This is a genomic window from uncultured Rothia sp. (genome assembly GCF_963507905.1).
Classification (GTDB): domain Bacteria; phylum Actinomycetota; class Actinomycetes; order Actinomycetales; family Micrococcaceae; genus Rothia.
In genome coordinates this window covers 115343-172523 of record NZ_CAUOUU010000001.1, presented here as the reverse complement: position 1 = coordinate 172523, position 57181 = coordinate 115343, and the positions used below count along the sequence as shown (strand labels likewise).

51 protein-coding genes and 3 tRNA genes (1 of these 54 only partly in view) are annotated in these 57181 nt (G+C 59.9%); 16 read left to right on the top strand and 38 right to left on the bottom strand.

The features are described 5' to 3' along the window. Window position 1 precedes the first annotated feature (1 nt). The 3 genes from RQ593_RS00750 to RQ593_RS00740 form a co-directional block, all read right to left on the bottom strand. Window positions 2-769 (bottom strand): SDR family oxidoreductase, encoded by a 768-nt coding sequence (locus RQ593_RS00750; RefSeq protein WP_311449538.1) that lies wholly within the window; start codon window positions 767-769, stop codon window positions 2-4. Further along, window positions 766-1467: an isochorismatase family protein gene (locus RQ593_RS00745; RefSeq protein WP_311449537.1), complete on the bottom strand. Its 702-nt coding sequence runs from the start codon at window positions 1465-1467 to the stop codon at window positions 766-768. Before RQ593_RS00745 ends, RQ593_RS00750 begins: the two co-directional genes overlap by 4 nt. Before the next feature lie 305 nt (window positions 1468-1772). Beyond that, window positions 1773-3182, bottom strand: coding sequence for an FAD-dependent oxidoreductase (locus RQ593_RS00740; RefSeq protein ID WP_311449536.1), 1410 nt, complete (start codon window positions 3180-3182; stop codon window positions 1773-1775). A gap of 193 nt (window positions 3183-3375) precedes the next feature. On the opposite strand from RQ593_RS00740, the gene RQ593_RS00735 reads away from it, so the two are divergent. After that, entirely contained in the window at window positions 3376-3888 is a 513-nt protein-coding gene (locus RQ593_RS00735) for a mycothiol transferase (protein ID WP_311449535.1), read from the top strand. Between the two features lie 89 nt (window positions 3889-3977). Here RQ593_RS00735 and rlmC read toward each other — a convergent pair whose 3' ends face one another. Then, window positions 3978-5111 carry a 23S rRNA (uracil(747)-C(5))-methyltransferase RlmC gene (rlmC, locus tag RQ593_RS00730; RefSeq protein WP_311449534.1) on the bottom strand — a complete coding sequence of 378 codons (1134 nt, stop codon included), beginning with the start codon at window positions 5109-5111 and terminating at the stop codon, window positions 3978-3980. 490 nt (window positions 5112-5601) lie between these two features. On the opposite strand from rlmC, the gene RQ593_RS00725 reads away from it, so the two are divergent. Next, window positions 5602-6882 (top strand): transposase, encoded by a 1281-nt coding sequence (locus RQ593_RS00725; RefSeq protein ID WP_311449533.1) that lies wholly within the window; start codon window positions 5602-5604, stop codon window positions 6880-6882. Window positions 6883-6932: 50 nt separating this feature from the next. Here the strand turns inward: RQ593_RS00725 and groL are convergent, their stop codons facing one another. The 3 genes from groL to RQ593_RS00710 form a co-directional block, all read right to left on the bottom strand. Then, the gene (gene groL / locus RQ593_RS00720) at window positions 6933-8555 is read right to left on the bottom strand and encodes a chaperonin GroEL (protein WP_049346117.1); all 1623 of its coding nucleotides are present in this window, start codon (window positions 8553-8555) and stop codon (window positions 6933-6935) included. Window positions 8556-8945: 390 nt separating this feature from the next. Next, window positions 8946-9536 (bottom strand): LytR C-terminal domain-containing protein, encoded by a 591-nt coding sequence (locus RQ593_RS00715; RefSeq protein ID WP_049357314.1) that lies wholly within the window; start codon window positions 9534-9536, stop codon window positions 8946-8948. Window positions 9537-9808: 272 nt separating this feature from the next. Then, a complete protein-coding gene (locus tag RQ593_RS00710; protein ID WP_049338388.1) occupies window positions 9809-10114 on the bottom strand; it encodes a DUF3263 domain-containing protein in 306 nt (101 codons plus the stop codon). Window positions 10115-10301: 187 nt separating this feature from the next. Between RQ593_RS00710 and RQ593_RS00705 the strand changes: the two genes are divergently transcribed. Next, complete coding sequence (locus RQ593_RS00705) at window positions 10302-10973, top strand: uracil-DNA glycosylase (protein ID WP_005504509.1); 672 nt, start codon at window positions 10302-10304, stop codon at window positions 10971-10973. 139 nt (window positions 10974-11112) lie between these two features. Here the strand turns inward: RQ593_RS00705 and RQ593_RS00700 are convergent, their stop codons facing one another. The 8 genes from RQ593_RS00700 to RQ593_RS00665 form a co-directional block, all read right to left on the bottom strand. After that, window positions 11113-13248, bottom strand: a complete 2136-nt coding sequence (locus tag RQ593_RS00700) for a threonine/serine exporter ThrE family protein (RefSeq protein WP_294458214.1) — start codon at window positions 13246-13248, stop codon at window positions 11113-11115. A 415-nt stretch (window positions 13249-13663) separates the two neighbouring features. Next, complete coding sequence (locus tag RQ593_RS00695; RefSeq protein WP_005504506.1) at window positions 13664-13942, bottom strand: HPr family phosphocarrier protein; 279 nt, start codon at window positions 13940-13942, stop codon at window positions 13664-13666. A gap of 234 nt (window positions 13943-14176) precedes the next feature. Further along, on the bottom strand, window positions 14177-15871 hold the full coding sequence (gene ptsP, locus RQ593_RS00690; protein ID WP_070832109.1) for a phosphoenolpyruvate--protein phosphotransferase: 1695 nt from the start codon (window positions 15869-15871) through the stop codon (window positions 14177-14179). 99 nt (window positions 15872-15970) lie between these two features. Next, complete coding sequence (locus tag RQ593_RS00685; protein WP_311449532.1) at window positions 15971-17980, bottom strand: fructose-specific PTS transporter subunit EIIC; 2010 nt, start codon at window positions 17978-17980, stop codon at window positions 15971-15973. A gap of 190 nt (window positions 17981-18170) precedes the next feature. Further along, window positions 18171-19121, bottom strand: a complete 951-nt coding sequence (locus RQ593_RS00680; protein WP_311449531.1) for a 1-phosphofructokinase family hexose kinase — start codon at window positions 19119-19121, stop codon at window positions 18171-18173. Beyond that, window positions 19121-19912, bottom strand: coding sequence for a DeoR/GlpR family DNA-binding transcription regulator (locus tag RQ593_RS00675; protein ID WP_005504500.1), 792 nt, complete (start codon window positions 19910-19912; stop codon window positions 19121-19123). The genes RQ593_RS00680 and RQ593_RS00675 overlap by 1 nt, the downstream gene beginning before the upstream one ends. Window positions 19913-20338: 426 nt before the next feature. Beyond that, window positions 20339-20773: a VanZ family protein gene (locus RQ593_RS00670; protein ID WP_311449530.1), complete on the bottom strand. Its 435-nt coding sequence runs from the start codon at window positions 20771-20773 to the stop codon at window positions 20339-20341. Continuing rightward, on the bottom strand, window positions 20761-22098 hold the full coding sequence (locus tag RQ593_RS00665) for a histidine phosphatase family protein (protein ID WP_311449529.1): 1338 nt from the start codon (window positions 22096-22098) through the stop codon (window positions 20761-20763). Before RQ593_RS00665 ends, RQ593_RS00670 begins: the two co-directional genes overlap by 13 nt. Window positions 22099-22363: 265 nt before the next feature. On the opposite strand from RQ593_RS00665, the gene RQ593_RS00660 reads away from it, so the two are divergent. From RQ593_RS00660 to RQ593_RS00650, 3 genes are all read left to right on the top strand, one after another. Beyond that, window positions 22364-23341, top strand: a complete 978-nt coding sequence (locus RQ593_RS00660; RefSeq protein ID WP_311449528.1) for an ATP-binding cassette domain-containing protein — start codon at window positions 22364-22366, stop codon at window positions 23339-23341. Then, on the top strand, window positions 23341-24759 hold the full coding sequence (locus RQ593_RS00655) for an ABC transporter permease (RefSeq protein ID WP_311449527.1): 1419 nt from the start codon (window positions 23341-23343) through the stop codon (window positions 24757-24759). Before RQ593_RS00660 ends, RQ593_RS00655 begins: the two co-directional genes overlap by 1 nt. 176 nt (window positions 24760-24935) lie before the next feature. After that, window positions 24936-25691: an HAD family phosphatase gene (locus tag RQ593_RS00650; protein WP_311449526.1), complete on the top strand. Its 756-nt coding sequence runs from the start codon at window positions 24936-24938 to the stop codon at window positions 25689-25691. 199 nt (window positions 25692-25890) lie between these two features. On the opposite strand, the gene RQ593_RS00645 is transcribed toward RQ593_RS00650, so the two are convergent. The 4 genes from RQ593_RS00645 to RQ593_RS00630 form a co-directional block, all read right to left on the bottom strand. After that, a complete protein-coding gene (locus RQ593_RS00645; protein WP_311449525.1) occupies window positions 25891-26586 on the bottom strand; it encodes a methionine ABC transporter permease in 696 nt (231 codons plus the stop codon). Then, complete coding sequence (locus RQ593_RS00640) at window positions 26587-27642, bottom strand: methionine ABC transporter ATP-binding protein (RefSeq protein WP_049353211.1); 1056 nt, start codon at window positions 27640-27642, stop codon at window positions 26587-26589. A gap of 141 nt (window positions 27643-27783) precedes the next feature. Continuing rightward, complete coding sequence (locus RQ593_RS00635; RefSeq protein WP_070507239.1) at window positions 27784-28668, bottom strand: MetQ/NlpA family ABC transporter substrate-binding protein; 885 nt, start codon at window positions 28666-28668, stop codon at window positions 27784-27786. A 316-nt stretch (window positions 28669-28984) separates the two neighbouring features. Next, window positions 28985-30751, bottom strand: coding sequence for a long-chain-fatty-acid--CoA ligase (locus tag RQ593_RS00630; RefSeq protein WP_311449524.1), 1767 nt, complete (start codon window positions 30749-30751; stop codon window positions 28985-28987). A 147-nt stretch (window positions 30752-30898) separates the two neighbouring features. Between RQ593_RS00630 and RQ593_RS00625 the strand changes: the two genes are divergently transcribed. Genes RQ593_RS00625 through RQ593_RS00615 form a run of 3 tightly spaced genes read left to right on the top strand, consistent with a single transcriptional unit; the run spans window position 30899 to window position 32847 of the window. After that, a complete protein-coding gene (locus tag RQ593_RS00625; protein WP_005504480.1) occupies window positions 30899-31048 on the top strand; it encodes a hypothetical protein in 150 nt (49 codons plus the stop codon). Beyond that, complete coding sequence (locus tag RQ593_RS00620) at window positions 31048-31710, top strand: sugar O-acetyltransferase (RefSeq protein ID WP_311449523.1); 663 nt, start codon at window positions 31048-31050, stop codon at window positions 31708-31710. The genes RQ593_RS00625 and RQ593_RS00620 overlap by 1 nt, the downstream gene beginning before the upstream one ends. Window positions 31711-31743: 33 nt before the next feature. Beyond that, window positions 31744-32847 (top strand): hypothetical protein, encoded by a 1104-nt coding sequence (locus RQ593_RS00615; RefSeq protein ID WP_311449522.1) that lies wholly within the window; start codon window positions 31744-31746, stop codon window positions 32845-32847. Window positions 32848-33005: 158 nt separating this feature from the next. Here the strand turns inward: RQ593_RS00615 and RQ593_RS00610 are convergent, their stop codons facing one another. The 6 genes from RQ593_RS00610 to RQ593_RS00585 all read right to left on the bottom strand — a co-directional run bounded on the left by RQ593_RS00610 (window position 33006) and on the right by RQ593_RS00585 (window position 41553). After that, entirely contained in the window at window positions 33006-34472 is a 1467-nt protein-coding gene (locus RQ593_RS00610) for a dihydrolipoamide acetyltransferase family protein (RefSeq protein WP_311449521.1), read from the bottom strand. Window positions 34473-34571: 99 nt separating this feature from the next. Then, window positions 34572-35558, bottom strand: coding sequence for a transketolase C-terminal domain-containing protein (locus RQ593_RS00605; protein ID WP_311449520.1), 987 nt, complete (start codon window positions 35556-35558; stop codon window positions 34572-34574). A 2-nt stretch (window positions 35559-35560) separates the two neighbouring features. Continuing rightward, a complete protein-coding gene (locus RQ593_RS00600; RefSeq protein WP_311449519.1) occupies window positions 35561-36727 on the bottom strand; it encodes a thiamine pyrophosphate-dependent enzyme in 1167 nt (388 codons plus the stop codon). Between the two features lie 402 nt (window positions 36728-37129). After that, complete coding sequence (locus RQ593_RS00595) at window positions 37130-38257, bottom strand: histidinol-phosphate transaminase (RefSeq protein WP_070630037.1); 1128 nt, start codon at window positions 38255-38257, stop codon at window positions 37130-37132. Window positions 38258-38489: 232 nt separating this feature from the next. Continuing rightward, window positions 38490-40925, bottom strand: a complete 2436-nt coding sequence (locus RQ593_RS00590) for an extensin (protein ID WP_311449518.1) — start codon at window positions 40923-40925, stop codon at window positions 38490-38492. A gap of 19 nt (window positions 40926-40944) precedes the next feature. Beyond that, the gene (locus RQ593_RS00585; protein WP_311449517.1) at window positions 40945-41553 is read right to left on the bottom strand and encodes an ABC transporter substrate-binding protein; all 609 of its coding nucleotides are present in this window, start codon (window positions 41551-41553) and stop codon (window positions 40945-40947) included. Window positions 41554-41789: 236 nt separating this feature from the next. Here RQ593_RS00585 and purB point away from each other — a divergent pair, with 236 nt between their 5' ends. Next, on the top strand, window positions 41790-43223 hold the full coding sequence (gene purB, locus RQ593_RS00580; protein ID WP_049353985.1) for an adenylosuccinate lyase: 1434 nt from the start codon (window positions 41790-41792) through the stop codon (window positions 43221-43223). A 109-nt stretch (window positions 43224-43332) separates the two neighbouring features. Here the strand turns inward: purB and RQ593_RS00575 are convergent, their stop codons facing one another. Then, window positions 43333-44214 carry a di- and tripeptidase gene (locus RQ593_RS00575; RefSeq protein WP_311449516.1) on the bottom strand — a complete coding sequence of 294 codons (882 nt, stop codon included), beginning with the start codon at window positions 44212-44214 and terminating at the stop codon, window positions 43333-43335. A gap of 271 nt (window positions 44215-44485) precedes the next feature. Here RQ593_RS00575 and RQ593_RS00570 point away from each other — a divergent pair, with 271 nt between their 5' ends. Continuing rightward, window positions 44486-45547, top strand: coding sequence for a DMT family transporter (locus RQ593_RS00570; RefSeq protein WP_012902817.1), 1062 nt, complete (start codon window positions 44486-44488; stop codon window positions 45545-45547). Between the two features lie 187 nt (window positions 45548-45734). Then, window positions 45735-46709 (top strand): EamA family transporter, encoded by a 975-nt coding sequence (locus tag RQ593_RS00565; protein WP_311449515.1) that lies wholly within the window; start codon window positions 45735-45737, stop codon window positions 46707-46709. 115 nt (window positions 46710-46824) lie between these two features. On the opposite strand, the gene RQ593_RS00560 is transcribed toward RQ593_RS00565, so the two are convergent. Continuing rightward, window positions 46825-47613: a fused MFS/spermidine synthase gene (locus tag RQ593_RS00560; protein WP_311449514.1), complete on the bottom strand. Its 789-nt coding sequence runs from the start codon at window positions 47611-47613 to the stop codon at window positions 46825-46827. Beyond that, window positions 47613-48395 (bottom strand): thioredoxin domain-containing protein, encoded by a 783-nt coding sequence (locus tag RQ593_RS00555; RefSeq protein ID WP_311449513.1) that lies wholly within the window; start codon window positions 48393-48395, stop codon window positions 47613-47615. The genes RQ593_RS00560 and RQ593_RS00555 overlap by 1 nt, the downstream gene beginning before the upstream one ends. 307 nt (window positions 48396-48702) lie before the next feature. On the opposite strand from RQ593_RS00555, the gene RQ593_RS00550 reads away from it, so the two are divergent. Together RQ593_RS00550 and RQ593_RS00545 are read left to right on the top strand one after the other, a co-directional pair. Continuing rightward, a tRNA-Thr gene (locus RQ593_RS00550) sits at window positions 48703-48777 on the top strand. 105 nt (window positions 48778-48882) lie between these two features. Beyond that, the gene (locus RQ593_RS00545; RefSeq protein WP_102033556.1) at window positions 48883-49149 is read left to right on the top strand and encodes a hypothetical protein; all 267 of its coding nucleotides are present in this window, start codon (window positions 48883-48885) and stop codon (window positions 49147-49149) included. 111 nt (window positions 49150-49260) lie between these two features. On the opposite strand, the gene RQ593_RS00540 is transcribed toward RQ593_RS00545, so the two are convergent. The 3 genes from RQ593_RS00540 to RQ593_RS00530 all read right to left on the bottom strand — a co-directional run bounded on the left by RQ593_RS00540 (window position 49261) and on the right by RQ593_RS00530 (window position 52230). Then, on the bottom strand, window positions 49261-50136 hold the full coding sequence (locus RQ593_RS00540) for a CoA ester lyase (RefSeq protein WP_311449512.1): 876 nt from the start codon (window positions 50134-50136) through the stop codon (window positions 49261-49263). Between the two features lie 310 nt (window positions 50137-50446). After that, window positions 50447-50986, bottom strand: coding sequence for a dehydrogenase (locus RQ593_RS00535; RefSeq protein WP_311449511.1), 540 nt, complete (start codon window positions 50984-50986; stop codon window positions 50447-50449). Window positions 50987-51219: 233 nt separating this feature from the next. Then, entirely contained in the window at window positions 51220-52230 is a 1011-nt protein-coding gene (locus RQ593_RS00530) for an NAD(P)H-quinone oxidoreductase (protein ID WP_311449510.1), read from the bottom strand. A gap of 125 nt (window positions 52231-52355) precedes the next feature. Here RQ593_RS00530 and RQ593_RS00525 point away from each other — a divergent pair. After that, window positions 52356-52443 (top strand) — tRNA-Ser (locus RQ593_RS00525). A gap of 107 nt (window positions 52444-52550) precedes the next feature. Here the strand turns inward: RQ593_RS00525 and RQ593_RS00520 are convergent. From RQ593_RS00520 to RQ593_RS00500, 5 genes are all read right to left on the bottom strand, one after another. After that, window positions 52551-52991 carry a hypothetical protein gene (locus RQ593_RS00520; RefSeq protein ID WP_294627235.1) on the bottom strand — a complete coding sequence of 147 codons (441 nt, stop codon included), beginning with the start codon at window positions 52989-52991 and terminating at the stop codon, window positions 52551-52553. An 82-nt stretch (window positions 52992-53073) separates the two neighbouring features. Further along, complete coding sequence (locus tag RQ593_RS00515; RefSeq protein WP_311449509.1) at window positions 53074-53517, bottom strand: hypothetical protein; 444 nt, start codon at window positions 53515-53517, stop codon at window positions 53074-53076. Window positions 53518-53598: 81 nt separating this feature from the next. Then, the gene (locus RQ593_RS00510) at window positions 53599-54015 is read right to left on the bottom strand and encodes a hypothetical protein (RefSeq protein ID WP_311449508.1); all 417 of its coding nucleotides are present in this window, start codon (window positions 54013-54015) and stop codon (window positions 53599-53601) included. Window positions 54016-54197: 182 nt separating this feature from the next. Continuing rightward, complete coding sequence (locus RQ593_RS00505; protein WP_311449507.1) at window positions 54198-54833, bottom strand: DUF4190 domain-containing protein; 636 nt, start codon at window positions 54831-54833, stop codon at window positions 54198-54200. Window positions 54834-55043: 210 nt separating this feature from the next. After that, the gene (locus RQ593_RS00500) at window positions 55044-55391 is read right to left on the bottom strand and encodes a DUF4190 domain-containing protein (protein WP_311449506.1); all 348 of its coding nucleotides are present in this window, start codon (window positions 55389-55391) and stop codon (window positions 55044-55046) included. A 254-nt stretch (window positions 55392-55645) separates the two neighbouring features. Between RQ593_RS00500 and RQ593_RS00495 the strand changes: the two genes are divergently transcribed. Beyond that, window positions 55646-55737, top strand: a tRNA-Ser gene (locus RQ593_RS00495). Between the two features lie 78 nt (window positions 55738-55815). Here the strand turns inward: RQ593_RS00495 and RQ593_RS00490 are convergent. Continuing rightward, window positions 55816-56361 (bottom strand): histidine phosphatase family protein, encoded by a 546-nt coding sequence (locus RQ593_RS00490; RefSeq protein WP_311449505.1) that lies wholly within the window; start codon window positions 56359-56361, stop codon window positions 55816-55818. A 152-nt stretch (window positions 56362-56513) separates the two neighbouring features. Further along, a protein-coding gene (locus tag RQ593_RS00485) for a winged helix-turn-helix domain-containing protein (protein ID WP_219100512.1) crosses the window boundary here: on the bottom strand, window positions 56514-57181 show its 3' portion. The gene runs 85 nt beyond the window's last position; only the last 668 of its 753 coding nucleotides appear in the window; its start codon lies beyond the right edge, outside the window — the gene reads right to left on this strand; it ends in the stop codon at window positions 56514-56516.

Sequence of the window (57181 nt, the reverse complement as noted above, 5' to 3'; positions counted from 1 at the left end):
GTTAGAGGGTGGCGCCGCCGTCGGCGACAATCTCCTGCATGGTGATGTGGCGTGCCGCCTCCGAGATGAGGAAGGCGTTGACCGCCGCGATGTCGGCAGGGTCGGCGATGCGACCCAGCGGAATACCCAGGCGGAACGTCTGCGGGTTACCGGCAACCGGCAGGGCGGAGCGGTCCTCGCCCTCCCAGGCGTCGGTCACCATGGGGGTTCGGGTGGTGCCGGGGCAGACCGAGTTCACGCGAATACCGTGCGCGGCAAGCTGCAGACCGAAGCTGGAACTCACGCGTGCCGCCGACGCCTTGGACGCACCGTAGGCGCCGAACTCCGCGCGGGGCACACGCGCCGCGTTGGAGGCGACCGTCACCAGGGAGCGGCTGTTGGTCGGGTCGGACTCCTGCTGGTCAATCATGATGCGGGCGAATTCGCGCAGGCACAGGAACACGCCGTCGGAGTTGACCGCGTGCAGGCGCTTCCAGGTGTCGAAGCTGGTTTCCAGCAGCGGCTGGCTGTGGGCGATACCCGCGGCGAGCACCGCGCCGGTGATGGGTTCGTCGAGCGCCGCCACGGCGTTGGCGAGGGCGGTGACGGACTCTTCTCTGGTCACGTCCACGGAACGGTAGCGGAAGATAGCGTCCCCGTAGGTGCCGAAGGAGGCGATAGGCTGCTCGGCGAGGTCAGCCGCAAATACCGAATAACCGTTCTTAATGAGCTGGTGGACGGTAGCCTCACCAATACCGCCGTTCGCGCCGGTCACGATTACCCAGCTCATGCGCGCGCCTCCTCAACAGTTTCAGCCTTCTCAGTACCTTCAGCCTTCTGCAGGTCTGCGAGGACATCCGCAGTGTTCAGCACGCGAGCACAACGACCCGAAGCGTACTCGCACGCTATACGGTGTTCCTCCTCCGAGAAGTCGGCGAGCGCGTCCGCAACCATGAACGGCTGAATGTCACGCATGAACGCCTCCAGGGCGGTGGTCAGGCAGCCGATGTGCGCGTACACGCCGCCGATAATGAGCTGGTCGCGGCCGGATTCCTTGAGCAGATCCTCGAAGGGGCTGCGCACGAACGCGGAGTAGCGCCACTTGGTCAGCACGGTGTCGCGGTCGGTCGGTGCGAGTTCGTCGAGCACGCGGGCGGACTCGTCGTTCTGCAGGCCGTCGCCCCAGAAGTCGATGAGCAGGCGGCGATCTTCGGGGTTCTGGCGCGGCGGCTGCGCGGTGTAGTAGACGGGGATTCCTGCGTCGTGGGCGGCGTCAATGAGGCGGCGCAGGTTCTTGATGGCGACGTTGATCTGGGCGTCCGGGTTACCGTTGCCCTCTCCCAGATTGGCGCCTTCGAAAGCCTGGACGAAGTGTACCTGCATGTCGTGCACGAGCAGTACGGCTCGGCTGGGGTCTACGGGCCAGTTCACGCGGTTGCTGTGCTCACGGTCAATGTAGGTGTAGGGCTTGATTTTGGGCAGTGCCATGATTCTCCCGGTTCGTGCCTATGATGTTCGGTTGTATGTGTGGCGCAGGTGGCACACTGTGGTGGGCGCAGTGGTGAGTGAGGCTCTCCTCCGAGGCCCTCGCACTAGCCACTCGGTCAGTGAGCTTGCGCTTATCTCATAACCATCTTAGGGCATGCTTAGCTATAGGGTATATCTGCGCCTTAACAAAAATGCTTCCCCACCCGCACCCCCGTTGACAGCACAACGGGTGGAATGGGCAGGGAAGCACTCGGACAAGCAGAAACGCTACACGAACCGCGAATTCAGGCGCGATTCTAGTCCAACTAGTTCACGGGCACCGCGACGGCAAGAACCTCATTCAGACCCTCAGTAATCGAGGGGTGAGTGTAGATTTCATCGCGCAGCTGCGAAGCAGTAATGCCGTAGCGCATCGCCAGAGCCACCAGGTTAATAACCTCCATGGACTCGATTACCAGCAGCTGGGCACCCAGAATCTGGTCGCTCTGCGCGTCAATCACGAACTTCATGATGCCGCGCGGGTTCTCCTGGGTCTTCGCGCGCGGCATCGCGGCAACCGCGGCAACCGGCTTCGAAGCGACCTTCACCTTGTGGCCAGCCTCAATCGCCTCACGCTCAGTCAGACCCACGGAAGACAGCGGCGGGTTCATGTAGATGGTCGAAGCCACTGCCTTGCGGTCCTTAGTGGAACGGGAACCGTCACCGACCAGCTGGGAGAGCACTACGCGGTAGTCATCCATAGAAATGTAGGTGAACTGCGGGCCGCCGTTCACGTCACCGAGCGCGAAAATGTTCGGCACGGTGGTGCGCAGGTGCTCATCCACGACGATTGCGCCGCGGTCGTTGGTTTCGATGCTGGTGTTCTCCAGGCCCAGGCCCTCGGTGGCGGGCTTGCGGCCGGTCGCAACCATCACGTAGTCCACCTCCAGCTCCCGGGTAGCGCCCTCGGAATCGAGGTAAGTCACGGTCACGGAGTCAGCGCCGTCCTTGAAGGACTGCACACGCACGCCGGTATGAGCGGTAATGTCCTGGTCGGCGATAATCTCGCGGGCAACCTGGGCAACATCCTCGTCGTAGCGGCCGAAGAGGGCGGGTGCGCCATCCAGAATGGTCACCTCAGTGCCGTAGGAGGAGAAAATACCGGCAAACTCAACACCGATGGGGCCACCACCAATGATGCCCAGGCGCTTGGGGCGCGGGGTGAGCTTCTGCAGCTCGGTGGAGGTGAGCACACGCTCGGACTCACGGACGCCCTCAATCGGCGGGATGACCGACAGGGCACCGGTGTTGACGATGAAGTAGTCGGCGGTAACGCGCAGGGTGTCCTCGCCCGCGGTGACCTCAACCTCGGTGTCGGAGATGAAGCGTGCGTGGCCATCAATGAGCTTAGCGGTCTCGTTCGACAGCAGAATCTCGCGGTTCTTAGCGCGCATCATGCCGGTCAGCTTATCGCGGAAGATGACGGCGGACTCGTAGGCAGCGTTTGCTTCTTCAAGGCTGCGCTCGCCGCTGGCGCGGAACTCGTCGGCACGGTGAACCAGCGCCTTGGTGGGCACGCAGCCGATGTTGATGCAGGTGCCGCCGTACATGCCGGTGGACTGCTCGATGAGGGCAACGTTCTTGCCGGTCTTAGCGTAGGCGCCGGCGAGGGTCTTGCCGCCCTTGCCGAAACCGATGACAACCATGTCAAAGTGCAGCTGAGCGGGGGTGGTCATAATATCTCCTGTGGAATTTAGATGATGATGTCTTCGCAGAGTTCAACGGGAAGAAATGAGTATTATTCCCGAGCGCCACATTTTTCTTTCAAACCGACTCTTTCAAGGCGACTCATTCAAGGCGGCGAACACGCGGGCGTAGACTGAAACTACCCGGCTCCCTGCAAGGAGCCAGCATCTTCAGGAGGATTCCATGAAAACCCAAGACATTCTGCGTGACGCCGCCAGCCGCCCCGGCATCGAAGCCGCCGTGGCAGTCAAGGGGCTGTCAGCCGAGGCTTTGAACGCCCACCCGGGCGGGCACCCGAACTCTATTGCCTGGCTGCTCTGGCATGCCGGACGGCAGATGGACCTGCTGCTCTCCGCCCTGAACGGTCAGCCGCAGGTCTGGGAGACTCAGGGCTTCAGGGAGCGTTTCAACCTGGGCGAACTCGGTGACACCATGGGCTACGGCCACACCGCCGAGCAGGCCCGCTCCATCGTGGTTGAAGATTCTGCGCTGATGGTGGAATACCTTGTGGCAACTGGCGAGGCGCTCGCGGACTACGCGGAGACGCTGAGCGAGGCTGATTTGAGTGAGATTATTGACCGTTCCTGGACTCCGGCGGTGACTCGCGGTGTGCGCCTGGTCAGCATGATTGACGATGCGGCGCAGCACGTGGGTCAGGCGGCGTACGCGGCGGGTATTCTCGCGGCGCAGGGCTAGAATTTCACACCCGCTAGAGGGGAACGAAAAAGCGGTGGCGCCTCGGATTGTTATCTCCGAGGCGCCACCGCCTATGCTTCTAAAAGCCGCTACTGGCGCTGCAACAGCACCATGACCTCGTAGTGGTCCGTATGCGGGAACATATCCAGCACGCGGCCCTGCACCGGCGCATACGACGGCATGCGCACCAGGTCCTTCGCCAGGGTCACCGCGTTACAGCTCGAATACACCACGCGGTCAATACCCGAGCCCTCAATCCACGCGCACAGGCTCTCACCAATACCGCGGCGCGGCGGGTTCACCACCAGCATCTGCGGCACCGCACCCGAAGACACCGCGAACTCCGGCGCGTCCTGCGCCGAAAAGTTCACGCCCTCCAACCCGTACTCAGCGACCGTACGCTGCGCCGAAGCGACCGCCTCCGTACTAATCTCAATACCGGTCACCAAGCCGCCATCCATCACCGAGGCCGCATGCAGGGCAAAACCACCCACGCCACAGTACAGGTCCCACAGCGAGCGCGGAGCCACCTCACGCACCCACTCACGGCCCTGCGCATACATCGCCTCAGCGACCTTCGTGTTCGTCTGGAAGAAGCTCTGCGGGCGCAGGTGCAGGGTCAGGTCGTTCACCCGCATCGGCAGGGTCTGACGCTCCGACAGGATAATCTCCTCATCACCCTCAACACGTGCTACCGGCTCACGCAGCAGGTTCACCGACAGCACCGCCAGGTTCGGCAGCCGCTCATTCAGCCAGTCCATTTGGCGGCGAATCGGCACCAGAAGCTTCTTCGAACGCAACACAAAACGCACCATTAGCTCGTCCGCCGCCGAAGCCGTCACCAGAATATTCTTCAGCTCACCGCGACGATTCGGAATGTCGTAGGGGATCAGGTCTGTGCGCTGAATCAGCTCACGCAACACCGGAATGGCCGCCTGAATCGGCTCCATATAGAGCGGGCATTCGCCAAGATCAGTGGACGCACCCGTACGGTAATCCACGATGCCCAGGGTCGGGTTCTTCGCCGAACCACCCACCACAAGCTTCGCCTTATTGCGGAAACCCGCCTCTGCGCTGGTTACCGGGTCCAGCCACTGCAGCTGCGGGTACGCGGCAAGCAGGGCGCGGGCGTGCTCCTGCTTCGCCTGCACCTGCGCGGTGTAGGCGGTCTCAATGCTGGGGCAGGAGGAGCAGAGGTCTTCACGAAAATAGGCACATTCCATAGGGGCACCATTTTACCGCCTCCACGAGCCGGCACGCCGCCGGCCTGTCACACACGAGCGCTTAGGAGCGCGAAGGACCCGATGGCCGAGTCCCGGGGGTCCCGGGGCGACGATTTACTTTCAATACCGACCGATACGACCCCACCGAAAGCACGGAGAGCCCTGAAAAAACCGACAGCACGCCAAGAAAGCCCAGGCACGAGGCAACGGCTCCGGCAGAAAAGACAGAGCCGATGGATCCAACCGAGAATACCGAGCCAATCGAAAACACCGAGTTCACGGAGCCAATACTGCAGAACGAGTTCACCGACCCGATGCTCAGAATCGATCCCCGCGAGCCGATGCTCTTCACGCTCCGGTTGGTGCAGTCCGGGGCCTGTGAAAGATGAGAGGAAGACGTGGTGTTAGAGCTCATGTTCTCAGCTTATCTTGTGAAAGACGTAGACATCCTTCGAAAACATTCCATGTCCTAACAGGTCGTCCACCGACAATGACGAAACACATCCCACTCAAACGCTCTGCAAAATATACTAAGAATATGCTTAAGCGTTACCGCTATCGTGCTTACCCAAAGCCGGGTCAGGTCGAACCCATTGCCCAGCTCTTTGGGTGCGTTCGTGTGGTCTACAATGACGCTTTAGCGTATGCACAAGATACGTACCGTAAGACGGGTAGGAAGCCGTCTGCTGCTGAGCTTTCAGCTAGATTAACGCAAAGCAAGAAAACCGAGGAACGGGTTTGGCTTGCTGAGGTATCGTCCGTGCCCTTGCAACAATCCCTGAGAGATTTAGATAAGGCATACAAGGCTTTCTTCGATACTGTTACGGGTAAACGCAAGGGCAAACAGGGCGCAGGCGTACCCCGTTTCAAAAAACGTGGTAACCGCCAGGCCGCTCGATTCACTGCGAATGCAGTATTCCGCGTTAGAGAAACTACTCACAGAGTTGGGTTTGTACGGTTGCCAAAGATTGGTGAAGTGAAGTTTGTCTTGTCTCGCCCCCTGCCATCTGAACCATCATCTGTGACGTTGATTCGCGAGCCGGATGGGGCATATTACGTTTCTTTTGTTGTTGATGTAGAACCTATCCCGGCTCCGCATCCAACAGCATATGCAGTTGGCGTAGATATGGGCTTAAAACATCTGGCAGCTACGGTAAATAGCGAGGGAAACCGAACCTTGTTCGCAAATCCTCGACCTCTACACCAAGCAGAGAAGAAGCTAGCCAAACTTCAACGCCAGCTTTCCCACAAAAAGCGTGGAAGCCACCGCTATGAAAGGCAACGTATCCGTGTAGCTAAAGCCTACGCAAAAGTAAAACATACCCGTACTCATTATTTACATCAGATAGCCAACCAGATTGTTGACGAGAACCAAGTCATCGCTTTGGAAAATCTGATATCAGCTGACCTAGTACGAACACATTTAGGAAAATCCATCATGGATGCTGGCTGGGGACAGCTACGCCGTCTAATCATGGAAAAAGCAGCAGAGCGAGGCCGACGCGTTGTATTTGCGGACCGTTTTGCGCCTACAACACAGGCATGTTCTGTCTGCGGAGCATCTGAGGGTAAAAAACCTCTAAAGGTCCGCACTTGGGTATGCTCACACTGCAACACGCGTTTAGACCGAGATTTGAATGCGTGTGTAAATATCATGCTCGCCGCAGGGCTTGCGGAGAGCCTAAACGAACAGAAGAGACATGTAAGACATCTGCTTGCAGATGCTGTAGTCGCCGACGCTGTTAACCCACTAAAAGCCGCACACCTCTAAGAGAGGTGTGCGGCTAGTAGGAATCCATCTCAATTATGAGGTGGAGGAGGTCACATCATGCCGCCCATTGCGTCCGCACCGGGAGCAGCCGCACCAGCGGGCTCCGGCTTGTTGGCAACAACAGCCTCAGTGGTCAGGAACAGACCAGCAATCGACGCAGCGTTCTGCAGAGCCGAACGGGTCACCTTCACCGGGTCAGCAATACCAGCAGCCATCAGGTCCTCGTACTCGCCGGTCGCAGCGTTCAGGCCGGTACCAGCAGGCAGGGAACGAACGCGGTCAACCACAACGCCCGGCTCCAGGCCAGCGTTAGCAGCGATCTGCTTCAGCGGTGCGTCAATAGCCACGCGCACAATGTTCGCGCCGGTCGCCTCGTCGCCGGTCAGCTCCAGCTTGTCGAAGACCTTCACGCCAGCCTGAATCAGAGCAACGCCACCACCGGGAACGATACCCTCCTCAACAGCAGCCTTAGCGTTACGCACAGCATCCTCAATGCGGTGCTTGCGTTCCTTCAGCTCAACCTCAGTTGCGGCACCAGCCTTCAGCACAGCAACACCACCGGCGAGCTTAGCCAGGCGCTCCTGCAGCTTCTCACGGTCGTAGTCGGAGTCAGAGTTAGCGATCTCTGCGCGAATCTGAGCCACGCGACCCTCGATAGCTGCTGCGTCGCCTGCACCCTCGATGATGGTGGTCTCGTCCTTGGTCACAACGACCTTGCGGGCGGAACCGAGCATGTCCAGGGTTGCTGCGTCCAGGGACAGGCCAACCTCTTCGGTAATGACCTGGCCACCGGTCAGGATAGCGATATCAGCCATCTGAGCCTTACGGCGGTCACCGAAGCCCGGAGCCTTCACAGCAACAGACTTGATGGAGCCGCGCATCTTGTTCAGCACCAGCAGAGCCAGAGCCTCACCCTCAACGTCCTCAGCAACGATCAGCAGCGGCTTGCCGGACTGCATGACCTTCTCCAGGACGGGAACGAGGTCCTTAACGTTCGAAATCTTCTGGTTCACAACCAGGATGTAGGGGTCCTCCAGGACTGCTTCCTGACGCTCCGGGTCGGTCACAAAGTAACCCGACAGGAAGCCCTTGTCGAAGCGCATACCCTCAGTCAGTTCGAGGTGCAGACCGAAAGTGTTGGAGTCCTCAACGGTGATGACGCCTTCCTTGCCGACCTTCTCCATTGCCTCAGCAATGAGCTTGCCGATCTCAGCGTCGCCAGCGGAAATAGACGCGGTTGCAGCGATCTCTTCCTCGGTCTCAACTTCCTTCGCGGAGGAGAGCAGAGCCTCGGTCACAGCCTCAACAGCCTTCTCAATGCCGCGCTTGAGGCTCAGCGGGTCAGCGCCAGCAGCCACGTTGCGCAGGCCCTCGCGGACCAGTGCCTGAGCCAGAACGGTAGCGGTGGTGGTACCGTCACCTGCGATGTCGTCAGTCTTCTTAGCAACTTCCTTGACGAGCTCCGCACCAATCTTCTCGTACGGATCCTCCAGCTCGATTTCCTTCGCGATCGAGACACCGTCGTTGGTGATGGTGGGGGCGCCCCACGCCTTCTCCAGCACAACGTTGCGGCCGCGGGGGCCGAGGGTCACCTTCACTGCATCGGCGAGGGTGTTCAAACCGCGCTCAAGGCCGCGGCGTGCCTCTTCGTCAAAAGCAATGAGCTTTGCCATAAGTGTCCTCCTGGACGATCGGATTTTTTCCTTCACCCCTGCGGGTGCGGTACATCTAAAATCGGGTGGCTGCCCCTCCACAACACCCCCGTTACGGAGGCGCGGGCAGAGCAGGGCATAAAGCACCCGAACGCTACATCAATTGTGGCACCCGCACCGGCATGGAGCAAACGTTTAAGCCCAAGGTTGAAGGGTTAATCGCCCAGTGCTTAATCTGCGCTCATCAACCCCGCCAAAAGGGGCGTTAAAAGCATCAACCCCACCCGGCGCATCAGTGGAATTGCGCGGATGGGGTTGAACAGAAGTCGTTATGGTTGAAACAGCTGGCGCGGGCTTAGATTCGAGGGCTTAGACTCGCGGGCTTAGGATCACCCGGGCAACCGCCTGAACCTATTCCGCGGCAGTAGCGGAGCCGGTGTAATCCGACGACAGAATCACGATGACCTCGTGGTTGCCCATCTGTACATCGGAAGTTGCCTGACGCACCTGAGTAATACCCAGCTTCGAGGCGATGCTCTGCGCCTGCGACTGGTAGCCCTCAGCGTAGTAGACCACGCTGGTTGCCGGTGCCACACCCGTGTAGTTTGCCGTCTCGTTGATGGTGTAGCCGGTCAGCAGAGCCGCCGCACGGGATGCACTACCCGCAGGAGCCGCCGCATTGTAGACCGCCACAGAGATGGACTCAGCCAGACCGGTCTTCGTAGCACTTGCCGAAGCGGAAGCCTTAGCCGGCGCAGAGGACGCAGAGGCGCTTGCGGGGGCGGAGCTACTTTTCGCGGTGGACGCCGAATACTGCGGGGAGGCGGTGCGCGGCGCGTACACGTACATTGCGCCGCCGATGAGCAGACCAACTACGCCTGCAGCTACCAGGGGGATGGCGCCCTTGGGGCTCTTTGCCGGGTCAGCATTGACCGCGCGGTAGGTTCCGCGGCGGGCGGTGTTTTCGTCTACCTCGTCAAATTCGTCGCGGGGGTAGCTCATTTATCCTCATTTCACGGGTCTCTGTTTACCGGCTGGTACCGTACCACCCTGCCTGGCGCATGGGCTGACGCATCGCGCGGCTGCGGAAGGCGCGGTCTTGGTGTTCTAGTACCTAGAGTACCGTCTCATCTAGCGAGAACCAACGTGAACGCCCCGCAACCGGCTGTGAAAGAGACGGACACCGCACAGTGTTCAATCTCTGGTTGAACTTGAGGTGTGCGGGGTTGAAAGCAGGAGTTGGAGAGCTCGCACGGCTCCCCCAGTTTGAGCCCCTAGTCAGCGTCTCGGCGGGCGCGCAGAACGTCGATCATCTGCGGCGCTGCGGCGCGTACCCGCTCATCATCCAGCATCACGTTCAGGCGCTGGTAGTAGGCAATCGGGGTGAATCCGGCGGCGATAATCGCCTTCTCTTTGGAGCCCTGGTGTTTGAAGCGGCGGCGCTCCACCTCAAGGATGCGGCGCTCCACCGGGGTCAGGCCACCGGGTTGGTTCTCTACTTCCGGCTGGTTCTGTACTTCCGGCTGGTTTTCTACTTCCGTCTGGGTCTCAGCGGTTTCAGCGCGTTCCTGTTCTGACACGTTCCCTCCTGTCTGCAGCTCGTCTGCCGCGGCTGGCGTCTCCTAGCGCGTGTATCCGTCATCCCCTAGTCTAGAGGAGGACCTCAGTCTAGAAGAGAAACTCAGTCTAGAAGAGAAACGTTCATCCCGCGCCCGGTTCCGTCACCGTCCGGGTTGCATCAGCACCAGGAGATTCCCGAGGAGATTCATGAACCAGCCCCTCAGTAGCATTATGAGCGAGGATTGGGCGGCAGCACTTGCCCCCGTCGAAGAGCAGATTCACGCCATGGGCGCTTTCCTGCGTGAGGAGCACGCGGCGGGGTACCGTACTTTCCCGCCTGCTGCCGATATTTTCAATGCGTTCCGCCGCCCGATGAGCGGGGTGAAGGTCCTCATTATTGGTCAGGACCCCTACCCTACTCCGGGCAATGCGATGGGTCTGTCGTTCTCGGTGCACCGCGGTATGCCGTTGCCTCGTTCGCTGAACAATATTTACAAGGAACTTGAGGACGATCTGGGTATTGCCCCGGCTGATCACGGTGACCTGTCCTGCTGGGCTGATGAGGGTGTCATGCTGCTCAACAGGGTTTTGACGGTGCGCGAGTCTGATGCGGGTTCGCACCGCGGTAAGGGTTGGGAGGAAATCACCGAGTGCGCTATCCGTGCACTGGTGGCGCGTAACCAGCCGCTGGTTGGCCTGCTGTGGGGTGCGGATGCGCGCAAGTGCGCACCTATGTTGCAGCCGTACCCGAGCGTGGAGTCGGCACATCCCTCGCCACTGTCTGCTCGCCGTGGTTTCTTTGGTTCGCGCCCGTTCTCGACCGTAAATTCCCTGCTGGTGCAGCAGGGGGCGGAGCCGGTGGATTGGACGGTCCGCTAGGCGCAGCACATGAGCCAGTATGAGAGCTGGCGCAATGGGCGTAGTGAAGGGGCGGTAGCTTGTGAGTTCACCTCGCAGGCTACCGCCCCTTCCCAACATCCAATATATGCAATATTGGCTATATACCCTTGAAAAAGGGCTAAGAATCAGCCGGTTCCACGTTTCGCGGAGTCGTAAAACGCTGTAGTGCATACTGCATCGTGTAATTACCCAACGCAACACCCGAAGCCATCGCCACCACAATCGAAACCGCCGTAATCATATTCTGCATACCCAGAATCACGTCCGTCTCAACCGTCAACAAATACATGCCGCGGAAGAACGACAGACCCGGTAGCAAGAACGTAATCGCCGGAATCGAGAAGATCGCCTGAGGCACATGCAGACGGTACGCAAAATACGTGCTCAACGCACCAATCACAACCGCCGCACACGCCGTCGGACCGCGACCAGTACTCGGGCCAGCCAGCAGCTCATAACCGTAATACGCCGCCAGACCGCAGCCCGTAATGACCATCAGCCACCCGACCTTCACCAGCTTCGTCTGCAAGGTAATCGCAAAGGTCGCAATCGCCACCAGGAAGAAGAACGACGCCACCAGCGGGGTTGTCGGCTCAAAACGCAACTGCTCAATATCCAGGGTCGGGCCGTTGAAAATATTGATCGCGCTCACCGCGGTCGCAATGCCAACCACCAGACCCAAGAAGCTCATGCCCGTAGACACGAAACGACCCGCAGCCGTCACCGGGAAGCCATTAATCGCGTCCTGTACGGCACCCACCAGACGCGGAGTCGGCAAGAACATAATCATGCCCGCAGCCACCACCAGAGGCGCCGAAATCGCCTCCCCCTGACGCTGCAACACCGAAAGAATGGATCCCTCACCGCCCAGCCAAATCGCCAAGAAGGTCATCAGACCCGCACTAGCAGCCATACGAAAGAACGCCGGAATACCAATCGAACTCAACCACTGAATCAGCAGGTACACCGGAATAAAAATAATCGCCGCACTCAACGCCGTCGCAAAACTTGCACCCAGCGCCGCCGTTAGGGTTCCGGCACACGCCAGGTTCGCCAACCACACCACCAGAGGCGGGAACGGCTTGGGTCGGTGGGTAATCTGGTTCAGCTTCAAATCAGCCATTTCCAGGGTCATACCACCGCGAGTAATCTTGTAGATTAGGCCGTACACCTCAGAAAGCGCCTCGTAGTTCTCCGTAGAGGAACGCACCACACGCACCAGGGTGTGCGTAAAGCGCTCCTCAGCGTTCGCATTGCGCTTGGCGATGCGGGACTCCATGTAAATATCGGGGTCCGAAGTGTAGTTGATGGTCACCGACTGGTTCGTAATGTCGACTTCCACAGAGTCCAGCCCGTACGCCGAAGAGACCGCAATAATCGCCGAGTCCACGTCCATTGCATCCGCACCGTAGTGGAACATCGCCTCCGCCAGGCGCAGGGTGAAGTTCAGAGTATCGCGGGCGTACTCCTTCTCACGGCGGAACGCCTCACGGCGCTCATGCTCCTCAGAGCGGATCGTCGGCACGAACTGGCGCTGCGCGATGCGCTGGGCACCGCGCGGGGCGGCGGGTGCCGCCTCCTCAGTGCGCACGAAGGAGCGGAAGCGACGCGAACCCCAGCGACCACCGCTACCGCGCCCAAACAGGCCGCGAGAGCCGCCCTCAACCAGCGGTACGGAGGTGGTGGGCATCGAGACAGGCCCGGTCTTCGGCATTGCGGTAGGTTCCGCACCGTAGCGTCGGGCTGCGTGAGAGTTGGGCACCTGCGGAATCATGCCGGTCATGGGCACCGGCTGGGAGGGGCGGGTCAGCGCCGCCTCGGTCACCAGGTTGCTGGAGGTGACGGGGTTCGGTTCCTCGCGGTATGCGTCCAGGTCGTCGTCAGGTACGAGGGAGGGGTCAATGACGGTGCGCGCACCGTGGCCGTTAGGGATCGGCTCGGGATCGCTGGCGGGCTCTACCTCCTGCGAGGTGATGCCCATATCCGCTGCGGCTTCCTGCAGTACCTCGCTGACAGCTTCAGCAGCGACGGTACCCTCCGAGCTCTTCGTGGAGGCGGTCTGCTGAGCCAGCACGCGGCGCAATTTCTCGTCGGTGACCTGATCTAGCGAAACCAGGGGAAAACCGCGTTTACCGGCAATGTAGCCCGCGGTGGTGTTCTGCTCGCTTCCTTCCGTTGCGGCAGTATTTGCCTCGCCTGCATGCGAAGCTTCCCGCGGTTTGGATTCCGCGGGGGTGTTCCTCGATTCTGCCAATGTCCCTCCCAGATAGACAGTGCCTTTTTAGTCTAACAAGGGCACGATTCTGCGGTAGCACTGGGACGCAGAAATATCACTTTTCTGACCGGTGGTTTTGCACGCAAAAAGCGCACTGCGTAACCAACACCAAATATCTTCATCGATATGTAGAGAAATCCGGGGCGCTACTGTACAGAAGATATTTGGGGATATATTTTTGGAGCTATTTCCGAGGGAAAATAAAGGTTATATATACATTAAGATTTAGCAGAGAAATATTCCCCATGCCCCACCCACACCTCAATAAAAAATGAATTATTCATAACAAAAAAATATCCCGCCACCGAAGTGACGGGATATTCACGCTTTAAGGCTGTAGCCTTCACAGCATCCGAAGCGCACCGCTCGGGGTCACTTCAGAGGCGAAAGTCAATTACTCAGCGTCGTGGTCGGTCTCGAGGATCTTAACCAGCGAGTCCAGAGCCTCTTCAGCACCTTCACCCTCAGCGCGCAGGACAACAACGTCGCCGTGCTTTGCACCCAGGGACATCAGGGACAGAATCGATGCAGCGTCCATAGCCTCATCTGCGGGCTCGCCCTTAGCAGCGATGGTCACCTCAACGGGGAGGTCGCCAGCTGCCTCAGCGAAGATAGCTGCCGGACGTGCGTGCAGGCCAACACGGCTTGCAATAGTGGCTTCGCGCTCTGCCATTATGTTTCTCCTTTGATCAAGGAACTGAAAATATATCAGTACCTATTCTAAATGAACGGGGCGCTTCAGGACCCGCCCTTACTCTATAAATTGTACCGTTCAGCCATACGCTAACAAGTACCAAAAATGCCGGATGCAGAAATAAAACTCTACACCCGGCATTTTTATGGACTCAGGCACCGCCCAGCACACCCCATCAAGGCGCGGCAGGCAGCCCCGAAATCGTTTTAAGGCTTAGAGGCCCAGCTCATCCAGAATCGGCAGAGCCTTGCGTGCGCTCTCCTTCGCCTCAGCAGAAGAAATCTGCTGCAGAGCGATAGCCGCAATCTGCTGTGCCTTCTCCTTGGTCACGGACTTCAGAACCGCAGCCACAGCGGGAATAGCACCAGCGTTCATGGACAGGGTGTCAACACCCAGACCAATCAGAACAACAGCCAGAGCCGGGTCAGCCGCAGCCTCACCACAGACGCTCACGTACTTCTTCTTACCCGCGGTGACCGATGCACGCTGAGCACCCTCAACGGTCATCTTAATCATCTTCAGCACTGCAGGCTGCCAGGGGTTGTTCAGGTGTGCCAGGTCGCCCAGCAGACGGTCAGCCGCCATGGTGTACTGGGTCAGGTCGTTGGTGCCGATGGACACGAAGTCGACCTCGCCCAGGATTGCCTCAGCGTTCATCACAGCTGCGGGGGTCTCAACCATCACACCGTGAACGGGCAGGCCAATCTCCTTGAGCATGTTCGCGAAGTTGCGTGCCTCGGAGGTGGTCGAAATCATCGGAGCCATAACCCAGATGTCAGCGTCGGAGTCCTCAGAAGCAGCCTTGATAGCCTCCAGCTGGCGGGTCAGAACGCCCGGAACGGTCCAGTCAGTACGGAAACCGCGAACACCCAGTGCGGGGTTCTCCTCGGGGTTCACGTTCAGGAACGGCAGGGGCTTGTCAGCGCCAGCGTCCAGGGTACGAACCACAATGTGCTTGCCGGGGAATGCGTCAAACACGGACTTGTAGGTCTTAGCCTGAGTCTCAATGGAAGGCTCAGAGTCGTGGCCCAGGAAGCCGAACTCGGTGCGCAGCAGGCCAACACCCTCAGCCTTTAGGCTTGCAGCCTTCTCAGCGGACTTGCCGTCACCAACGTTTGCGTACAGCTCAACGCGGGTGCCGTCAGCCAGCACGCCCTGACCGTCGAAGTCAGCGACGGGCTTACGGTTTGCGTACTTGATTGCTGCCTCACGGTCAGCGTCGGTGGGCTCGGTGTCAACGATGCCTTCGTTGGAGTCCACGTAGACGACGGTGCCGTCAGCAATCTCGGTCACACCCTTAGCGGCCACAATAGCGGGCAGGCCCAGGCCGCGAGCCAAAATAGCGGTGTGCGCCTGGGGGCCGCCGTCAGAGGTGATCAGGGCGATAACCTTCTCGGGGTCCAGGGTCGCGGTATCAGCCGGTGCCAGGTCAATAGCGGCCAGGATGAACGGCTCATCAGAAACGGGGATGCCGGGAGCCTGCTGGTCGGTCAGCTCAGCAACAATGCGGGCACGCACGTCGTGGATGTCGGTGACGCGCTCAGCCATGTAGCCACCCAGGGCAGCCATCTGGTCTGCGAAGGAGGTTGCAGCCTCCCAGATAGCGCGCTCGGGAGCCATCTCCTGAGTCTCAACCAGCTTAATAGCGCTCTTGATGAGTGCACGGTCGGTAGCCATCTGAGAGGTAGACTTCAGAACAGCCTTGCCGTCACGGCTAGCGTGCTCTGCACGAGCGAGCAGGTCTTCCTTCACGCGGACCGATGCGTCCTTAATGCGCTGCGCTGCAGCCTCAGCGGTCTCGCCGCTCAGACGCAGACCGTCCTTGGGTTCCTCGATGGGCTTAGGCATCTGAAGAACGGGGCCAATAACGCGGCCGGCGTATACGCCGACGCCCTTGTAGGTAGTCATAAATTCATGTCCTATCTGTGGTTTGTCTACAGTGTAACGTGTTTTTTCACGCTCACGCCTGCAAACAGACGATCAAATGAAGGTGAGGTTATACGGCCTTTATGCGGATGCCTTAGAGCGGGCACCCAGGGACTTCAGCACCACGTACAGTAGCGCCGAAACAACGGTACCGGCAACAACAGCCGCCAGGAACATCAGCGGGTTCTGTGCCAGACCAATAATCCAAATACCACCGTGCGGAGCCGGGGAAGCCACGTGCGCACCCATGGAGATTGCACCGGCAATAGCGCCACCAACAATGGTCGAAGGAATCACGCGAGCCGGGTCAGCCGACGCGAAGGGAATAGCACCCTCAGAGATGAAGGATGCACCCAGCAGCCACGCAGCCTTACCGTTCTCACGCTCGTTCTCGTTGAACAGCTTGGGGCGCAGGGTGGTTGCCAGAGCCATAGCCAGCGGCGGAACCATACCGGAAATAATGACGGCAGCCATGATTTCCTGGTTCACGGTCGCACCCGAGGACAGGCCAGCGGTTGCGAAGAGGTAAGCAGCCTTGTTGATGGGGCCACCCAGGTCAGAAGCCATCATGGCGCCCAGGATCAGACCCAGCAGCAGAGCGGAACCACCAGACATGGAGGTCAGCCAATCCTGCAGGGTGGTCATAACCCAAGCCAGGGGCGCACCGAGCAGCAGGTACATTGCCAGGCCTGCAACCAGAGAAGTCACCAGCGGGGTGATGACCACGGGCATCATCGAGCCAAGCCAGCGGGGCAGCTTCAGGGTGCCCAGAGCGTACGCAATCAGACCGGCGAGAATACCGCCAACAATACCGCCAAGGAAGCCCGCGTTCACCGCAAGAGCCACCGAACCGGCGATGAAGCCCGGAGCAATACCGGGACGCTGAGCCAAACCGTACGCAATGTACGCGGCAAGAGCCGGAACCATCAGGCTCAGACCGAAACCACCGATGGTCTGCAGAACAGCACCCAGGTACAGGGTCCAGTGCACATCACCGAGGTTGAACAGGGTTGCCGAGTCAAGAATCGCCTTGGTGTTCACATCGCCAAGGTTCGGCACCGTAATTGCCTCGAAAACGAAGCCCAGAGCGACCAGAATACCGCCGGCGGCAACGAACGGAATCATGTAGGAGATACCGGTCATCACGGCCTTGTAGATGCGCGAGCCCCAAGCGCCTTCGGTAGCGCCTGCGCTGTCCTCACCGCTGGATGCGGCAGCGGCAACGCGTGCACCGTTGGGGTTCTCGGCCTCAGCCAGAGCCTCCGCAATCATTTCCTTAGGCTCGTCAATACCGCGCTTGACGGGAGACTCAACAAAGGGCTTACCTGCGAAGCGGTTACGCTCACGCACGTTCACCGACACCGCAAAAATCACGGCGTCTGCGGCGTCAATATCAGCCTGAGTCAGCTTCTCGTTACCCGAGGAGCCCTGGGTTTCAACCTTCAGGTCGTAGCCGAGCTCTTCAGCAGCGTACTTGAGGGCGTCCGCAGCCATGTAGGTGTGAGCAATACCGGTGGGGCACGCGGTCACAGCAACGATCTTCTTCACCGGAGCCGAAGCAGCGGGGGTTTCCTGAGCGGAGACGGCAGCTGCGGCGGCGGGTGCAGCCTCGGCGGGCTTGGCCTCTGCCTTCTTCTCGCCCACGCCGAGCGCACCGTTGACCAGCTCAACAATCTCTTCAGCCGAGGAGGCTTCGCGCAGGGACGCGGTGAAGCTCTTCTTCATCAGGGAGCGTGCCAGGGTGGAGAGCAGCTTCAGGTGGGCCTGGTCAGCGCCATCGGGTGCAGCAATGAAGAAAATCAGGTCGGCGGGGCCGTCCTTTGCACCGAAGGAAACTGCCGGGTTGGGGCGTGCCATTGCCAGGGTCGGCTCGGTGACGGCGGCGCTACGGCAGTGCGGAATCGCAATACCGCCGGGGATACCGGTGTCAGTCTTGGATTCGCGTGCCTCGGCAGCCGCGTAGAGCTGCTCGAAGTCGGTAGCGCGTCCAGCATTTACGACTGTCTGGGCGAGCTTGGCAATTACGTCGAATCGGGTCTCGCCGAGGTTCTCGTCCAGCAGGACGAGATCTGCGGTGATCAGATCAGACATATTCCCTCCTCGGGTATGTGTTGGGGCGGGGATTCGCTCAGCGGTGCCGGGCTTCTCCCCTATATGAGTTCAAAGTGTGCGCAGTGTGTGTTGAGTGTGCAGCGTGCGTATATGTGTGACATATGCGCACAGCACCCCAGCTTATATTCCCTTCTGAGAATAAAAGCCGGAGGTGCGAAAACAGCCCGAATTAGAGCTGCAGCTGACGAACAGTGACCTTCTCAGGAGTGGTCTGCTCCAGCGAAGGCATGCGGGTACCGGGCAGAGCAGCAGCAGCCGAACCGTGAGCTACCGCCTGAACCAAGCAACCGGGGGCATCCTCACCACGGGTGTGAGCAATCAAGAAACCGGACAGCGACGAGTCACCGGCACCCACAGTGCTACGAACCTGAATCGGCTCGTGCACAGCGTGCCAAATACCCTGCTCAGTGACCAGCACTGCACCGCCGCCGCCGAGGGTGGCAAGCACGTACTCGATGCCGTCGCCGAGCAGCTTCTGGGCGGTGCGGGCGGTCAGCTCGGGGCTAGCCTCCAGCTCCTCCCAGTTATCGCCACCGGTCAGCTGAGCCAGCTCCTCCGAGTTGGGCTTAATCAGGGTGGGCTTGTGCTCACCGGCGACGGTCGCAATCAGCGGCGCCTCAGAGGTATCAATCGCGATCTTGCCCTCGTAGCCGGAGGCGCGCAGTGCCGCCACCAGCTCGGAGTAGTAGGTCGGTTCCAGGCCCGGAGGCAGCGAACCAGCCAAAACCACCCAGTCGGCACCCTTGGAACGCTCAACCACCAGCTCGTCCAGCTTCTGACGCAGTTCAGCATCAAAAACGGTGCCGGGGGCGTTCAGCTTGGTGGTGGTGCCATCCGGGTCAACCACGGTGATGTTCGAGCGAATCGGCTCACCGGTGGGCAGGTTAGCGAACTCAACGTCCACAGCCTGCAGTGCGGTCAGCACCGGGTCGGTGGCTTCACCGGGCACAATGGCGAGGGTCGGCACGCCGGAAACCTGCAGAGCGCGGGAAATATTCACGCCCTTGCCACCGGGATCCTGTACGGCGCCGACAGCACGCTGCACGGCACCGTGGGCCAGGGGCGCACCGAGTTCAATGGTACGGTCCAGGCTGGGGTTGGTGGTCAGAGTAATAATCATTAGGCAATCACAATCTCAACGTTTGCGGCCTCAAGTGCCTGACGGAGGGCACCTTCGGGCTCGCGATCGGTAATGAGGGTGTCAATATCCTCAAATCCGGCGAAGCGGACCAGGGATTCCTGACCGAACTTCGCGGAGTCACAGAGCAAGACAACGCGGCGGGCCGCCTTGCAAATTGCGGTCTTGACGATGGCTTCGTTCATCCCGGGGGTGGAGATGCCGAAGTGGGCTTCAATACCGTTGGCACCAATGAAAGCAATATCGGGACGCATGGTGCCGAAGTGCTCTGCGGCGCGTGCACCAACAGCAGCCCAGGTCATCTTGCGCAACTGACCGCCAACCAGTTCAAGGGTCACGCCTTCGGCTTCGGCGAGCTTGACTGCAATGTGCAGTGCATGGGTGATGACGATGCGGTCATTGCCGGTCTTGAGGCTGAAGTTTTCGGCGCCGATGTGGTCGGCGAGAATTTCGATGGTGGAGCCTGCGTCCAGGACGATGGAGCCCGCCTCGGAGTCGCGCAGCATCTGGTATGCCTTAGTGGCGATGCGGCGCTTCTCGGGAGTGTTCATACCCTGTCGGGAGGAGATGGAGGACTCCAGGGAGGTGGACTGCTCAATGGTGACAGCACCACCGTGGACACGGCGGAGCTTACCTGCTTCTTCCAGTGCGGCGAGGTCACGACGCACGGTCTCCATGGTCACATCGTAACGGCGCGCAAGGTCAGCGCCGTTGACACGACGTGCGGAGGCAACAAGCTTTGCAATTTCGGCACGGCGTTCTTCTGCGAACATAAATCTGGTGTTCCTTTGGGCTAGTGGGAGGAAATCTGTGCGTTCTTTTCTGCGTTCTGCTCGGCTTTTATGGCCGTGAGAGACATGGTTTCAGCGAGCCAGCAGAGCGCTTGAGGGTAATACTTGATTTTATGTGGGTTTTTGTGGGCAAGTCAATATAAAACGCTGTATTTACCGGAATATTACCCGAACGTTCCCTACCGAAACCACACTATGTTGGGAACCACTGCCTGTTTATGTCTGTTTGACCTAATGAGCTGTTGGGTTTTCCCACTCCCCACCATCCGCGCCCACTATCCACATAGTGCCAAGCACCTACACTGCGCCCTCATGAGGACAAAAAGTGGAGGCGCCGGCTCCGAGAACCCTCGACGAAAACCCTCGCCGAGAACCCACGAAATCAGCGCCTCCACCGGGCACAGAACCTTACTTACCTGTACGTTCGCGACGCACGCGACGCCAACGATGCACACCCAAAGCACCCGCCGCACCCAGCAGGGCACCGGAACCGTTCATCAGCACATCCACCGGGTCGCCGGTGCGATCAGGCATGAAACTCTGAATTGTCTCAATGCAGGCGCTGACCAGGAACCCCGCGTACAGCACGTGCGGGCGAGCCTTCGGCTTGAGCAGCAGGGCGAAAAGAAAACCGCCCGGAATGAACATGATGACGTTCGAGAGCTGCTCGATGCTCGAATAGGTGATGAACGCAGGCAGCCAGCCCTCGGCGTGGCCGCTATCCAAAAACTGCGCCAGGCGGCCGCCCATCTCGTTATCGTCCACGTGCACGGGGGCGAACACGATACTCGCCACCGTCGCGCAGTACAGCGCCGTGACGGGCCAGAGAATCAGTCGCCACACGCGAGCGCCGAAGTGACCGCTACCGGGTTGTGCTTTGACCAAACAAGGCGACCCGCCTCGTCGAACTGCTTGGTCGAGTCCCACGCGAACAGGCCCGGCACGTCAATCGTGAGCGGTTCGGCATTCGGCACGGTCACGGTCCACTCTTCACCGGCTGCTGCGGAGAGGGCGCGGCGGATAAAGCTGCCGTGGCTGACGGCAATAATCTTCTGGTCGCCCGAGGCTTCAGAGATTTCACGCACGATATTGCGCAGGGTACGCACCGCACGAATGTATACGTCACGCTCGGATTCCACGTTCGGGTAGTAGCGTTCCGGGGCGCGGCGTTCAGGGGCGGGAATGTCCAGGCCCTCGCCGGCACCGTAGGCGCGTTCTACCAGCTCGGGGTAGGTCTTGTGCACCTGCAGGTCGAAGTGCTCACCGACCAGCTGCGCCGTCTCGTGGGCGCGGGATAGCGGCGAGGACACCAGCACGGTGAATTCCAGGCCCATGTCGGCAAGCTTCTTGCCGGTGGTGCGTGCCTGCTCGCGGCCGGTGTCGTTGAGCGGGATGTCGGTGATGCCCTGCATCAGGTTCGCCTTGTTCCAGTCGGTCTGGCCGTGACGAATCAGGGTGAGGGTCGTGTTCTCGGCCCCCGCCGGGACCTCTTCGGGGCCCAGCTCGGGTTCCAGGTGCTGCACGAGCAGGCGGTCGATTGCCTCGTCCAGGTATTGCAGGGGCACCTCGGTCAGGGAGGCGTTCACCGGGATCGGGTAGATGCCGTCTTCGTTGAGCAGTTCGGGGTGGCGGTCTGCGACCAGGGCGGTCATGGTCAAGGCAATGAGCATGCCGTGCGCGGCGACCACAACGGTCTGGCCCTCGTATTCGCGGCGGACGCGGTTCAGCGCCCCGAGGGAGCGGGCGAGGAAGTCCTTCTTGGGTTCCACGTTGTACGCGTTATTGGACTGACGGGAGGCGAGAATCAGCTCGCGGGTAGCGACCTGGCCCTCCAGGTCGCCAAAGGAACGTTCCTGGAAGCCGTCAACGGCGCCACGGTAGGGTACGCCCAGGCCTTCGGCTACAATTTCGGCGCTTTCTACGGCGCGGGAAAGGGGCGAGGAGACGATAGCGTCCACGGTGGTGCCCTCAGCTGCCGCCTGCTGCAGGGCGCCGATAGCGGTGCGGACCTGCTCCCTGCCGGTGTCGTTGAGGGGGATGTCGGTGCCGCCCTGGAATCGGTGGTCGATGTTCCAGTCGGTCTGGCCGTGGCGCAGGAAGATGATGCGGGTTCCTGCCTCGGGGTTGGCTACCGGAGTGATGATGGGGGTGTTCTGTGCGTCGGTCATCCTTCTAGTATGGCACTGCCTCCGTGTAGTTCAAGGCTTCCGTGCGGTTCAAGGCCTCGGTGCAGTTCAAGGGGTGCGCGGCTTATCCCTTCTGCTGAGGCGTGCTCATACCGCGGTATGAGGTGCGGGGCGGTTGAGCGCCCGGTCGGGCGAATTTTTACAGGGTTTTCCCATATTTTTCAGCCCCCAGACGGAGGGGTGAGCCGCCAAGAAGCTGAGATGATAGAAATGTACTTCCGTTAGTTCATACCCAATGAAGGTTGTCATGACGCAGAATCCTCAATCCCAGAACCCGCAGTTCCAGGCTCAGAACCCGTACTCAATGACCCCTCCGCAGGCGGCGCAGCCTGCCGGTCAGTATTCCGCTCAGCCCGGTCAGCAGAGTCAGCCCGCTCAGCCCGGTCAGCCTAACCAGCAGGCGGGCTACTATCAGGGTCAGCAGGGCTACCCGACTCAGGCGCCTCAGCAGATGCAGCAGGCGCCCTTCGCACGCGGTGCGATTATTTCTGCCCGTAACCTGCACAAGTCGTACGGAAATAACCCGGTGCTGCGTAACGTGAGCCTCGATATTTACCCGGGCGAGTCCGTGGCGATTATGGGTCCTTCCGGTTCCGGTAAGACCACCCTGTTGCACGCGCTTTCGGGCATTATCAAGCTCGATGCCGGTTCTGTGCTATTCAATGGCCCGACCGGTCAGGTGGCGGTGGAGTCCCTCAGTGAGCGTGAGCGCACCTCCCTGCGCGCTAACTCCTTTGGTTTCGTGTTCCAGCAGGGTCTGCTGGTTCCCGAGCTGACCGCGGAGGAGAACGTCTCCCTCGCCGCGATGATTGCCGGTGTTCCCCGCCAGCAGGCGCGTTCCATTTCGGCTGATCTGCTGAACCGTCTGGGTTTGGGGCAGATGCTGGACCGCCGTATGGGTGAGATGTCCGGTGGTCAGGCTCAGCGTGTGGCGATTGCCCGCTCCCAGGTGAATGGTGCCCCCGTGACTTTCGCGGATGAGCCGACCGGTGCGCTGGATTCGAAGACTGCGCGTGAGGTGATGGCTCTGCTGCTGACCATGATTCCGCAGCAGGGTAAGACTCTGCTGGTGGTGACTCACGACCCGAACGTGGCGGCTGCGTGCTCCCGCGTGGTGTACCTGCAGGACGGTCAGATTGTGAGCGATCAGCGCAATAGCCAGGGCGGTGTTCCCGCGCAGAACGGCTTCCAGAACCTCGGCGCTCAGTCTCAGGCAGGTGCATAATGCAAATCTATGCTCTACTCGCCAAGCGAACCCTATGGAGTTCGCAGGCGATTCTTCCCGTGCTGGCTTTTGCCGCCTCCTCGGCACTGTTTTTGACGGTTGCCGGTGGTGTTCAGGCGCTGAGTACGTGGCTTGAGCACGCCAACGTTGACCACGAAATGATCAACCTGATGGGCATTCAGAAGCTCTACATGGGTTTGGCGTGGGTTGCCGCTCTGGTGCTGATTGTTCCGCTCTTTACCCTGGGCGCTTCGGCTGCTCGTTTGAGTGCCCGCCGCCGTGATGAGCGTCTGGCTTCCTTGCGTCTGATTGGTGCCTCCACGACCCTGATTGTGGGTCTGTCGGTGGCGGACGCGCTGGTGTACTCTCTTGTGGGTTTCATCATCGGTCTGTTGCTTTACCTGGTGCTGATTTTCCCGTTCGGCGCCCTGCACTTCATGAACGTTCCGCTGGGTGCTGAGAATATGCTCCTGCCGGTGAGCGTGATTTTCTACTGCTTCCTGGGCTGTATGGTTCTGGCGGCTCTCAGCTCCCTCTTCGGTTTGGCGAAGGTCAGCATTAGCCCGCTGGGTGTGCGTACCCGCGCGAAGGCTGGTTCCGCCGGTTACATTGCTCTGGGTATCGGTGTTGTTCTGGTCATTGCCGTGATGATTCTGGCATCGACCTCGAAGGGTTTTAGCATGTTCTCGCCCTTCCAGGACGGCGGTGCCGATAGCGCGATTAAGAACCTAGCGATTTTCATTGCTCTGCCGGGTCTGCTGATGATGGTTGCTATCGACCTGATTGGTACCTTCCTGGTGTGGGCGTACGCAAAGATTCGTGTGCGTATGACCCAGAAGGCATCGGTTCTGCTCGGTTACCGTGCGGTGCTGGAGTCCCCGCGCGGGGCGTGGCGTCAGGTTTCGGGTGTGGCACTGTCGACCTTCTTGGTGACCTTCTTCGGCCCCATCCTGATTCTGGCGGGTGAGATGAACAAAACGGCGAAGGAGGTAGGCCCCGCCGCCGGCCCCTTCATGACCATCATGTCGGACATGTTCCAGGGCATGCTGCTCATGCTGTTCTTCTCGTACCTGCTGGTCACTCTCTCCGCAGTGTTGAACCAGAGTGCCGCCATTTACGAGCGTGGTTCCCTCTACTCTTCGCTGAATATGATGGGTACCCCCACGAGGCTGCTGCAGGCTTCGCGCCTTACCGTGGTTTTCGGTCCGCTGGTGCTCATCAGCGTGGTTTCTGCGCTGCTGGGTCTGCCGCTGACGGCGTTGATTGCGGCGCAGGGTCTTTCCGGTGAGATTCTGACGAAGATGTTCGGTATGACCTTCGGCGCTATTGCGCTGGGTCTGGTGCTGGTCTATGTGGGCCTGCTGGCGACCATTCCGTTTATGCGTCAGGTGACCCATAAGCCGGTGTCTGCTCTCTAAGCTGTTTTAGCTTCTACCCTCCCGTTGCGTCCGTTCTGGATGCGGCGGGAGGGTTTCTTCATGTCCAACGTTTGTGTTGCGTGCTTTTGTACCCTCACCCGGTTTGCACCCTGCATGTTTTCTCACGCACCGGGCCACCGCTTCCATCGCCTAAAGCCCTGTGAGAGACTGACATTATGTTTGAACACACAGTACCCTCCGATTGGTTCCCCCGCTGCGCAATCTTCGACTGCGACGGCATCCTCCTCGACTCCGAGACCGTCTGGAACGATGTGCAGCGTGAGCTTTTCGCACGCTGGTCTGTTCCCTTCACCGAGGAGGTGGAGCATCGCCTCACCGGCCTGGCGGCAGCCGACGTCGCGCAGGAGCTTGCCCTGCTCTCCTACGAGGCGCAGAACGGTCAGAAGCCGGACACCGCCTCCGCAGAGTACGCCGAGCACCATGAACGCGTGATGAAGGATCTGCTCACCACCGAGCACGAGGTCATCAGCTCCGGCGTGGACCTGATTGAGGGTGCGCAACAGTTCCTGGGCTTCCTGAGTGAGCACATGCCGGTTGCGGTGGCGTCGAACTCCACCGCGAACATTCTGACCCTGAAAATGGAAAGCTACGGTTACGCCCCGCTGGTGCGCACCTGGGTCAGCAGCAACGACGTTCCGACCGGTAAGCCCGCCCCGGACATGTACCTGGAGGCGGCACGTCGCCTCGGCTTTGAAGGTCACGAGGCGCTGGCGTTCGAGGACTCCCCCGCGGGCGCGCAGGCGGCACGTGACGCCGGTACGAAGGTCATGATTTACGTTCCGGAAGGCACCGACCCGGCAAAGGCACCGACCGGTTTTGGGCGCTTCGATTCGTTCAATGACCCGCAGCTCTGGGAGGCGGCACGCACCTGGATCGCCAAGCTTGAGGCGGCACAGCAGTCTGAGGCATAGCAGTCTATGGCGGCGCAGGGCTAAGCAGCAGGGCTAAGCACCTACCGTAGACACCTCACCGCCTCACCGCGCCACCGCCTCACCTGATAGGCAGCATCAAGAAAGACCCCCGGCCCGCTCCTCAAGGAGCAGACCGGGGGTCTTCTATGTTGTATCAGCCGTACCTACAGTACCTACAAGGCCTACAAGGGGCACGAGCTTATCGGCGCATAACCTTCTTCGCCAGGAAGTTACCGATGAACTGAACCAGCTGAACCAGGACGATAATAATCGCCACAACAGCCCAGGTGATCTCATCGTTGAAGCGCTGGTAGCCGTCCACAATCGCGATCTTACCCAGACCGCCAGCACCCACGTAACCGGCCATAGCGGACATATCCACCACGCCAATGACGAGGAAGGTGTAACCGAGGATCAGCGGGCCAAGCGCCTCCGGAATCATCACGGTGAACAGGATAGTCAGCTTCGAAGCGCCCATCGCGCGCGCCGCCTCAATCACACCCGGGTCAATGGAGACCATGTTCTGCTCCACGATACGGGCAATAGCGAATGCAGCACCGAAGCTCATCGCGAAGACCGCCGCATTCACGCCCAGGCGGGTACCCACCACGGCGCTCGTCAGCGGACCCAAAGCCGCAATCAAAATAATGAACGGAATCGGGCGAATCACGTTCACCAGAATATTCAGGACCGTGTACACAAAGCGGTTCTGGAAGATATTACCCTCACGGGTGGTGTACAGCAGAGCACCCACAATCAGACCAACCAGACCGGCGCACACCATGGTGATAGTCACCATGTAGAACGTATCGCCGATAGCCGGGAGCAGCTTTTCGGGCAGGAACTCGGACCAGTCCGTCTTAGACGCAGCCAGCGGAAGAGTAGTAGCAAACATTTAGCGCACCTCCTGCACGCGGGCAACGGTCTTCAGTTCAGCAACGGCGGCATCAATGCTGGTGATTTCGCCGAGAAGTTCCAGGGTGAGGGTACCGTACGCCTTGCCCTGCAGGGTCTCAATACCGCCGCCCACAATGTTGAAGCGGACGTTACGGGCGCCCAGGTAGGACAGCACCTTACCGAGCTCCTGGTTGCCCTCCACGATTTCAACGTTGATGAGGTAACCCTTGTGGTTAGCGCGCAGCTCAGCCGCTTCCTTGCCGGTGGGGGCGAGCTTGACGGTGGTCGCCACGAACAGCTTCGCCACATCGGTCTGCGGGTTGGAGAAGACGTCGTAGACGTTGCCCTGCTCCACCACACGGCCGGACTCCATGACTGCCACACGGTCAGCAATGCTGGAGACCACGTCCATCTCATGGGTAATGACCACGACGGTCACGCCCAGTTCGCGGTTCACACGCTTAAGGAGCGCAAGCACTTCATGAGTGGTTTCCGGGTCCAGCGCGCTAGTGGACTCATCCGCCAGTAGCAGGGCGGGGCTGGTCGCGAGCGCACGGGCAATACCCACGCGCTGCTTCTGACCGCCCGAAAGCTGGTTCGGGTAGTGGCCTGCGCGGTCGGCAAGACCCACGAACTCGAGCATTTCCAGGGCGCGGGCGCGGCGGTCCTTCTTAGACCAGCCGGCAATCTTCAGGGGGAACTCAACGTTACCGAGCACGGTGCGGGAGTTCATCAGGTTAAACTGCTGGAAGATCATACCGATGTTGGTGCGTGCTTCGCGCAGTTCGGAGTCGCGCTTACCGGAAATCTCGAAGCCGCCAACGGTCAGGGTGCCACTGGTGGTGGTTTCCAGGCCGTTAATGAGGCGGACCAGGGTGGACTTACCGGCGCCGGAGTAGCCGATAATTGCAAAGATTTCACCGCGGTTAATGGTGAGGGAGACGTTGTCGACAGCAACTACTGCCTTGGGGCCGTTGCCGAAGACCTTGGAGACTCCGTCCAGAACCACCATGGGCGAGGTGCTGTCGCCGAAGCTCTGTGCCAGTTCACTCATAAATATGTATCCGTAAATGTCGTGGTTGGGGCGCTAAAGGGCCTTAACGCCGTTACGCAAAGGACGGTAAGCCTTCACCCGCATCGGGTTCTTAGACTTACCGCCTTTGCGTATGCCTAGAGGAGGCGTGTATTTAGAAGATTACTTCTTGGCGCGCAGCTTGGCTTCTTCGTTAGCCAGGGACTGACGCAGCTCGTCGGTGCTCACGTTGACCTCAACGGCGGTGCCGCGGGTCTCTTCCTGAACGACGTCCATGACGGCCTTGGAGTGGAAGAGTTCAACGATCTTCTTGTAGGTCTCGTCGTCAGCCTTGTCCTTCTGAGCAACGAAGAGGTTCACGTACTTGATTGCCGAGGGGTCGGTCTTGGGGTCGTCCTGAGCCAGTGCGTCTGCGGGCTTCAGGCCTGCATCCTTGAGGAAGTCGTTGTTGACGACTGCGCCGTCAGCGGACTCCATGCCAACCACGGTCTGGGTTGCGTCAACAGGGGTGACCTTCACCTTGGAGTTAGCGGTGTCCACGTCGTCGATGGTGGGTGCGTCAACGTCAGCGTTCTTGAAGGTAACCAGACCGTTGGTCTTCAGCAGCTTCAGTGCGCGTGCTTCGTTCACGGTGTCGTTCGGGATAACGATCTCGCCGCCCTGGGGGATGTCAGCCAGCTTGGAGTGCTTCTTGGAGAACAGAGCCATCGGGTAGATGACGGTCGGGCCGACAATCTGCAGATCCTTGTTAGCGCTCACGTTGTAGTTAGACAGGTACGCGATGTGCTGGAAGCGGTTCATGTCGATGTCACCGGCGTCCAGTGCGGGGTTCGGCTCGGTGTAAGCGCTGAACTCCTTGTACTCAATGTCGATACCCTGCTTCTTAGCTTCTTCCTTCAGGGTCTTGTTGAACTTCTCAGAGCCAACCACACCGATGGTGACCTTCTTGGATGCGGAAGAGGAGGAAGAGGAGGAGTTGGTGGAACCGCAGGCTGCCAGGCCAAAGACCATGGGGACAACTGCGAGAGCAGCAGCAAACTTCTTCACGGCTATGAATCTTTCTGTTGAATGATGATGCGTTCCACCGGGTGCTGACGTTGGTATTAGCACGTCCGATGGGAATGATGATGGGACAATTACAGCACGCGCGGGGGCGGGTGTGGAAGTTAAGAGCTATTCATGAGACACAGAACGTCAAGGTCGTCATATTTTGTCATATTTCGTCATGCAGTGATTATTTCCAGGTCACAAAGCGTCATTGACGGTGTATTCAGGCGCACACAAAACGCCGGCAAGGGTACAAAAACCCAAGCCGGCGTCCATCTAACCCACTCATTACGAGCAGGCGGCGAATCAACCAGTACTACTGATCGAACTCACCCGAAGCAATCAGCTGCTCACGCACCTTACGGCGCAGAACCTTACCCAGCATCGAACGGGGCAGGTCATCCACCACCACGATGCGGCGCGGAACCTTATAGCGGGTCACCTTCGAGTAGCAGTGCTCACGCAGGGTGTGTTCCTGCACCACGCGTCCCGGGGCGGCAACCACGGCGGCAACGACCATCTCGCCACCGGCGGGCAGCGGAATACCGACCACTGCCGCATCCGCGACCATGTCGTGCTGCTTGAGGGCGACCTCAACCTCCGTCGGGGAGACGTTGAAACCGCCGGTAATAATGACTTCCTTAATACGGTCGACAATCTGAATGAAGTAGTCCTCGTCCAGGCGCACAATATCGCCGGTACGCAGCCAACCCTCGGGGGTGATGGTCTTCGCGGTCTCGTCCTCACGCTTCCAGTAGCCGGCAAAACGCTGAGGGCCCTTCACCCACAGCTCGCCCTCTTCGCCATCAGGCACGTCCTCGCCGGTCTCCGGGTCCACCACACGAATATCGGTGGAGGGGAACGGAACACCAATAAAACCGGCACGGCGAGTGTCATTGAGCGGGTTACAGGACACCAGCGGCGCGCACTCGGTCAGGCCGTAGCCCTCCACCATGAAACCGCCGGACGCTTCCTCCCACTCGGCAACCAGCTCAGGCGGCAGGTTCATCGCACCCGAGACCGCGTAACGGATACCCTCCAGGGACACGCCGCGCTTCTTCGCCTCATCCATGAGGCGGCGATACACCGGCGGAACCGCAGGAAGAATGGTCGGGCGGGTCTTCTTCATCGCCTTCAGAATCAGGTCCATGTCCACAGTCGGGAACAGCACCAGGCGGGCACGGCACAGCGACGCAATCGTCACGCCCAGGGTCATACCGTAGGCGTGGAACAGCGGCAGAACCGAGTAAATCACCTCGTCATCGCCCGGGTTAATCCATGCCTCACCCATGCGGCCGTTAGACTCCAGGTTGCGGTGCGTGAGCATCACGCCCTTCGGCAGACCGGTCGTGCCGGAGGTGTACTGTAGCAGCGCAATATCGTGCGCGGTCGGGCGGCGATGCGACGGGTCAATACGCTCGCTCTTCACCAGCTGAGCCCACGGCACCGTACCCGGAGCGGGACCAGTCAGCTTCTCACGCGAAGCACGCGCACTCTTCAACGGCAGCTTCAGCGCGGTACGCATCAGCGCAGGCATCGCCGAAATCATGTTCACCGAATAAATATGGTTCGGGCGGATATCCGCCGGAAGACCCGTAATATGCGAGGCGATCTTATCCCACACAATCGCGACCTTCGCGCCGTGATCCTCAAACATGTGGCGCAACTCCGCGCCCGTGTACAGAGGGTTATGCTCCACCACAATCGCGCCCAGGCGCAAAATCGCGTAGAACGCCGCAATATGCTGAGGGCAGTTCGGCAAAATCAGCGCCACACGGTCACCCGCCTGCACACCCGCTACGCGCAGACCCTCCGCAGCACGCTCAATCTGATCCCCCAACTCAGCGTAGGTCGTGGTCGCGCCAAAGAACTCCAGCGCCACCTTGTGGGGTACGGTGCGGACCGCCTCGTCAATGAGGTGGCTCAGCGAGGTCTCGGGCAGCTCAATATCGCGGGCAGTCCACGAAGAATAATTCTTCAACCAGGGGCGATGCGCCAACGGATGCGCACCAGCCGATACGCCAGCGGGGGATGCAGGTGCCGCCGCATCCTGCAGATTCGTGTTCTTCTGAGCCTCAGTCATGCAATGATTGTGCCTTCCCGCCCCCGCAGGCTTCAACTCAGCACCGTTTCTTTCCACGCTGAAAATCACACGGCACACCCGCCCCAGATACCGCAATAAACACCGAAACACTAAGGCAGAACCCCGCAACTCTGGGATACTTAAAGCATGAGTAAACGACAGCAAGACATCACTGACGAACAGTTCAAGAAGCTCCTCCGCGAAATTTCCAAACGATTCGCAATCGCCGGAGGAGTCGTCATCCTGTTCGGAATGGCCATCATCGCACTTGCTTATCTTCTGGGAGGAGCCCACTAATGCACACCCCGCAGCGCCCCAACGGCGACATCTTCAACCGCATGGTCTCCGGCGCCGCCTACATGCCCGACGCCGAATGCGCCGCGCAGACTAAGCGCATCCACGCTGCAACCGTCCTCGCCGAAGAACACTACGCACGCGGCGAGCAGGCCCAGGCAATGCACGTCTACCGTGAACACCTCGGCCACCTGGGCGAGCACTCGCACATCCGCCCCGGTGCACGCTTCGACTACGGCGTGAACACCTATATTGGTGACGGCTCCTTCTTCAACTTTGGCTGCGTCTTCCTGGACGTCTGCCCGATCCGCATCGGCTCCACCGTGCTCGTCGGCAACAACGTGCAGTTCCTCACCCCCACCCACCCGCTCAACCCGGTCGACCGCGCCGCATACTGGGAAGGTGGCAAGCCCATCACGGTTGAAGACAACGTCTGGATTGGCGGCGGCGCCATCATCCTGGGCGGCGTGACCATCGGCAAGAACTCCGTGATCGGTGCGGGCACCGTCGTCACCAAGGACGTCCCGGCTAACTCCCTGGTCGTCGGCAACCCCGGCCGCGTGGTTCGCACCCTGGACGAGAACGAACGCCCGGCGTACCCGCACACCTACTCCGCAGAAGCCCTGGAAGAAGCACGCGCCTTCTACGCTGACCGCAACCGCTAAATCAGCACCCAGGACTAGAATCCAAAGGATTTAATGAACGCACAGAACAACACCCCGCAGCAGCGCCCGACCGCGGCGTCCACTCCCACCGAAAGTGACCTGTGGGAGGCGGCATTCTCCTCCGACGACCCCACCGTGGTTCTGACCGATGAGGAGCTGAACGCCGCACGCCGCGCCCACGAAAAGGCGCGTGAGTCGGTCTCTTCGGCTCAGTCCTCTGCGCAGTCCTCGCAGGATGCGACCCGTCCCCTCACCGAGGCGGCTCCCGCAACCCAGCCGCTCCTCTCCGCAAACAGCGCCGCTCAAAGTGCAGACTCCGGTGCTGACTTGGGTGAACCTGCTACCGACAACCTCAGCTGGCTCGACAAGCCTGCAGCTCCCAGCGCGGACAACGTACGCGGTAATGCTTCTACCGCTCCTACCGCTGCGGCAAGCTACGAGGTGCCCGCACCCAGCAACGCCCATGCGGCACCCAGTGCCCAGCAGGCTAATCCGGCGGATGATGACCACTTCGTCATCCCCACTCCCGCCGGTGATGCCGGTGCGGCGGGTGCAGAGCCCATCCTCACCGCCGCAACCGCGCTGTCCATGCAGAAGAGCCGCTACTCCCGCATGCACCTGCTGCCCGGCCTGCTCGGTTGGCTGATTACCATCTCCCTCATGGACGGTGGCCTGTGGGCTATCCAGTCGTGGCTGACCCTAACCGGTCAGACCGAATCCATCGAGTACGCCTCGGTGGTCTCCCGACTCTTCAGCGGCGCGTCGAACGCCGTGCCGGTCGCAGTGGCGCTGAGCGTACTGATTTTCTTCGCCTACTTGGTGGGCGGCTACGCAGCGGGCCGTATGGCACGATTCGCCGGCGCAAAGCAGGGCATCGCCGTGTGGCTCTGGCAGATTATGGCGCTCATCCTCGGATCCCTGGCGACCTTCCTGGCGCCTCAGCTGTTCCAGAACGGTGTTGCATCCCTGTCCCTGCAGAAGCTGATTGCGGGTGACTTCGCGAACGGTCTGCTGGCGGTTCTGCTGGTTCTGGCGTTGAGCTTCCTCGGCGCCATCCTCGGCGGCCTGTGCGGACGCCTGTACCACCGCCGCGTGGACAAGTACCCGAACGACCAGGTGGCACGCGAGGACGCCTAGGCTTCTCAGCACCTGCACCTCGTTGCGATAGGGATAAAACGTGCAGAAAACCTCCGCTACCTTGAGACAAGGTACCGGAGGTTTTCTGTATCTGAATCTGTATCCTAAATAGCTTCAGCTACCCAGCAATAAAACGCCGACTAGCCAAAACATGCCGCCTAGTGATCCAGTAGCAGTGCAGGCTCCTCAAGGATCGCAGCCACATCAGCCATGAAACGAGCCGACAGGTCGCCATCCACCACGCGGTGGTCGAAGGATCCGCCCAGGGTCGTCACCCAGCGAGGAATAACCTCACCATCAACCACCCACGGCTTCTGCTTGATCGTACCGAAAGCAACAATCGCAACCTCACCCGGGTTAATGATCGGGGTACCGGTATCAATACCCAGCGAACCAATGTTCGTAATGGTCAGGGTGCCGTTCGCCATCTCAGCGGGCTGAGTCTTACCCTCACGGGCACGGGTGGTCAGGTTATTCAGCGCAACAGCCAGCTCACGCAGGGACAGCTCCTGAGCATCCTTAATGTTCGGAACCATCAGACCGCGCGGGGTCGCCGCAGCAATACCCAGGTTCATGAAGTGCTTAATCTGAATCTCGCTATCGGTCCAGGTCGCGTTGACCTGCGGGTTACGCTCAGCAGCCCAAATCACGGCGGCGGCAAGCACCAGCAGCGGGGTGACCTTCACACCCTCAAAGTGGCGGGAACGCTTCAGACGCTTCACGAACTCCATGGTGCGGGAGGCATCAACATCCACAAAGATGGACACGTGCGGGGCGCTAAACGCCGACGAAACCATCGCCTTCGCGGTTGCCTTACGCACGCCACGCACCGGGATGCGCTCAATGCGGTCACCGGGGGTGGCTGCGGGCTGCCAGAACGGCTGACGGGCGCCGCTATGCTGCACATCGCTCAGGTGCGCCACATAGTTCATGAGGTCCTGCTTGGTCACCTGGCCGCGCGCACCGGTAGCGGTCACGTTCGCCAGGTCAACGCCCAGTTCCTTTGCGGCAAGACGCACCGGAGGCGGCGCGAGGGTCGGGCGGTGCGGAACCTGCTCGGGCGGCAGAGTCGGAGCCGCGGGCTCGTGCGACAGACGCTGCACCACCGAGTTCAGCGGGGTGTTCTCCACAAAGCGGGAGGCACGCTCAGCCAGCTCGCTCAGCAGGCCCTGGTTACGGTTTACCGGGTTGGAGGGGGTGTGCGCCACCGGTGCCTGAACAGCCGGTGCCGCCGGTGCCGCGGGAGCCTGTGCGGGCTGGGTTGCGGAGGCGGGGCGCTTGCGGGCGCGACGCTTGACCGCGTCCGCCTTGGGGCCGGAGCCGACCAGTGCGGTGCCGGATTCAGTCTCGGTTGCGGCGGGTGCAGCCGGGGCTGCGGGTGCGTTGTCGCCACCGGAGATGCTGATAATCGGGGTGCCCACCTCAACGGTTTCACCTTCGGCAACGAGCAGCGCCTCGACGGTGCCGGCGAAGGGCGAGGGCAGCTCAACGACGCTCTTAGCGGTTTCAATTTCGACGAGGACGTCATTGATGGCGACCTCGGTGCCGACGGCTACCTTCCAGCTGAGGATTTCTGCTTCGGTCAGGCCTTCACCCACGTCAGGGAGCGGGAAAATCTGGGACATTTTTACCTCTCACTAGGGCATATACCCTATACGGAATATTCTGTGCGGGTTTTTCACCCGCCATAGCGCAACACGCTGATACGTCAGATCAGGGCATGCCTAGTAGTCAAAAGCGCGGTCAACCGCCTCAAGAATACGGTCAATATCAGGCACGTACTCTTCCTCAACACGAGAAACCGGGTACGGCATGTAGTAGCCGCCCACGCGAATCACCGGCGCCTGCAGGCTGTAGAAGCAACGCTCCGTAACAGCCGCCGCCAGCTCGCCACCCATACCACCGAAAGTCGGTGCCTCGTGCGCAATAATCAGGCGACCGGTCTTCGCCACCGAAGCGGCAACCGTCGGCACATCCAGCGGCGAAATCGAGCGCAGGTCAATGACCTCGATCGAGCGGCCGTCCTCCACGGCAGCCTCTGCGGCAGCCAGAGCAACCGGCACCAGCGGACCGTACGCAACGATGGTCGCGTCGGCACCCTCACGCACCACCTGGGCGCTAAACGGATCAAAAGAAGTGTCGCTAAAGTCCACTTCACCCTTGAGCCAGTAGCGGCGCTTCGGCTCAAAAATAATGACCGGGTCGGGGCACTCAATCGCCTTGCGGGTCATCCAGTACGCCTCGTGCGGGGTCGAGGGGGTCACAATACGCAGACCCGCGGTGTGGGCGAACAGCGCCTCCGGGGACTCGGAGTGGTGCTCCACCGAACCAATCACACCACCGTACGGAATGCGGATGGTCACCGGCACCGTGTACTGCTTATCGGTGCGGTTATGAATCTTCGCCAGCTGGCTCGTGATCTGGTTGTAGGCGGGGAACACGAAGCCGTCGAACTGAATCTCCGGCACGGGGCGGTAGCCACGCAGCGCCATACCGATGGAGGTGCCGATAATGCCGGACTCGCCCAGGGGCGCGTCCATGACGCGGCGGTCACCGAAGCGCGCCTGCAGGCCTTCGGTCACACGGTACACGCCGCCGAGCTTGCCGATATCCTCACCGAGCATGACGACGGTGCGGTCAGCTTCCATGGCGTCTTCCAGGCCGCGGGTAATCGCCTTGGCGAGGGTCAAACGTTCAATTTTCTCGCTCATGCTTACTCCTCTTCAAAGCCTGCAACGTAGTTACGGTAGAACTCGCGGTCGTCTTCCACCTGCTGGTGTTCCTGCACGTAGACGCGGTCGAAGAAACGCTCAAAGTCGGCAACTTCGGAGTTCAGCACTGCCTCACGCACGCCGGATGCGACCTGCTGCGCGGATTCTGCAACCTCTTTGAAGAAGGCATCGTCGGCGTAGCCGTTATCGCGCAGGTGCTTTTCAAGGCGAAGCATGGGATCGCGGCGCAGGGGACCTTCCAGGTCGGCATCGGTGCGGTACTTGGTGGGGTCGTCCGCGGTGGTGTGCGGGCCGAGGCGGTAGGTCTCAGCTTCAATCAGCACGGGGCCTTCACCGGCACGGATTTTCTCCATGGCGTAGCGGGTTGCGGCGAGCACCGCGAGAACGTCGTTGCCGTCCACGCGGATACCTTCAAAGCCGTAGCCTGCGGCGCGGGTGGACACCGGCACACGGGACTGCACCTCGAAGGGCACGGAGATAGCCCAGCGGTTGTTCTGCACGAAGAAGAGCACCGGCGCGTTATAGGAGGCGGCGAAAACCATGGATTCGTGCGCGTCACCCTCGGTGGAGGAGCCGTCGCCAAAATAGACCGCCACGGCGGGTTTCTGGGTGTCCTCGGCGGGGTCGGTTGCCTGGCCCTGACCGGTGCGGCGGGTGCCGGTTTCAGCTTCGATGTCGGCGTCGAAGTTCAGGCCCATGGCGTAGCCGACGGCGTGCAGGGTCTGAGCGGCAAGCACCTTGGTGTAGGTGTGGAAGTTGTGTGCCTTCATGTCCCAGCCGTGGGTGGTGGAGCCGCGGAAGATGGTGATCAGATCGCGGAAGTCCACGCCACGCGTCAGAGCGACGGCGTGTTCACGGTAGGAGGGGAAGATGTAGTCGTTGGGCGCGTAGGCGAGTGCGGAGCCGACCTGTGCGGCTTCCTGGCCTCGACTGGGTACCCAGAGGGCGAGCTGGCCCTGGCGCTGCAGGGCGGTTGCCTCGTCGTCGAATCGGCGGGTGGTGTACATGAGGCGGTATGCCTCGCGCAGGGTGTCTGCGTTGACGTCTTCGATGTACCGGCTGTAGGTGGGGTGTTCGTGTACGGTGCCGTTTTCATCCATGAGCTGGATGCGTTCGGGCACTCCGGGGTACTTGTCGTTCTCGTGCATCTAACCTCCACACGTGACGAGGGCTTGGCCCTCAGCGGCTTGGGTTTTAGTCTCAACGTTCACCTGATGGTGCAGGGTTTGAGGTGTTCCGGCAAGCCTGTGAGGGTCTGGGCATATGTAGTTACCAGTCTACTCTTTTCGGCTTTATCTCGCGGCAGTTACGCTGATAACGCAGTGTATTGTGCCCTGTCATTCACTATTTGAACATCATTAAATTAAACCTCCCATATATTCTTTTTACGGAATATACGGGAGGTTTAATTTAACTCTTGAGAGCTTTTTCGAGCCATCATTTTTCCCGCGCGAGAACCATTTGAAAAGCCCAAACGAACCTCGACAAGGGAAAATAGTACATTGTTCAATTATGGTCGGGTAATCGCCTAAGCCCCTTCACAAGAGGCTCTAGAGACCCTTCGCGAAGACCTCGCATAGCGAGAGGAAACGGTCGTTCGCCTCCACCTCACCGATGCTCACGCGCACGCCCTCGGTACCGAACGCACGCACCGACAGCGCGTGCTCAGCCATCAGCTGCACAAACTCACCCGTACGCTCCCCCAGGGGCAGCCACACAAAGTTCGCGTAAGTGCTCGGGAACTCGTAGCCCAGCTCGCACAGGCGGGCGGTCACGCGCTCACGCTCAGACACCAGGTGGCTCACGCGCTCCATCACCGCATCCTCATGCTCGATGGAGGCGATAGCCGCCGCCTCCGCCAGCGCCGTCACCGCGAACGGGGTCGCCGCCACGCGCAGGTGCTGCGTAATCTGCGGATGCGAAATCGAGTAGCCCACGCGTAGACCCGCCAGGCCCTGCGCCTTGGAGAAGGTGCGCAGAATGATGACGTTCTCGTAGTCACAGTAGATATCCAGGCCGTTCAGCGGAGGCTCTTCACCCTCCTGCACGGTGGAGGCAGCGCAGAATTCGAAGTACGCCTCATCAATCACCACGGGAATGTGGGAGGGCACCTTCGCCAGGAACGCACGAATCTGGCTTTCGGTGACGGCGGGACCGGTCGGGTTGTTGGGGGTGCAGACCAGAATCAGGCGGGTGCGCTCGGTGATGGCGGCGGCCATGGCGTCCAGGTCGTGCGAGCCGTCGGGCAGGTTCGGCACCTGCACGCTGCGAGCGCCCATGATGCCGACAAGGATCGGGTACGCCTCGAAGGAACGCCAGGCGTAGATGACTTCGTCCTGAACGCCGTCGGCGTTTACGCCGGCGAAGGTTTTGAGAATCTGGTTGAGCGCGCCGAGACTACCGGCACCGGTGACGATGTCGTCAGCGTCCACACCCAGTCGTGCGGAGAGCTTCTGTCGCAGGGCGGTGGAGAGCGGGTCGGGGTAGCGGTGCGCGGTCGCAAATTCTGCGAGGACGCGCGCAACCTCGGGTACGGGGCCCAGCGGGTTCTCGTTGGAGGAGAGCTTGTACTGGGTGAGGCCTTCAACGGGTGCGGGCGGCTTGCCTGCCGCGTAGCTGGGCAGGGTGTTGAAGACGGGGCGGACCGGGATGTTGGCGTGTTCAGCTGACTGGCTCATGCTTCCAGTATGTGCCTGCGGGCGGCTCGGAGGCTAACGCTTCTCACCTGGAGAGCAGGTCGCGAGCAAGCTGTACCTGTGCAGGTAGCAGAGACTAGCCGCGAGCGCTGTACGCATAGATGGAGGGGCGCCGCCGGGTATTGGACCGGCGGCGCCCCTCTTCTCTTCTCTACTCTACTCGTCCCCTCCACCCTCCACCGAGCCGTCAAGATTGGTTCTTGAGATTGGGCTTTTAGACCATCAGGGGTTCACGCTCCTCGAGGGGAGTCAGGTCCTCGGGAGGGCCTGGTGCGCGGAACCCGGGATCGATATTCTCGGGCGGAGTTGGTGCGAGGAATCCCGGGTCAATGCTCTTGGGCGGGAGCATGGGCGCAGGTTTCAGGTCCGGCAGAGTGGGGATGAGCGACTCACCGCCGTCGTAGTCTCCGCCCTGTCCAGATCCGAAGATTGGAGGATTCTTGAGCACAGAGCCCACACTAGGGAGCTGCAACTGATCGATGAATGGCTGAGTAACAGCCTTTTCGATGTGCGTATGCAGATCTGCAGGTTTGGGCAGAATGTCCGGCGGGATCAGCCCTGCAGGGGGTAGCTGCCCTTCTGCCTCGATTCGAGCGGGCATCTTGATGGGCGCAGGCTCCGGACGACTCAGGTCCCCGGGCATCTTGATGGGGGCAGGCTCGGGGCGGCTCAGGTCGCTCGGCATATTGATGGCGGACGGCAGATGCTGCGGGTTGTATCCCTGCAGGAGAGGCACCTTGGGCATCTGTGGCACAGGCATTTCGGGCCATGCAGGCTGCGGGTTCTGAGATTCCTGTGGAGTCGGCTCAGGGTGAGGGATGGTCTTTTGGGCGCCCTCGATGACGGCGGGGATTTGCTGAGCAACCGCCCAGGCGGCTTCTCCGGCTTCTCGCTGGAGACCCTCAGCCTTCTGCTTGGCAATCTCCATGCCCTGCTGGACGTCTGAGATGGTATCTTCGACATTCTGCCGAGTATTTTCAACGTTGGCACGCACTACGCTATCTACTCGGTGTAGTTCCCCATCTGTTAGTTGGTCTATACCCTCATATAAAACTCGAGGATCAAGCTGCACCCCAGCTTCAAGAGCCTGTTTACCGTACCTAGCTCCACGCAATCCATACTCGTTCAGACGTTCTTCAAACGTGTAACCATCAGGCATAGCGGAAGCCGAGGTAACCTTTTGTTCCCCTTGCACGTAACCTTTATTACCCATGGCTGCTTTGAGAGCACCCAGGGTCTGGTTTCCGTATCCTTCACGTTGCAGGGTTTCTCTATATGCCCCGCTGTCATGTTTGAAATTTGAGACCGTAATTGCGGTATCACGTTCATCGGGACGCCAGCCTCCTTCAGGCCTAAACGCAGAGTCAGGAACCCAGTCTCCATCTCCTTCCACGTAGTCCACTCCAAAGTCACGACGTTTAGCCGGCAGACCTCGTAGCGGGGAAGCTTGAGCGTAGACACCCACGATGTTGATTTCTTTAGCAACTTCAGTGCTATTCGCCATGTTGTAGGCAATCATGCCTCCCTGGCTAAAACCTTCCATGTACACGCGGGCACCTTGAGGTGCTCCGGCTTCACGTAGAGCCTGCAGAACCATCTGATAGGCAGGGTTCTCCAGAGTATCGTTACCCAGTGCTTCGCGTAGAGTCCCAGGGAGATCTATAGGAGAGCCACCCACGGATGAGAAGTTCGTACCCGGAATACTCACCACATACAGGGCATGGGCTGGGTCACCTTCGTGTCCTGCTTCGTACATGACAGTGACGAGTACTGCACCGCGTTCACCCTTTGTCGGCTCTTGTTGGGAACGTTCAAACTCCTGGTCCTGCGCCTTGGCAGCAGCCTGCAGACGTTCAGCGCTAGCGTCCACCGTTAGACGGTTCTTCTCGCCGGAATGTGCGCTGACCCCGTAATCGTCGGCTGAGGCAGTGCGCATGTTATGCGCTTTCTTATCAGAATCCGGATCACGGAGAGGGCCGACGATTCCAACTCCGCCTACGGCCAAGACTTTTTCGATGATTCCCTGGGGTATTTTTGTTACAGCGGAGAGTCGCCCAGCAATACGCTGACGGGCAATTTCGGGATTCCATTTGGCGTCCATATAGGCGGTGAAACCGAAGATAATGGCTGCTACTACAGGCGAATGAGGCAATACCCAATAGGCCGCGAAATACCCAAGCTCGGGAATGGTGAGCTTGATGAGGTAGTCGGCTTCGCCGGGTTCTCCGGCGATGAGGCCGCGCAGGTGATCTCGGGTGCTGCGTCCATCGGGTAGCTTGCCGTCCTTTGCGATGCCCATGGATTCGAACCAGCCTGCGACAATATTTTCGGTCTGCAGGTAGGAGCTGTGGGCGGTGCGGACGGCGGCTGCGGTGGCGCCGAACTTTAGCGCGCTTCCGCCGAGCTCTGTAGCAAGGCCGGCGCAGAGACCAGCAGCCTGCTGGGCGCGTCCGTTGATACCGAGGAAGAGCCTGGTTTCGGCAGCGATGCCGAGAATCGGCATGGTTCGGTCGGCGCAGGTGCGGCTGACGGTGTCGAGCCCGTCGGCGATGGCGGGCATTTCTTCGAGGGTAACGCTGATGGTGCCTGCGGTGGGTCCTGCGGAGTCGGCGAGGTCACCGATGGGCGCAACGGTAGGTCCGGTAAGCATGGTGTCTCCTGGGGTGAGGTTAGTGGGTTCGGATGAGCGAGCTCAGCCCGTCGGGCAGGTTCACGTGCATGAGTGAATCGAGCGTTGACTGGGCTTTTTGCACGCCTGAGCGGGCGATGATTTCGCCGGGGTTGAGTTTTTCGAGGGCGTCCGCGACGCCGTCGGCGAGTTTGCCGAGCAGGTTATCTACGGCGGAGGCGGCGGCTTTGATGGCTTGCGCTTTGGCGGTGAGGTCGTTGGCGAGTTCTTCACCGGCGGCGGCGATCATGGCGGCGGCGCTTTCGGCTTGTTCGGCTTGGTTGCGGATTTTGTCGCGGTGTTCTTCGAGTTGTCGCCGGTAGGCGCGTCCTGCTTCTGAGGTCCAGTGGTCGCCGTTAAGTTCGGTGGCACGTTGGTGTGCGGTACGGATTTCTTGGGCTTCGGTGCGCATCCGGTGGGAGAGTTCTGCGCCTTTGGCTCGGGCGAGGGTGGCTGCTGCCATGAGCTGGGTGGCGAGGGCGTGGCCGGCGGCGGTGCCGATGCCCATGTGTCCTGCTGCGCGGAGAATATCGGTCGGTTCGATCCGGGGCAGCTGGGGTACGGGTGGTGGTGTGGTGTCGACGAGGGTGCTCATAGTGTGTCCTTTCACGGCGGGTTTGTTTTAGGCTAAATCTGCCGCGGTGACCGTGCAGGTGGAGTGCGGCAACCTGTGGATAACTCAGGCTTGTTTCGAAAAATTCGCACGTTTTTACCCCTTATCACCCGAAAAATGCCCCCTCCGTACCCCCTCGTTTTGTCATATTTCTGCAACTAACCCAGCCACCCATCACGTCCATATGCTCTGCCCGCCTCTTTTTTTCGGCGAATTCATGCAAAAATAGAGTTATGTCTCACACCAATAACACCTTCTTGCCTTCTGGCCGTATTGATCTGGGCACCGGCGAACTTGCACTGGGCCCCCTGGACGGACGCTACGCATCCGTGACCGCACCCCTGACCAACTACCTTTCTGAGGCGGCGCTGAACCGCGACCGCATCCACGTTGAGGTTGAGTGGTTCATTTACCTGTGCGAGCACGAGGTGCTGCCGGGTCTGTCCCCGCTGAGCGAGGAGCAGAAGAAGGGCCTGCGCGCCATCGTGACCGATTTCAACGCTGATTCTGTGGCGGAGCTGGCTGAGATTGAGGCAGTCACCGTTCACGACGTGAAGGCGGTTGAGTACTACATTGGTCGCCGCCTGGAGGGCCTGGGCCTGGGTCACCTGGTGCCGCTGGTTCACTTCGGCTGCACCTCCGAGGACATTAACAACCTCGCCTACGCGTTGGGCATCAAGGACGCTGTTGAGAACGTGTGGGTTCCGGCTGCTGAGAACCTGGTTGAGGTTCTGCTGAAGCTGGCTGAGGAAGGCCGCGACGTGCCGATGCTGTGCCGCACTCACGGTCAGCCTGCAACTCCCTCCACCCTGGGTAAGGAGTTGGGTGTTCTCGCCTACCGTCTGAAGCGTCAGGTGAAGCACGCTGCTGCTACCGAGTTCCTCGGCAAGATTAATGGTGCGACCGGCACTTACGCTGCTCACTATGCGTCGGTTCCTGACGCTGATTGGCAGGCTGTTTCTCGTGGTTTTGTGGAGCACCTGGGCCTGACCTGGAACCCGCTGACCACCCAGATTGAGTCGCACGACTGGCAGGCCGAGCTGTACTCGGATATCGCGCACTTCAACCGTGTGCTGCACAACCTCTGCACCGATGTGTGGAGCTACATTTCGATTGGTTTCTTCCGTCAGATTCCGGTGGCTGGTGCGACCGGTTCGTCGACTATGCCGCACAAGGTGAACCCGATTCGCTTTGAGAATGCGGAGGCTAACCTGGAGCTCTCTAACGCTCTGCTGGATTCGCTGGGTTCGACCCTGGTGACTTCTCGTTGGCAGCGTGACCTGACTGACTCCTCGGCGCAGCGCAATATTGGTGTGGCGTTTGGTCACTCGGTGCTGGCTATCTCCAATGTGGTGAAGGGCCTTGAGCGTCTGGATATTGCGACCGAGGTTATTTCCGCTGATCTGGATGCGAACTGGGAGGTTCTGGCTGAGGCGATCCAGATGGTGATGCGCGCTGAGGCTATCGCAGGTGTTCCCGGCATGGAGAACCCGTATGAGCGTCTGAAGGAGCTGACTCGCGGTCACCGCGTGGATGCTGCTCGTCTGAAGGAGTTTGTGGCTACTCTGGGCCTCTCCCCCAAGGCTGAGGCGCGTCTGTCGGCTCTGACTCCGCACACCTATAACGGTATTGCGGCTCAGCTGCTGGACCATGCGAAGAACGCTTAGTCCGTAGCAAAGATATAAACAAAAGACCCCGGGTCCCTGCATTCAGGGATTCGGGGTCTTTAGCGTGTTGGGTCTTCGCTATGTTCCGGTTTTATGACCGGCGAGGATTTTAGCGGCCGAGCATGCGGTGGTGACCGGTTTCGGTGTCGTTGCCCTTGTCGCGGGTGAAGACCTTGCCTACAGCCTTACCTGCGTCTTTGACGCCCTTGAGCAGGGAGCCAGCCACGCTGGAGGAGCCTTCCGAACCTTCGCCGCCCTGTACGCGCGGTGCACGCGGGGTAATCATGAGCTCTGCGGGGAAGTAGGCGGGTGCGTCGCCGAAGGCTCGGCGGATGTTGCGCACAACGTCCTTGCCGAGGGTCAGGTTTGCGCCGCCGCCTACGATTGCGCCTACGCCGAAGGGCAGGGCGCGGCCGAGCAGTGCGCCGGTCTGGCGGGTGAGGAATCGGCGGATGAACAGGTTGCGGATGGTCCGTTCGACGCTGAACATCTTGCCGCTGGAGGAGTTGCCGAGCAGCATACCCCACTTGTTGGAGACGCCGCCTGCCTTGCCGGTCTGCAGCAGCACGGTGTTCATGAGCTGGGAGCCTTCTTCACCGAGCATGATTGCCATGACCATGGAGCGGGCGGTTTCAGCGTCGTGTACGTGCACGCCGTGCAGTTCTGCGACTGCCTGGGCGTAGAGTGCGGTGCGTTCGAGGTAGCCGCCGACTGCGAGCGCGGACAGGCTCATGGAGGTGACGGTACCGACGCCGGGCACGAATGCGGATGCGCCGGTGACGCCGCCGATGGCGGTGATGTCGCGAAGGTAGGTGCGGTCGAGGCGCTTGTGGATTTGTTCGGGGGTTTCGTCGGGGTGTGCTTCACGCAGTTTTTTGACGATGGACAGCGCGAGCGGTCGTTGCATGCGCAGTACGTTGTCGAGGGTGGTGGTCAGTGCGGGACGGGGGTTGCCGTCTTCATCGAATAGAGACTTCTTCGGGTCAAGCATGCTCTCAGTAAATCACGGCTTGGTGAATTTTTCCTGAATATGGGGCCTGTGGTGGGGTTTGGGGGGTGAAATTTCACCGAGGGCGTGGAGGTTTTTGATCGCTTGTTAGGGTGTTTTGGTCTTTATTTGCGCCCAATTTTAAAGCGCGTAAAATTGTCGTAGATTACACACTATTCATTGTTTGCATAGTGCGTGACCTGCTTCACGGAGATTCGGGTTGCGCCTGATGACAGATAGCGGCTAATACCTCTTCTGAATCCTAAGGAATACTATGACTTCTTCCACCCATACGCCCAATGCTGCGCGTTCTCCCCTGGCGACTCAGGGGCTGGGTGTTGCGTACGCGACCGGCGCGATTATTTCGGCGCAGTTCGGTGCGGCTCTTGCCAAGCAGCTCATGGGCGATTTGGGCCCCTGGGGCGTGGTCGCTCTGCGCCTGCTGACATCTTCTATCCTGCTGTGGGTGTTCTTCCGCCCGCAGATTCGTTCGTGGACCCGTCAGCAGTGGATGGCGGTCATTGTCCTCGGTGTCGCCCTGACCGGTGCGAATGCCTTCTTCTATGTGGCTATTGAGCAGGTTCCGCTAGCAATTGCGGTGGCTATTGAGTTTATGGGTCCGCTGGTGCTGGCGACGGTTATGTCGCGCCGTAAGCTGGACCTGGTGTGGATTGCTCTGTCATTTACGGGCATGGCGATTCTGACTGCTGAGTCCCAGGCGAAGCCTGAAGATTTCGCGTTGATGGGTGTGGTTTTCGCAATCCTGACCGCTATTTCTCGTGCCGCCTATATTCTGGCGACTGAGAAGGTTGGCGCTCTGATTCCGGGTATGGGCGGCATGGTCGTGGGTAACGTTGTCTCTACCCTGCTGGTTCTGCCGTTCCCGTTCCTGATAAGCGGCAATAACCTGTTGAAGGTCACCCAGGATGTGCACCTGCTGGCTATTGGCTGCCTGATGGGTCTGCTGGCTTCTGCCCTGCCGGCGCTGGGTGAGGTTTCTTCGCTGCGTCTGCTGCCCGCGCACATTTATAGCGTGGTGCTGTCCCTGGAGCCTGCGATTGCGGCGGCTGTGGGTATTGTGATGCTTGGTGAGGCTACCGGCCTGGTCCGTTGGGTTGCTATTGCTCTGCTGGTGGCTGCGAGTATCGGTATTTCGATTTCTCACGCTCGTGCGCAGAAGAAGGCGCAGGAGGACGGCACGCTGGAGGATGCGGACCATTACCTGCCGGGTGCGGTGGATGCGCACGCGGTGGATATTGCGCAGATGGCGACTAACTCTATTACGATTCCGTCGGCTGAACAGATTAAGGCTGACCGTGAGGCGAAGGGCCTCTAATCTACTGAACTGTAGCCGTGTCAACGGCTTCTAGCCCCCCCCCCCGGGTAACGAGTAGGATAGTATCTCGTGTTGCCCGGGGGGCGCGCTCTTTAAACGGCGCTATTGGAGCGTTCGTTCTGCCCCGTAGCGGCACAGCATGCACACGTGGAGAAGTACCGCCTTGTGAGGCGCAGGAAGGAGAATCATGCCGCATACTTCATCTCAACGCCCCGCACTGGGCATTATGTTTGTGCTGATGTCCTGCTCATCGCTGCAGTTCGGTGCCGCGTTCGCGGTGACGCTCTTCCCGCTGTTTGGTGCTCTGGCTATTAGTGTCAGCCGTCTGGCGATTGCTTCCATGGTGGTGGGTAGCGCCGTGTGGTTGGCGGCGCGTTGGCGTACCCGATGCGGCGGCGAAATGCCGCCGGGTGCGCTGTCTTGGTCGAAGGAGCAGTGGCGTGCCGTCATCATTTTCGGTATGACTTTCGGTCTGATGAACGGCTTCTTCTATTGCGCGATTGACCGCATCCCGATTGGTTTGGCGGTTGCGGTGGAGTTCTTGGGCCCGCTGGCGTTGGCGTCCATGCTGACGCGCAGGCTCCGCGACGCGGTGTGGGTGCTCTGCGCCCTGGCGGGCATGCTGGTGCTCGGCTATGAGGCGGCGGTTGGTAAGGATACCGATTACCTGGGTCTGACGTTCGCGTTGATTGCTGGCGTGTTCTGGGCGTTGTATATTCGCTCTAGCGCGAAGGTGGGTGCCCTGGTTCCGGGTGCGAGCGGCCTGGCGGTGGCGATGCTTGTTGGTGCTGCGTTTATTGCCCCGGTGGCGGCGGTTGTTCCGGCGCCTCAGCCGATTTGGAATGCGGCGCAGGATCCGATGCTGCTCCTCATGATTTTTGGTACCGCCATGTTCGCTTCGGTGATTCCCTATAGCGCGGAGCTGATGGCTCTGCGTAACCTGCCGGAGCGCGTATTTAGTGTGCTGATGAGTATGGAGCCCGCTATTGCGGCGATTGCCGGTTGGGCGTTGCTGAATCAGGAGACCGGCTCGATTCGTTGGGTGGCAATTTTCCTGCTGATGACTGCGAGTGTGGGTATTACGCTCACCACCACGAAGGGTGGTTCCTCCACGCAGAAGGGTGAGGGCGAGGACCCCGTTCCCATGCCGCTACCCGAGTAAAACCAAAATTCTGCCGGCACGTGGCATATAGAAAACCCCTATAGAAAACTCATAGTGAAAACCGTTGAGGCGGGTACCTAGTTGGTACCCGCCTCAACGGTTTTGTATGCCGGGATTAGCTCTCGGCCAGCTCTTCCAGCAGGTCGCGCAGCCCATCGGTGGTGAGCACCTCCGCCGGATGCGGGCCCAGGGCGTAGAGCCAGTCCTGGGTGTCCTCGTCCAGCTCGCGGGCGGTACCAACCAGCACGAGGTTGCCTTCGTTCTGCCCGCTGAGCAGGGAGCTTTCGCACAGGCACCACACGTGGTCAAAGACTTCCAGCATGGCGGTTGCCTGCAGCTGGAAGAAAGGCAGACCCGCATCGTCACCCACGTTGATGGCGACCATGCCGCGCTCGCTCAGGGCGTCCTTGAGCTCTCGGTAGAAGTCGCGGTTTGCCAGGTGGGCGGGCGCATCCATGCCGGTGAAGATGTCGAGAATGATCGCGTCGAAGCCGGGCACGCCCAGCAGTTCGGGCAGGTTCGCCAGCTGCTCGCGAGCGTCACCGACCACCAGCTGGCAGTCGGTTCCGGCGGGTAGCGGCAGGCGGTCCGTTACAAAACCCATGAGCTCGGGCTCAATATCCACGGCAACCTGGCGGGAGCCGGGGCGGGTCGCCTGAATATAGCGCACGAGGGTGAGCGCACCGGCGCCCAGGTGTGCGGCGGTGATGGGTTCGCCGGCGGGTGCGAGCGCATCCACCGTGTTCGCGATGCGGCGCAGGTACTCGTAGAACACGTAGTCGGGGTTCTGCGCGTCCACGTGGGACTGCTCGGCGCCGCCGATTTCGAGGACGTAGCCGTGGTCGCTGAACCCGTCGGGATGGATTTCGGCGCGCTGACCGCCGGAGAGCTGAATGTGCGCCACTACTTCACGCCAGCTTCACGCTTGAAGGTGCTGACCAAATCATCCACCGAGGAGGACGAATCCAGGCTGTCAACGACCTTGTCGTTCACGACGAAGGTGGGGGTGCCCTTCACGCCAATCTTCACGGCGTGCTCGTAGTCGCGCTGAATGGGCTTGACGGTATCGGAGGCGAGCAGGACCTTGTCGAATTCTTCGGTGTTCAGACCCAGTTCCTTGGCGTAGTCGTTGAAGAGGGTGCGCAGCTTGTCGCGTTCCTTGATGCTCTTCCAGTCGTTCTGGGTAGCGAAGAGCTTGTTCGCCATTTCAAGATGCTTGCCCTGCGCCTCGGCGGCCTCCACGGCGAGTGCGGCGGGTACGGCGTTGGCGTGCATGTTCAGCGGCATGTGGCGCACGGTTACGTTCATGATGCCGTCGAGCTTCTTGGCGGCTTCTTCGAACTTGGGTTCTGCCTTGGCGCAGTAGGGGCACTGGTAGTCGGTGTACAGGGTTGCGGTGCCTGCGCCGGGTACTTCGCGGTTGAGGCGGTAGCCGACGTAGCCATCATCGGCGGTTGCCGACGCGCTTGCCGAAGCCAAGGAGTTAGCGGATGCCGAAGCGCTCGCGGTAGCACTTGCGGATGCGCTTGCCGAGGTAGCGGCGGTGCTTGCGGATGCGCTTGCCGAACCGCTCGCAGATGCCGATGCGGAGGGCTGGGAGGAGCTGGAACCGCATGCGCTCAGTCCCAGGGCGGCGGCGGGCACTACGCCCAGCAGCAGGGTGCGGCGGTTGAGGGGTGAAGTCATGGTGGTTCCTCTCTCTACGGGTGGCGGTCTGGCCTGTGGTTGATACGCCTGTGGTTGATGTGCACTGTGAGGTGCTGCCAGCCGCCGTGGGTACAGGGTTTATTGTATGCCTCTGCCCTGAACTTTCCCTATCTTCGGGCGGGTTTGCGGGGTGAATGCAGTGCACACCATAGCTGCCCTATCGCCTGCTCCCAGCTGCGGGGCCGGTGTTGAAAGTAATTAGCCTCTCCCCCGCCTTTTTGGTACTATTGCGGGGTATGCACTGTTCGCCGGTTGCTTTCGGGCGTCTGGGAACAAACGTATATGTGCCTCTATAGCTCAGGGGTAGAGCATTTCCCTCGTAAAGAAAAGGTCGTGGGTTCGAATCCCACTGGGGGCTCCACATCCGCCGTAACGCGTGCCGGTTTCCGGTGTGTTGCGGCGGTTTTTAGCATCTGAGAGTTGTCGTTTTCTCGAAGATGTCACCGTCGAACTTTAGGAGATTCTCATGTCTTCTCGATCCGCATCCGCTAAGCGCCAGAGGGGCCGTTCGCAGGCTGATCGTGCCTCCACGGGCCCTGCACGCCCGATGAGCCCCACGATGCGTTTTGCTCTGGTGTACGTGTTGGCGCTGGTGGTTTCCCTGGCGGTGTGGTTCTTCTACCGTTCGGTGTATGAGGATGACACCTCGTTCCTGGTGCCAATCGTGATTTCTTTGGTGACTTCGTACGTGTGCGCTCATGCGCTGACGGGCGGCAAGTCGCCCCGCAACTAGTAGCTAAGTTGTAGCGCGCCAGAGGTTTCAGGCAGATAAAAGCCGCGCATCCGGTTCCCCATTCAGGGGTCGGATGCGCGGCTTTTTGCGCGTGTACTTTAGGCGAGCACCTTACTTGGAGGCGCGCTGGAAGTCGCTGTCGGTCTTGCCCCACAGGCCGTAGACCTTGGCGAGTTCCTTGACCTTCTTTGCACGCAGGTAACGCGGCAGGTAGGAGCCATCGCGGGGGCCGTCGAGGGGCACGTCGAGCATCTGGTGTGCTTCTTCGATTTCAATCTCGCTCGGGGAGAATGCCGCGTTGATAGTCTCGGTCTGGCGGATGTCCAGGGTGATCTTACCGGTCATGCCGTGGTCGTTCGCGTAGCCGCATGCCTTGGAGAGGTCGGCACCGTATGCGCCGAGGGTCGGGCCGTCGATGGGGCCGGGCAGACCACCCAGGGTGGATGCGATGACCAGCTGCGAACGCACGTAGGCGAGCGCCATGGGGGTTGCGGAGGAGCCGGTGTCGCGGCGGTAGTCGCCTGCGCCGAATGCGAGGCGGAAAGTGCCGATTGCGCGCGCAATTTCGATGGAGTGGTGCACGCCGAGTGCGGACTCGATCAGCGCGATGATGGGGGTTCCGGGGGGCAGCTCGGCTGCGGTGCGGTCAATGTCGGTGGCGTGCTCTGCGGTGGCGAGCATGACGCCTCGCAGGCCCTTCACGTTCTTGAGGGCCTTGACGTCCTTCCACCAGTGTTCGGTGGTGATGGCGTTGATTCGCACCCATGCGACGACGCCGGAGTTGAGCATACGGACGACCTGTTCGCGGGCGGCGTCCTTCTCTTCGGGGGGGCAGCCGTCTTCGAGGTCGATGATGATGGAGTCAGCCTCGGATTCGAAGGCCTCTTCAAAAACTTCTTCAGTGGAGTTGGCGCGCACGAGGAGCCAGGAACGAGAGAGGCTGGGGCGCAGCTGGCGTGCGCGCTCGTTGCGGTGGAATTCAAACATGGTGTGTGACTTCTTCCGTGAATTATTGTGCATTGGGTTGTGCCGTAGAGGGGCAGGAAAAAGCCTGCGGTTCTTCCGCGCGTACCATCGCGTTGTGTCGTCACCTCCATTGTGACGGAACCGCATAAGAAGTGTCCCACACCCCTTCTTTAAGCGTATCGCCTGTTGAGGTGCACATCAAACTAACCCGCCCTCTCGGCACCGTTCAGATTGGCCGTGTTCATCTGGCGGACGCGGCACGGTGGGCGGTTTAAATGAGCCTGCCCGCAACGTCCGGTGTGGGTGCTGCGGGCGGGTCACGCGATTGGTGTTAGGCTTCGACGAGTTCGGTGCGGCCTACGGGGATTCCGTCGTCGAAGGTCAGCTCGCCGGCGGCTTCCTTCTGGGCGCGCTGAATGAGGCGTTCGGCTTCCTCAATGTGCTGAAGGACGGTTTCCACGCGGCGGTGTACGCTCACCTGGCGGTCGCATCCGGTGGCGCATTCGCCGAAGCAACGAGCCATGGCGAGCGCTTCGGCGCAGAGGGCAACGGCGTTACCCGCCTTGGAGAGGGCACGGTTCAGGTCGGAGTAGGTGCCGAACGGGGAGGCGGGAATATCGCCGTCGCTGGGGGCGAGGCGGTGCGCCTCCATGGCGACTGCGCGCACGCGCGGAATCAGGTCGGCGAGCGCGTTTGCGTCCGGCACGATGAGCTCAATCATGGAGGTGGATGAATCGGTTGCTGCTAGGCGTTCGAGGACCTGGTGGAAGCGGTCGATGCCGCGGATGAACCGGTCGTGGGATCGGCGCCAGATGCCTTTGCCGAGTTCGGCGTCGTCGCGGCGCGATTGCAGGTAGCTTTTGAGCCCCATGTGCCCTCCTTTGCGTGGTGTGTGTGCCGTGTTTGTTGGTCGGTGGAGGCTGCCGGTGATGGGCTCTGCGGCGACCCGCAAACCTCCCTATGCTTAGGTTACCCTAAATTTCTTTTAGTGACGAGATGTCAGCAGTCAGCTGATTATTTCAAGCCCAGATTCTCACCACGCCCCTCACGCGATGCTCCCCGCGGCACCCACGTGAAGCGGCACCGCGGGGAGCGCAGCGATTTCTAGACCATGCGCAGCACAATCTTGCCGCGGTGCTGACCCGAGTCGAAGTACTCGTGGGCGGCAGCTGCCTCCTCCATGTCGAAGACGCGGTCGAGCCCCACACCAATCCTGCCGGATTCAATCAGCGGCAGCACGTGCTCGCGTACACCGCGCAGAATCTCAGCCTTCTGTCGGTCGGAGCGGGTGCGTAGGCTCGTGGCGTGCACCGACAGACGACGGGAGAGCATGTACCCCAGGTTCACTTCTGCCTTGGCGCCTCCCATCAGACCAATAATGCACAGGTGGCCGCCGTCGGCGAGGGTGTGCAGGTTGTCGTCCAGGTACTTTCCGCCCACCACGTCGAGGATGTAGTCGGCGCCGCGGCCGCCGGTTTCAGCGAGCAGGACTTCACGGAACGAATGTTCGGTATAAATAATGGGTTCCGCACCTAGTGAGCGCACATATTCCGCTTTTTCCTCGGTGCTGACGGTCGCGAACACGCGAGTGCCGGCGGCGAGCGCCAACTGGATGGCGTGCACGCCAATACCGCCGGTACCGCCGTGCACGAGCACCACCGCGGGTTCGCCGTCTTCCTTGAGGTTTTCGGCGGGGTTCATACTCATACCGCAGGTGAGCACCAGGTTCGAGTAGACAGTTGCCGCAACCTCGGGAATGGCAGCGGCCTCGACAAAGCTCAACTGTTCCGGCACGGGTAGCACGTGGTCGACCGGCACGGTCACGTAGTCGGCGTAGCCGCCTCCGGCGAGCAGCGCCATAACGGAAGTGCCACGGTTCTCCACGGAGACACCCTCACCGACCGCCTCAATAACGCCGGCTACTTCGAGGCCGTAGATGGCGCTCGCACCAGCGGGCGGCGGGTAGAATCCGCGGCGCTGCAGAGCGTCGGCGCGGTTGATTCCGGCGGCGTGAACACGGATGAGAACTTCGTGGGAGCGGGGCACGGGGGCGGGTACTTTGGTGATGGTCAGAGCCTCAGGTCCACCGTGGTTTTTCTCGATAATTGCTCTCATGAGTCCTCCTCATTGCCGGAAGCACCATCGTCGGTGCGCGATTTACAGAAAGCATACAACGTGCGATAATCTCTTAGTGCCCTGCGGCACGGTATTGCCATAAAATGCCGGTCTCTGGAGTGCATGGATGGTTGTCCGAGCGGCCGAAGGAGCTGGTCTTGAAAACCAGTAGGCGGTAACCCCGTCTCAAGGGTTCAAATCCCTTACCATCCGCGTTATAGCTTCTGCTTCGCCTCATGTGCGGAGCGCAAAGAGCCCCGTTCCTCAACGCGAGGAACGGGGCTCTTCGCATATGCCGTTTTGAGTTACCGGGAGCATCGTTAGTGGATGTGTGACAAGGCGTTCAGAATCAATATGATGAGGGCAACGATAGCAATGACAATGCCGATTCCTATCCCGCTGAGGATTAGGCCTCCGAAGGCGTGCTTGCCGTACCGGCGTGCCACGAACACCTGCCAGATGCCCAGGATGCTCAGTAATGGGGCAATAATAGCCAGGACTATACCGTTTTCAAGCTCCTCGGCAAACAACCAAATCCCCAGGAAGAGAAACAGCAGGCCCAGGGCACCGAAAAGGAGGGATAAGTTCGCTGCTCTTTTACCGGCTTGTGCCCTCCGCACGTCGGGAGGTAGCTCGCTTTCATGTAGCGACCAGTCGTCCGTATCGTCGACCTCGGGCTGCTCGCTGTCATCTTCCTGGTAGAGCTTGGTGTATTCGGGGTTGTCATCGAAATCTTCGTTGTTTTGGGGTAGCTGCGACATCGCATCCACAACCTTTCAATACCGGGTGTTACGTGGCTAGCGACTCGGGAGAGCATCTGAGCTCACCATCGAGCCAGCGTCATTAGTTGATGCCTGACAAGGCGTTCACAATCAGCATGATGAAGGCGGCGATACCAATGAAAATGCATAGCCCCAGCCCGTTGAGAATCAGGCCACCGCTGGCACGCGTACCGCGCCGCCTTGCTGTGAATCCCTGCCAGATACCCAGGATGTTCAGGATTGGGGCAAGGAGAGCTATCTGCAGAGCAGTTTCTTCAAGACCTTGGACAAGACACCAGAACCCTAGAAAGAAAGACAGCGGGCTGAGGAAGACAAACAGTAGGGAGAGGTTCGCTGCCCTTTTACCCGCCGCTTGATCTGAGAACTCACCCGGAGACTCATTTGCGGGTAGTAGCTGTTCGTCAGAAGTATCCGGGCTAGGCTGCTCGTTGTTATCTTCCTGGTAGAGCTTGGCGTATTCGGGGTTGTAATCGAAGGCTTCGTTGTTTTGGGGTAGCTGCGACATCGCATCCACAACCTTTCAATACCGGGTGTTCCGTGTCTATCGAAGTGAAGAGCATCTGGGCTCACCATCGAGCCGGCATCGTTAGTGAAGGCCAGAAAAGAGAATCGTGAGGAACAGGGCGAGGGCACCTAGGAGCATGAAAATAATCATGCCCGCTACGTTGACAATCATGCCCACGGCAGCATACACGCCGTGCCGTCTTGCCACTCGTGCCTGCCAGATACCTAGAGCGCTCAGTATCAGTGCGAGGGGGATAAAGTACACCGACGAGGGGATGCCGGGAATACACGCAAAGCTTAGAGCACCGAAGAGTAGGGAGAGGTTCGCGGCGAACCGTCCAGTTTCCTTGCTCAAGACGTCATCGGAGAGCCCATTGGCAAGTAGTAGCTGACCGCCCGAAGCGACAGCGCCGAGGGGCCCATTGTCATCCCCTTGGTGAGGCTCGCTGTATTCGGGGTTGTAATCGAAGGCTTCATTGTTTTCGGGTAGCTGCGACATCGCATCCACAACCTTTCACATTCCACACACGAGGGGTGTTAACTTCACCCTAGACCTTCCCTACCTGGGGAACAAGCATGTCGAGCTCAATCCAGGAAACACACGGCATACATACAGCAAAGCCCCGCACCTCACGTCGAGGAACGGGGCTTATGCGTGCCCTCCAGTGAGGGCGAAAGTGTTTAGAAAAGTGCCAGTATCTGCGCAACATCCACCAATCTGGAATTGGCTGCGGAATCTGAAGAAGCCAGCAGAATCAACAGCAGAATACTACCGCCGTAAAACACCAGGAAAATGCCACCAATAACTACGGTAATCCAGTTCAGGATGCGGCCAGCCGAAGCCGCCACGCCGAAACGCTCAGCCTCATTAGCTTTCATAATGCCGATAACGCCCAGAATTAGGGAGGGAATACCAAGCATGAACCAGCCAAGCGTCAGAGCACAAGCTAAACCAATAATACCGAGCACCGTGGAAGTCTGAGCAGCCTTCTCACCGGCAAGCTGTTCGGGAGTCTTCTGCAAAAAGCCCACAGGAACCATCATGGGCTGACCGTACTGGTCGGGCTGCTGGTACTGCTGGCCGTACGGGTCGTACTGATTCTGACCATACGAGTCTTGACCGTACGAATTCTGACCGTACTGGTCGTAGGAATACTGATCGTAGGAGCTCTGCCCGTACTGACCGTAAGAACCCTGACCATACTGGCCATACTGAGTGTTCTGCCCATACTGACCGTTCTGGTTGTACTGCTCGTTCAGACGGTTGTAGTCCGGGTTGTAGTCGTAGGGGTCTGAACCCCGAGGATTCTGAGACACGGCATCTCACTTTCGTACGGCTGGTGTGTATTAAACCTAATTCACCCTAACCCATGAATGGAACGGGTACAACTAAGCCCGTTATGCAACCCCGCACAATGCGCCTTGATGCACTGGGCACGGGCTTTACAGAGCGCACAAAAGCCCGCGTGCGCACAGGGCGCTCGCGGGCTTTCTCAAATCATGAGGCTACTGCAGGTAGCTTCAATCTTAGTACTTTACAAAAATCTTCAGAGCGACCAGCAAAATAATACTGACGACACCCAGAACAGTACCGGCAATAGCCATACCGCGGTTCTTCAGCTCGGGGTTATTCATAGCCAGGCGGCCGGTCACAATAGCTACAGCCCCAAGGATGAAACCGAGGACAAAGAAGCTCACAATACCGCTCACCAGAGAGACAATCGACAGGGTCTTTGCCTTCTTCGCCTGAGCCTGCTGCTCAGGGGTCTGAACGGGCACACCGTAAGGAGCCTGCTGACCATACTGGGGTGCCTGCTGGCTAAACTGGGGGTCCTGGTTGAACTGGGGCTGGGGGTTGTTGGGGTTTTCAGACATGATTTCTCATTTCGTTGAGTAAATAAGACAACTCTGGCAACGTTGCATGAAAAAATCACACGCCAGAGACGCCCTCTATTTATCGGTGGGACAGTAGCAGTCTATCGAAAATGCATATGAGCCTCAAAGCCTACAATCCATAGTCCACCCTATAGAGCAATACACACTCAGAGATATCCCCCGAAGCATGGGCCGAATTGACCAAGCGCAAAACAGCCTATATTCTTATAGGGATGCGCTCACGAGCGCACCGTGGAGACGTGCCAGAGCGGCCGAATGGACTTCACTGCTAATGAAGGGTCGGGGTTAAACTCGACCGGGGGTTCAAATCCCCCCGTCTCCGCCACAAAAAGCCCCGTACCAGCTGGTACGGGGCTTTTACATTACCCATTTCATTCGGGCACGAAGCCTAGAAGTGCCCGGTCTAAAAGCTCTTGAAGTCCACGAGGCGCGCATCCGCACCATCAAGCAGAGCCCACTCCCCCGGCACCTCAAACACCGCAATAGAAGAGGGCGGGAAGCCGTAGTACACATCCATCGACGCATTCGGGTCAGAATCAGGGCTCATCAAACGCTGCGCAGCATCCTGCACACCGGGCAGATGCGACACCACCATCAGAGAATGAACATTCTCCGAAACGCTGTTAATGCGCGAAATAATGCGGGACGCAGACACCTCATACAGACCCTCATCCAGATGAGCGGTAGGCGCCTTCGCGCCCAAACCATCCGAAACCCAAGTCGTCGTCTGGCGAGTACGCAAAGCCGATGACGACATAATCTGCTCCGGAATATAACCGCAAGAAGCCAGCCAGGCGCCAGCGGCGGCAGCCTGCTCATGACCGCGCTTCGTCAGCGGACGATCAAAATCATTCAGACCCCAATCAGCCTCCGCATGGCGCATAATAATCAGACGCTTGACCCCGCTGCGGTGCGAGCCAGATGCAGTGTTGGAAGAATTTTCAGCCATACCCCCATTCTAGCTAGAGGGCGCCGGAACGTCCCGCACGCCACCACAGCACGCACACTAACACCCATAAGGCGGGCACAAGTAAACCCCGGCGCACCGGCATCACGCCAGCACACCGGGGTGCACTCTGCAGAAGCTAAATTCTGTACACGCTAAATCGAGTATTCCGGAGCAGCCCAGACAACAACCTCGGGGTGCTCAAAGAAGCGGTAACCCTGACCGCGCACCGTACGCACGGTACCCGACAGGCGGCCCAGCTTCGAACGCAGACGACGAATATGCACGTCAATCGTACGCTCATGCGGATGCTCGTCACCGGAGCTCCACAGAGCCTTCAGCAGTTCCTCACGACCCACAGTGCGGGATGCGTTCTCCACCAGGTGCGCCAGTAGCTCGAACTCCTTGAAAGTCAGCATGAGCGGCTCACCATCCAGGAACACCTCGCGGCGCGCCAAGTCAATCAGCACACCCGAAGAGTGGCTATTCGTGTTCTCTGCCTCGCGGACGGCATGCGCCTCCGGGTGCATGTACATTGCGGTCGGATCACCGAGCGCATTACGCACAACCTCAAGGTCGCTACCCTCAGCATTCACAGGAGCCAACGCCACAGCGGCGTACGACTCCGACTCGGGAGCCAGATGGTGTGCATAAGTACGCAAATCCTGAACGATACGCACCAGGGAGGTGCCGTTCGCCGCAGCAAGTTCCTCGTTCAAACCCACATAGAGCACAAAGCCGCGTGCCTCATTTTCCTGAGCCTGCTTATGGACAGAGTCACCAGCTGAGAAAGTCATCGGACGCAACGTGGCAGCCGGCGCAG

Excerpts from the sequence above, each read along its gene's own strand:
- RQ593_RS00715 (WP_049357314.1), bottom strand. The coding sequence starts at position 9,536 with ATGAGCTACCCCCGCGACGAATTTGACGAGGTAGACGAAAACACCGCC.
- ptsP (WP_070832109.1), bottom strand. The coding sequence starts at position 15,871 with ATGACTACCTACAAGGGCGTCGGCGTATACGCCGGCCGCGTTATTGGC.
- groL (WP_049346117.1), bottom strand. The coding sequence starts at position 8,555 with ATGGCAAAGCTCATTGCTTTTGACGAAGAGGCACGCCGCGGCCTTGAG.
- RQ593_RS00600 (WP_311449519.1), bottom strand. The coding sequence starts at position 36,727 with ATGCACGAGAACGACAAGTACCCCGGAGTGCCCGAACGCATCCAGCTC.
- RQ593_RS00605 (WP_311449520.1), bottom strand. The coding sequence starts at position 35,558 with ATGAGCGAGAAAATTGAACGTTTGACCCTCGCCAAGGCGATTACCCGC.
- rlmC (WP_311449534.1), bottom strand. The coding sequence starts at position 5,111 with ATGGAATGTGCCTATTTTCGTGAAGACCTCTGCTCCTCCTGCCCCAGC.
- RQ593_RS00595 (WP_070630037.1), bottom strand. The coding sequence starts at position 38,257 with ATGAGCCAGTCAGCTGAACACGCCAACATCCCGGTCCGCCCCGTCTTC.
- RQ593_RS00630 (WP_311449524.1), bottom strand. The coding sequence starts at position 30,751 with ATGACTGAGGCTCAGAAGAACACGAATCTGCAGGATGCGGCGGCACCT.
- RQ593_RS00610 (WP_311449521.1), bottom strand. The coding sequence starts at position 34,472 with ATGTCCCAGATTTTCCCGCTCCCTGACGTGGGTGAAGGCCTGACCGAA.
- RQ593_RS00695 (WP_005504506.1), bottom strand. The coding sequence starts at position 13,942 with ATGGCAGAGCGCGAAGCCACTATTGCAAGCCGTGTTGGCCTGCACGCA.
- RQ593_RS00705 (WP_005504509.1), top strand. The coding sequence starts at position 10,302 with ATGAACCAGCCCCTCAGTAGCATTATGAGCGAGGATTGGGCGGCAGCA.
- RQ593_RS00565 (WP_311449515.1), top strand. The coding sequence starts at position 45,735 with ATGCCGCATACTTCATCTCAACGCCCCGCACTGGGCATTATGTTTGTG.
- RQ593_RS00745 (WP_311449537.1), bottom strand. The coding sequence starts at position 1,467 with ATGGCACTGCCCAAAATCAAGCCCTACACCTACATTGACCGTGAGCAC.
- RQ593_RS00520 (WP_294627235.1), bottom strand. The coding sequence starts at position 52,991 with ATGTCGCAGCTACCCCAAAACAACGAAGATTTCGATGACAACCCCGAA.
- RQ593_RS00510 (WP_311449508.1), bottom strand. The coding sequence starts at position 54,015 with ATGTCGCAGCTACCCGAAAACAATGAAGCCTTCGATTACAACCCCGAA.
- RQ593_RS00500 (WP_311449506.1), bottom strand. The coding sequence starts at position 55,391 with ATGTCTGAAAACCCCAACAACCCCCAGCCCCAGTTCAACCAGGACCCC.
- RQ593_RS00540 (WP_311449512.1), bottom strand. The coding sequence starts at position 50,136 with ATGTTTGAATTCCACCGCAACGAGCGCGCACGCCAGCTGCGCCCCAGC.
- RQ593_RS00685 (WP_311449532.1), bottom strand. The coding sequence starts at position 17,980 with ATGTCTGATCTGATCACCGCAGATCTCGTCCTGCTGGACGAGAACCTC.
- RQ593_RS00675 (WP_005504500.1), bottom strand. The coding sequence starts at position 19,912 with ATGTTCGCAGAAGAACGCCGTGCCGAAATTGCAAAGCTTGTTGCCTCC.
- purB (WP_049353985.1), top strand. The coding sequence starts at position 41,790 with ATGTCTCACACCAATAACACCTTCTTGCCTTCTGGCCGTATTGATCTG.
- RQ593_RS00615 (WP_311449522.1), top strand. The coding sequence starts at position 31,744 with ATGAACGCACAGAACAACACCCCGCAGCAGCGCCCGACCGCGGCGTCC.
- RQ593_RS00650 (WP_311449526.1), top strand. The coding sequence starts at position 24,936 with ATGTTTGAACACACAGTACCCTCCGATTGGTTCCCCCGCTGCGCAATC.
- RQ593_RS00625 (WP_005504480.1), top strand. The coding sequence starts at position 30,899 with ATGAGTAAACGACAGCAAGACATCACTGACGAACAGTTCAAGAAGCTC.
- RQ593_RS00735 (WP_311449535.1), top strand. The coding sequence starts at position 3,376 with ATGAAAACCCAAGACATTCTGCGTGACGCCGCCAGCCGCCCCGGCATC.
- RQ593_RS00575 (WP_311449516.1), bottom strand. The coding sequence starts at position 44,214 with ATGCTTGACCCGAAGAAGTCTCTATTCGATGAAGACGGCAACCCCCGT.
- RQ593_RS00725 (WP_311449533.1), top strand. The coding sequence starts at position 5,602 with ATGACGAAACACATCCCACTCAAACGCTCTGCAAAATATACTAAGAAT.
- RQ593_RS00530 (WP_311449510.1), bottom strand. The coding sequence starts at position 52,230 with ATGAGAGCAATTATCGAGAAAAACCACGGTGGACCTGAGGCTCTGACC.
- RQ593_RS00740 (WP_311449536.1), bottom strand. The coding sequence starts at position 3,182 with ATGACCACCCCCGCTCAGCTGCACTTTGACATGGTTGTCATCGGTTTC.
- RQ593_RS00570 (WP_012902817.1), top strand. The coding sequence starts at position 44,486 with ATGACTTCTTCCACCCATACGCCCAATGCTGCGCGTTCTCCCCTGGCG.
- RQ593_RS00490 (WP_311449505.1), bottom strand. The coding sequence starts at position 56,361 with ATGGCTGAAAATTCTTCCAACACTGCATCTGGCTCGCACCGCAGCGGG.
- RQ593_RS00660 (WP_311449528.1), top strand. The coding sequence starts at position 22,364 with ATGACGCAGAATCCTCAATCCCAGAACCCGCAGTTCCAGGCTCAGAAC.
- RQ593_RS00515 (WP_311449509.1), bottom strand. The coding sequence starts at position 53,517 with ATGTCGCAGCTACCCCAAAACAACGAAGCCTTCGATTACAACCCCGAA.
- RQ593_RS00535 (WP_311449511.1), bottom strand. The coding sequence starts at position 50,986 with ATGGGGCTCAAAAGCTACCTGCAATCGCGCCGCGACGACGCCGAACTC.
- RQ593_RS00545 (WP_102033556.1), top strand. The coding sequence starts at position 48,883 with ATGTCTTCTCGATCCGCATCCGCTAAGCGCCAGAGGGGCCGTTCGCAG.
- RQ593_RS00620 (WP_311449523.1), top strand. The coding sequence starts at position 31,048 with ATGCACACCCCGCAGCGCCCCAACGGCGACATCTTCAACCGCATGGTC.
- RQ593_RS00590 (WP_311449518.1), bottom strand. The coding sequence starts at position 40,925 with ATGCTTACCGGACCTACCGTTGCGCCCATCGGTGACCTCGCCGACTCC.
- RQ593_RS00555 (WP_311449513.1), bottom strand. The coding sequence starts at position 48,395 with ATGACTTCACCCCTCAACCGCCGCACCCTGCTGCTGGGCGTAGTGCCC.
- RQ593_RS00645 (WP_311449525.1), bottom strand. The coding sequence starts at position 26,586 with ATGTTTGCTACTACTCTTCCGCTGGCTGCGTCTAAGACGGACTGGTCC.
- RQ593_RS00665 (WP_311449529.1), bottom strand. The coding sequence starts at position 22,098 with ATGACCGACGCACAGAACACCCCCATCATCACTCCGGTAGCCAACCCC.
- RQ593_RS00680 (WP_311449531.1), bottom strand. The coding sequence starts at position 19,121 with ATGATTATTACTCTGACCACCAACCCCAGCCTGGACCGTACCATTGAA.
- RQ593_RS00640 (WP_049353211.1), bottom strand. The coding sequence starts at position 27,642 with ATGAGTGAACTGGCACAGAGCTTCGGCGACAGCACCTCGCCCATGGTG.
- RQ593_RS00655 (WP_311449527.1), top strand. The coding sequence starts at position 23,341 with ATGCAAATCTATGCTCTACTCGCCAAGCGAACCCTATGGAGTTCGCAG.
- RQ593_RS00750 (WP_311449538.1), bottom strand. The coding sequence starts at position 769 with ATGAGCTGGGTAATCGTGACCGGCGCGAACGGCGGTATTGGTGAGGCT.